The 57,671-nt window shown below is 43.5% G+C and carries 41 protein-coding genes, 2 pseudogenes and 1 riboswitch (1 of these 44 running past the window's edge); of the genes and pseudogenes, 29 read left to right on the forward strand and 14 right to left on the reverse strand.

Annotated features, from left to right (window positions below; translation table 11 throughout):
• The 6 genes and pseudogenes from ACYZZR_RS09265 to ACYZZR_RS09290 all read left to right on the forward strand — a co-directional run.
• Positions 1-1,897, forward strand: a pseudogene (locus ACYZZR_RS09265) (hypothetical protein); the annotation flags it as partial.
• Between the two features lie 72 nt (positions 1,898-1,969).
• A complete protein-coding gene (locus ACYZZR_RS09270; RefSeq protein ID WP_461533724.1) occupies positions 1,970-3,364 on the forward strand; it encodes a hypothetical protein in 1,395 nt (464 codons plus the stop codon).
• Positions 3,365-3,366: 2 nt separating this feature from the next.
• On the forward strand, positions 3,367-4,596 hold the full coding sequence (locus ACYZZR_RS09275) for a gliding motility-associated C-terminal domain-containing protein (RefSeq protein ID WP_461533725.1): 1,230 nt from the start codon (positions 3,367-3,369) through the stop codon (positions 4,594-4,596).
• Positions 4,597-4,640: 44 nt separating this feature from the next.
• Entirely contained in the window at positions 4,641-5,552 is a 912-nt protein-coding gene (locus ACYZZR_RS09280) for a PorP/SprF family type IX secretion system membrane protein (RefSeq protein WP_461533726.1), read from the forward strand.
• A 16-nt stretch (positions 5,553-5,568) separates the two neighbouring features.
• The gene (locus tag ACYZZR_RS09285; RefSeq protein WP_461533727.1) at positions 5,569-7,497 is read left to right on the forward strand and encodes an OmpA family protein; all 1,929 of its coding nucleotides are present in this window, start codon (positions 5,569-5,571) and stop codon (positions 7,495-7,497) included.
• 263 nt (positions 7,498-7,760) lie between these two features.
• The gene (locus ACYZZR_RS09290; protein ID WP_461533728.1) at positions 7,761-8,465 is read left to right on the forward strand and encodes a helix-turn-helix domain-containing protein; all 705 of its coding nucleotides are present in this window, start codon (positions 7,761-7,763) and stop codon (positions 8,463-8,465) included.
• 3 nt (positions 8,466-8,468) lie between these two features.
• Here ACYZZR_RS09290 and ACYZZR_RS09295 read toward each other — a convergent pair whose 3' ends face one another.
• The 10 genes from ACYZZR_RS09295 to ACYZZR_RS09340 all read right to left on the reverse strand — a co-directional run bounded on the left by ACYZZR_RS09295 (position 8,469) and on the right by ACYZZR_RS09340 (position 20,543).
• Entirely contained in the window at positions 8,469-9,281 is an 813-nt protein-coding gene (locus ACYZZR_RS09295; protein WP_461533729.1) for a TrmH family RNA methyltransferase, read from the reverse strand.
• Positions 9,282-9,843: 562 nt separating this feature from the next.
• Positions 9,844-10,506, reverse strand: coding sequence for an alpha/beta hydrolase (locus tag ACYZZR_RS09300; RefSeq protein ID WP_461533730.1), 663 nt, complete (start codon positions 10,504-10,506; stop codon positions 9,844-9,846).
• A 19-nt stretch (positions 10,507-10,525) separates the two neighbouring features.
• The gene (locus tag ACYZZR_RS09305; RefSeq protein ID WP_461533731.1) at positions 10,526-10,855 is read right to left on the reverse strand and encodes a hypothetical protein; all 330 of its coding nucleotides are present in this window, start codon (positions 10,853-10,855) and stop codon (positions 10,526-10,528) included.
• 21 nt (positions 10,856-10,876) lie between these two features.
• The gene (locus ACYZZR_RS09310; RefSeq protein ID WP_461533732.1) at positions 10,877-12,133 is read right to left on the reverse strand and encodes a dihydroorotase; all 1,257 of its coding nucleotides are present in this window, start codon (positions 12,131-12,133) and stop codon (positions 10,877-10,879) included.
• Complete coding sequence (locus tag ACYZZR_RS09315; RefSeq protein WP_461533733.1) at positions 12,130-14,085, reverse strand: BatA domain-containing protein; 1,956 nt, start codon at positions 14,083-14,085, stop codon at positions 12,130-12,132. Before ACYZZR_RS09315 ends, ACYZZR_RS09310 begins: the two co-directional genes overlap by 4 nt.
• Before the next feature lie 139 nt (positions 14,086-14,224).
• Complete coding sequence (secA, locus tag ACYZZR_RS09320; RefSeq protein WP_461533734.1) at positions 14,225-17,584, reverse strand: preprotein translocase subunit SecA; 3,360 nt, start codon at positions 17,582-17,584, stop codon at positions 14,225-14,227.
• Between the two features lie 249 nt (positions 17,585-17,833).
• Positions 17,834-18,055: a DUF2795 domain-containing protein gene (locus ACYZZR_RS09325; protein WP_112373142.1), complete on the reverse strand. Its 222-nt coding sequence runs from the start codon at positions 18,053-18,055 to the stop codon at positions 17,834-17,836.
• 238 nt (positions 18,056-18,293) lie between these two features.
• Positions 18,294-18,872, reverse strand: a complete 579-nt coding sequence (locus ACYZZR_RS09330; RefSeq protein ID WP_461533735.1) for a cob(I)yrinic acid a,c-diamide adenosyltransferase — start codon at positions 18,870-18,872, stop codon at positions 18,294-18,296.
• Between the two features lie 105 nt (positions 18,873-18,977).
• Positions 18,978-19,826 (reverse strand): alpha/beta hydrolase, encoded by an 849-nt coding sequence (locus ACYZZR_RS09335; RefSeq protein WP_461533736.1) that lies wholly within the window; start codon positions 19,824-19,826, stop codon positions 18,978-18,980.
• Between the two features lie 129 nt (positions 19,827-19,955).
• Positions 19,956-20,543, reverse strand: a complete 588-nt coding sequence (locus tag ACYZZR_RS09340) for an RNA polymerase sigma factor (RefSeq protein ID WP_461533737.1) — start codon at positions 20,541-20,543, stop codon at positions 19,956-19,958.
• A 199-nt stretch (positions 20,544-20,742) separates the two neighbouring features.
• Here ACYZZR_RS09340 and ACYZZR_RS09345 point away from each other — a divergent pair, with 199 nt between their 5' ends.
• The 4 genes from ACYZZR_RS09345 (at position 20,743) to ACYZZR_RS09360 (ending at position 29,456) form a co-directional block, all read left to right on the forward strand.
• Complete coding sequence (locus ACYZZR_RS09345) at positions 20,743-21,897, forward strand: FecR family protein (RefSeq protein WP_461533738.1); 1,155 nt, start codon at positions 20,743-20,745, stop codon at positions 21,895-21,897.
• Between the two features lie 111 nt (positions 21,898-22,008).
• Positions 22,009-25,524 (forward strand): SusC/RagA family TonB-linked outer membrane protein, encoded by a 3,516-nt coding sequence (locus ACYZZR_RS09350; RefSeq protein WP_461533739.1) that lies wholly within the window; start codon positions 22,009-22,011, stop codon positions 25,522-25,524.
• Positions 25,525-25,528: 4 nt separating this feature from the next.
• Complete coding sequence (locus tag ACYZZR_RS09355) at positions 25,529-26,878, forward strand: RagB/SusD family nutrient uptake outer membrane protein (RefSeq protein ID WP_461533740.1); 1,350 nt, start codon at positions 25,529-25,531, stop codon at positions 26,876-26,878.
• A gap of 13 nt (positions 26,879-26,891) precedes the next feature.
• Positions 26,892-29,456: a zinc-dependent metalloprotease gene (locus ACYZZR_RS09360; RefSeq protein WP_461533741.1), complete on the forward strand. Its 2,565-nt coding sequence runs from the start codon at positions 26,892-26,894 to the stop codon at positions 29,454-29,456.
• A 724-nt stretch (positions 29,457-30,180) separates the two neighbouring features.
• Here ACYZZR_RS09360 and tssD read toward each other — a convergent pair.
• Positions 30,181-31,629: pseudogene (gene tssD / locus ACYZZR_RS09365) on the reverse strand (type VI secretion system tube protein TssD); the annotation flags it as partial.
• 387 nt (positions 31,630-32,016) lie between these two features.
• On the opposite strand from tssD, the gene ACYZZR_RS09370 reads away from it, so the two are divergent.
• The 11 genes from ACYZZR_RS09370 to ACYZZR_RS09420 all read left to right on the forward strand — a co-directional run bounded on the left by ACYZZR_RS09370 (position 32,017) and on the right by ACYZZR_RS09420 (position 45,757).
• On the forward strand, positions 32,017-32,637 hold the full coding sequence (locus ACYZZR_RS09370; protein ID WP_461533742.1) for a TetR family transcriptional regulator: 621 nt from the start codon (positions 32,017-32,019) through the stop codon (positions 32,635-32,637).
• A complete protein-coding gene (locus ACYZZR_RS09375; protein WP_461533743.1) occupies positions 32,627-33,937 on the forward strand; it encodes a TolC family protein in 1,311 nt (436 codons plus the stop codon). Before ACYZZR_RS09370 ends, ACYZZR_RS09375 begins: the two co-directional genes overlap by 11 nt.
• Positions 33,938-33,956: 19 nt before the next feature.
• Positions 33,957-35,039: an HlyD family secretion protein gene (locus ACYZZR_RS09380; RefSeq protein WP_461533744.1), complete on the forward strand. Its 1,083-nt coding sequence runs from the start codon at positions 33,957-33,959 to the stop codon at positions 35,037-35,039.
• A 3-nt stretch (positions 35,040-35,042) separates the two neighbouring features.
• The gene (locus ACYZZR_RS09385) at positions 35,043-36,632 is read left to right on the forward strand and encodes an MDR family MFS transporter (RefSeq protein ID WP_461533745.1); all 1,590 of its coding nucleotides are present in this window, start codon (positions 35,043-35,045) and stop codon (positions 36,630-36,632) included.
• A 124-nt stretch (positions 36,633-36,756) separates the two neighbouring features.
• Positions 36,757-37,155, forward strand: coding sequence for a DUF5684 domain-containing protein (locus ACYZZR_RS09390; protein ID WP_461533746.1), 399 nt, complete (start codon positions 36,757-36,759; stop codon positions 37,153-37,155).
• An 81-nt stretch (positions 37,156-37,236) separates the two neighbouring features.
• Positions 37,237-37,545 (forward strand): DUF2752 domain-containing protein, encoded by a 309-nt coding sequence (locus ACYZZR_RS09395; RefSeq protein ID WP_461533747.1) that lies wholly within the window; start codon positions 37,237-37,239, stop codon positions 37,543-37,545.
• A gap of 360 nt (positions 37,546-37,905) precedes the next feature.
• Positions 37,906-38,097: riboswitch (cobalamin riboswitch) on the forward strand.
• 118 nt (positions 38,098-38,215) lie between these two features.
• Positions 38,216-40,234 (forward strand): TonB-dependent receptor plug domain-containing protein, encoded by a 2,019-nt coding sequence (locus ACYZZR_RS09400; RefSeq protein WP_461533748.1) that lies wholly within the window; start codon positions 38,216-38,218, stop codon positions 40,232-40,234.
• Positions 40,231-41,400, forward strand: a complete 1,170-nt coding sequence (locus ACYZZR_RS09405; RefSeq protein WP_461533749.1) for a YncE family protein — start codon at positions 40,231-40,233, stop codon at positions 41,398-41,400. The genes ACYZZR_RS09400 and ACYZZR_RS09405 overlap by 4 nt, the downstream gene beginning before the upstream one ends.
• 43 nt (positions 41,401-41,443) lie before the next feature.
• A complete protein-coding gene (locus tag ACYZZR_RS09410) occupies positions 41,444-42,607 on the forward strand; it encodes a hypothetical protein (protein WP_461533750.1) in 1,164 nt (387 codons plus the stop codon).
• A 196-nt stretch (positions 42,608-42,803) separates the two neighbouring features.
• Positions 42,804-43,625, forward strand: coding sequence for a hypothetical protein (locus ACYZZR_RS09415; RefSeq protein ID WP_461533751.1), 822 nt, complete (start codon positions 42,804-42,806; stop codon positions 43,623-43,625).
• Between the two features lie 92 nt (positions 43,626-43,717).
• Positions 43,718-45,757 carry a sensor histidine kinase gene (locus ACYZZR_RS09420; RefSeq protein ID WP_461533752.1) on the forward strand — a complete coding sequence of 680 codons (2,040 nt, stop codon included), beginning with the start codon at positions 43,718-43,720 and terminating at the stop codon, positions 45,755-45,757.
• 35 nt (positions 45,758-45,792) lie between these two features.
• Here ACYZZR_RS09420 and ACYZZR_RS09425 read toward each other — a convergent pair whose 3' ends face one another.
• From ACYZZR_RS09425 to recQ, 3 genes are all read right to left on the reverse strand, one after another.
• Positions 45,793-46,419: a response regulator gene (locus ACYZZR_RS09425; RefSeq protein ID WP_461533753.1), complete on the reverse strand. Its 627-nt coding sequence runs from the start codon at positions 46,417-46,419 to the stop codon at positions 45,793-45,795.
• 187 nt (positions 46,420-46,606) lie between these two features.
• Positions 46,607-48,187 carry a M28 family metallopeptidase gene (locus ACYZZR_RS09430; RefSeq protein ID WP_461533754.1) on the reverse strand — a complete coding sequence of 527 codons (1,581 nt, stop codon included), beginning with the start codon at positions 48,185-48,187 and terminating at the stop codon, positions 46,607-46,609.
• Positions 48,188-48,416: 229 nt separating this feature from the next.
• Entirely contained in the window at positions 48,417-50,618 is a 2,202-nt protein-coding gene (gene recQ, locus ACYZZR_RS09435) for a DNA helicase RecQ (RefSeq protein WP_461533755.1), read from the reverse strand.
• Between the two features lie 88 nt (positions 50,619-50,706).
• Between recQ and ACYZZR_RS09440 the strand changes: the two genes are divergently transcribed.
• From ACYZZR_RS09440 to guaB, 8 genes are all read left to right on the forward strand, one after another.
• Complete coding sequence (locus ACYZZR_RS09440) at positions 50,707-51,672, forward strand: KpsF/GutQ family sugar-phosphate isomerase (protein WP_461533756.1); 966 nt, start codon at positions 50,707-50,709, stop codon at positions 51,670-51,672.
• Positions 51,672-52,517 (forward strand): twin-arginine translocase subunit TatC, encoded by an 846-nt coding sequence (gene tatC, locus ACYZZR_RS09445; RefSeq protein ID WP_461533757.1) that lies wholly within the window; start codon positions 51,672-51,674, stop codon positions 52,515-52,517. Before ACYZZR_RS09440 ends, tatC begins: the two co-directional genes overlap by 1 nt.
• Positions 52,518-52,529: 12 nt before the next feature.
• Entirely contained in the window at positions 52,530-52,886 is a 357-nt protein-coding gene (locus ACYZZR_RS09450; protein WP_461533758.1) for a carboxymuconolactone decarboxylase family protein, read from the forward strand.
• Positions 52,887-53,006: 120 nt separating this feature from the next.
• Entirely contained in the window at positions 53,007-53,753 is a 747-nt protein-coding gene (gene lptB, locus ACYZZR_RS09455) for an LPS export ABC transporter ATP-binding protein (RefSeq protein WP_461533759.1), read from the forward strand.
• A gap of 145 nt (positions 53,754-53,898) precedes the next feature.
• Complete coding sequence (locus ACYZZR_RS09460; RefSeq protein WP_461533760.1) at positions 53,899-54,927, forward strand: quinone-dependent dihydroorotate dehydrogenase; 1,029 nt, start codon at positions 53,899-53,901, stop codon at positions 54,925-54,927.
• A 68-nt stretch (positions 54,928-54,995) separates the two neighbouring features.
• Positions 54,996-55,643: an HAD family hydrolase gene (locus ACYZZR_RS09465; protein ID WP_461533761.1), complete on the forward strand. Its 648-nt coding sequence runs from the start codon at positions 54,996-54,998 to the stop codon at positions 55,641-55,643.
• 6 nt (positions 55,644-55,649) lie between these two features.
• Complete coding sequence (locus ACYZZR_RS09470) at positions 55,650-56,510, forward strand: hydroxymethylglutaryl-CoA lyase (protein WP_461533762.1); 861 nt, start codon at positions 55,650-55,652, stop codon at positions 56,508-56,510.
• 90 nt (positions 56,511-56,600) lie between these two features.
• Positions 56,601-57,671 carry the 5' portion of an IMP dehydrogenase gene (guaB, locus tag ACYZZR_RS09475; protein ID WP_461533763.1) on the forward strand. Its footprint extends 408 nt past the window's final position, so only the first 1,071 of its 1,479 coding nucleotides appear in the window; its start codon is at positions 56,601-56,603; its stop codon lies off the right edge, out of view.

Genomic DNA, 57,671 nt, shown 5'->3' on the forward strand with positions numbered 1-57,671 from the left:
CGGAAATGGAACATATACCCACACCGCGGTAGATGGTAAAGAGGTTATTATCGATGCCAATACAACTACTGTTACCGAGGAAGATGGGGTTTATATCTTTAAGGATGCTGCAGATAACACTATTACTTCCATAGATACTAATGCTGCTGCCAGTGGATATGACAACACTACCAGTGGATTAACAGCTACTGATGTACAAGCTGCAATTGACGAAGTGATTCAGAACATTAATAACAGCAACGCCAACATCGACTTGGTAGACAACGGTGACGGTTCAGTAACCTTGGTTAAGCCTGATGGGACCACAGTAAGTGTTGATAAATCTGATATTACCGATAATGAAAATGGTACTTATACCTTTACCAACAACGACGGTAGTGATGTTACCTTTGATGTTAATTCAGTTAAAGTAGAGTTTGATGCTGCGAGCAACAGCTATAACTTCTTGGATTCAGCGGGTAACACGATCACAAGCATCGATTTGAATGCTAGCAATATTGCTTACAATAATGAAGACTCAGATTTAAGTGCTACAACTACCCAAGGTGCTATTGATGAGTTGGCACAAACCATCGAAGCTAATAAAGGTAATTTGGCAGTATCTGACGGAATAGAGTTTACCGGAGGTACTAACGGAGCAGCTAAACTTTTGGCCGATGCCGGAATTGGTATAGCTGATGGAGGAGTAACTACGGATAAACTTGCCGATGATGCTGTAACCAACGAGAAACTTGCTGCTAATGCCGTAGATACAGGCAATATTATAGATGGAGCTGTTACTACCACAAAGCTTGGTGATAATGCCGTTACTAACGAGAAACTCGCCGACAACGCGGTTCAAACAGAGAACATCGTAGATGGGGCTGTTGCTCCTGAGAAGTTGAGTGCCGATCCTACGGATGCTGGAAAAGTAGGAGTAGTACAGGAAGATGGGACAGTAGTTTACAGTGATGTTCCTGCAGGGAATGTAAGTTATAATAATCAGGACGGAGGCTTAAACGGTGCCAACAATGTACAAGATGCTCTCGATCAATTGAGAGATAGTGTTGCAGTAGCACGAGCTGAAGAGCCTTGGTATAGCAATGATACAGATCAAGCTGCAACCAAGTTGGACGAGAATATCTATCACAACGGTTGGATTGGAATCAATAACAAACCCGATAGAGCATTTGTAATTCAAGGTGAAGGATCTTCTGATGAAGACGACGATATCATGATAAGGAGTTATGTGGGAGCCAATGGACCTGCCTCTTACGATCCTTCTATCAATCTTCGAAAAGCGAGAGGAACAGCAGCCGCACCAGAAAATTTGCAGAATGGCGATGTAGTAGGTAGAGTAACTTTTACAGCTCAGTTTGGTGGTAATTCTAATGTGTATCACCAAAGTGGTATGGTAGCACTTTATACAGGTGATGGTAGCGATAACAAGTCGGAGTTAGAATTCCGTACGTCAGATCAACGTCAGGCAGCCATTAATGCTGAAGGAGAGTTAATATTGCCAAAATATCCTAACACCCGTGTGGATGATGAGCCTGTTCAGAATGTTCTTTATACAGATGCTTCCGGTACAGTGCGCTCTGCAAGAGCAGCCATGCCTAAGTTCTTCTATATGCCAAGTGTGGTGTTCGACCTTTCAGGAGGAGCGACTACGGACCTGACTCGTGATTTACACGCTGAATATGTTGAGCAGTTCGGTTCGCCTGTAGTGCGCAGTGCAGGGGCATCTGGGGCGATACCTACTTTAGGTGCAACAGAATTGGAGTATTATATCACCTATTACGATACGGAGATATTTGAAAATGTATCTATCGACGCCCATGGGGTATTGACCTATGATGTCAAAGACGGTACAGTTACTCCGGCCTCCTTTATGAACATAGTGTTTGTGGTAAAGTAGTATAAAGCAAAAACCTGCGAGGGTTAATAAGCCTCGCGGGTTTAAAATACCCTTAAAATGATTTCATACTACATGAAAAAAACAATAAAAATATTCGCACCACTTCTCCTGTTTTTTGCAGGGCTGGTACAGGTACAGGCACAGTTGCCAATTTATGATGCCAGTCTTGAACCGATAAATTTCAAGAAAAGTGATGCGAGTCGAAAAGCTGGTTCTAGTGATACCAGTGCTGGTGCTGTTTTTTTATATGAAAACGTGATAACCATTGAAGTATCGCCGGGCGTATTTCAGCAAATAGATGCTATTGTTAGAACGATAGAAGTAGAAGGTATGCCTTTTCAAAATTATGATAGGGATGATGCATCGGGTTTGAGTAATGGTCCCAGTGATCCGGGTAATGATAGTGAAAATTGGTTTATTTCAGAATTTGGTCGAGTTAATTCTGGCGGAGGGCATGCCTTGTTTGAATTTCAGTTTATCACAGGGGGATCATTTGATGATAATACCCTTATGGGCGACCTGGTAATCCTGCAAAACATTTATGTGAATTCCTATGATATTGATGGAGCAGGATCGGGAGGTTCCAATCAGTTTTCAGAATTTGGCGGTTTTGGAAAAAGGGAGTGGTCCACGAATCCCAATAATACCTATCTAGAAGAAATCTATAACGAGGAAACAGGTTTGACACGTTTTCGATCTACTGTCACCACGAATAATGGTTTTAACCCGGGGACGGCGAACGGCGATCGTTATCGCGTTCGGGTAACCTATGACGAAATGAGTACCTTTCGGATCAGTGTAGGAGCCGATGGGGGGGCGGCCGCTTATTTTGGGTTGGATTTTTCGGCTGGAGTACAATGGGCTAACGATCCTAATGTAGCATCAGCTCCTGTTTTAGACCTAAACAACAACGACAATAATTTTTGTGTAGGCCCCTGTCCCACTTTTAATGAAGGAGCCTATACCGGCAGTCCTATCAACTTTACCACCGGTACGAACAGTAATATCGACAGGGATGACAATTCATCCGACCCGATCAGCAACCTGACCATCCGTTTTAATACGGTGGATATTGCCGATGGAAGTGACGAACATATTTTGGTAGATGGAGCTTCTTCTGGAGGTATTATTCCGTTAGATTTTTCAGATGGAGCCAATATACCTAATATTACTTTGGGGGGAGTTACTTATGAAGTAGAAGCGATTGTTGAAAATGGAGAGAAACAGTTAGTGTTTACCAATAGTTCTGGAGGAGGTACCTTTTCAAAAACCGATGCGGAGTCTTTGATTGATGCTTTACAGTACGAAAACACTACGCCAACTTCAACGGAAGGGATGCGTACTTTTAGGGTAAGTTTTCTTCAAGGTGTTTTTCAATCGAATACGGCCAATTTTTATGCCAATATCCTGCCTGCCGGTATGATTGTTACCAACCCCATGTTACCTTCAAAAGCTAAAACCAATTAAGGATGAATATATTAAGAGATATATCAGTAGTTGTATTTATGGGAGGTTTTGCCTCTTTAGGTATGGCTCAAACAGTGAACACTGGTATACTGAGCATCTCCCCGGATACGGAGGTGTCTACTTTGGGTCATTTTAACAACCGCGGTAGTGGTGATATGCTCAATGACGGCACCTTTTATATCTACGGGAACTGGAACAACGACGGCCTGGTGAGTTTTAGTCCGGGTCAGCAAAGCGGCAACACGCTTTTTAAAGGGATGTACGGCAAACAACAACTCAGCGGAAGTATGCCTTCCGACTTTTACAATGTGTTGTTTGACAACCCTGCCAGTCAGCCTGCCTTTGAGCTTTCGGGAGATATCAGTATCTCAGGTCTGGCCGATTTTACCGACGGTATTGTAGACGGTGACGACTTTGGTGGTATGGTGATCTTTCAACAAGGAGCTACCCATAGCGGAGTGGCCGACCACAGCTTTGTAGACGGTCAGGTGCGCAAGGTAGGGGATGAGCCTTTTGTATATCCCATAGGTGACGAAAAGATGTACCGTATGGCGGCTATGAGTCAACCCAATAATCCTGAAGATCACTTTACCTCACAGTATATCCTCAAGAACTCTGATTTGCAGTATCCTCACTTTGAGAAAGAAGTGATTATCGACCAGATCGACGATGCGGAGTACTGGGAGATTGAACGCACCGGCGGAGAATCGGTAGTAGTACTCACCCTTTCTTGGGACGAGCGTACCACACCTGCCAGCCTACTCTCTGATGAGACCGGTAAAGCGCTGCACATTGTGCGCTGGGATGAGATCAGCGGACAATGGGTAGACGAAGGAGGCGTAGCCAATGTAGAGGAGAAGACTATCACTTCTGCAGTGTCAGGCTACGGGATCTTTACGCTAGGTAAGGTGTTGGTAGACGATACCCCAAAACACGATCTTATCGTGTATAACGGAATCTCACCCAACGGGGACAACCGCAACGACTTTTTCTTTGTAAAAGGCTTGGAGCGCTACCCTGACAATACGGTAGAGATCTACAATCGCTGGGGTGTTAAGGTGTACGAAGGTCGGGGATACGACAATAGCGCCATTCGCTTTAACGGATATTCCAACGGACGTGCAACGATCAACAGCGGACAGAAGTTACCTACGGGCACGTACTTCTACATCATCAAGTACAAGGAGAACAATGTGACGAGAGACCTTTCAGGTTATCTCTATATGAACTAAAATGAAGGGTGTTATTCTCAGATAAACACATGAAACAAGTTGGTATGAAAAAAATAGTATTAGTCTGTTTGGGGTTATTGTCGGCATTGTGGTCTTATGGCCAGCAGGAGCCTCAATTCACTCAATATATGTACAACACCATCAGCGTGAACCCGGGATATGCGGGCACACGAGGAACGATGAGTATCTTCGGTTTGCACCGTCGTCAGTGGGTGGGGCTTGACGGGGCGCCTACGACCTCTCAGTTTTCTATTCACGCCCCGATCAGCTATCAGGGTCACGGACTCGGACTTTCGGTGATTCACGACGAGATCGGGCCTTCTACGGACACCTATATCAATGCCTCATTTTCCTATAAACTGAGGTTGGGTTACGACACCTGGTTGAACCTTGCAGTGATGGCCGGAGGTAGTTCTTTAGTGGTCGACTACAACAAGTTGGATTTATACGATAAAGACGATCCCAACCTGAGCGGACGTTTGAGTCGGTTTTCACCCAATTTCGGAGCGGGAGCCTATCTGCACTCAGAGAAGTGGTATATCGGTTTTTCGATACCGTCGTTTTTAGAGACTCATTTTTACGACGATTATAAAAACTCGGTAGCTAAAGAACAAATGCACTTTTATTTAATGGGAGGGTATGTATTTGATTTAAGTCACAGTGTGAAGTTTAAACCTGCTACAGTGATTAAGGCAGTATCAGGAGCCCCATTGTCTGTGGATGTGACGGCAAACTTTCTGATCAATGAGCGCCTGACCTTAGGAGCGGCCTATCGTTGGGATGCTGCGGTGAGTTTCCTAGCAGGCTTTGAGGTGGCACCGGGTATGCAGATCGGTTATGCCTACGACCGCGACACGACACCACTAGGCAATTACAACAACGGTTCGCATGAAGTCTTTGTGCGCTTTGATATTATGAACCTGAAAAACCGTATCGTTAACCCTCGATTCTTTTAGACAAAACAGCAGTGTTATGACAAGATATTTACTCATAGTATTATTAGCCGTTTTTGCTTTACCTGTTCATGGACAAGAAGGGCGTAAGCGCAGGGCAGATAAGGCTTATGACAAGTACGCCTATATCAGTTCAGAGGAGTTGTATAAATCACTAGTAGAGCAAGGCTTTGAGTCGGCTGAATTGTACGGCAAGCTGGCCGATACCTATTATTTTAACAGTCGGTATAAAGAGGCTCAACAGTATTACGAAAAAATGTTTTCGTACAATACGGAGGTAGCTCCGGAATATTATTACCGTTATGGGCAGTGCCTCAGAGTAGCCGGAGATACAGAAAAGGCGACCGAATACTTAGAGCATTTCTACACTCAGTTAGGAACAGATAAGGATGCGATTTCTACTTGGACTGGGGAGGTGACTACGCTGCCCGATGGTGTAGTGGAATACCGCTTGCAAGATGCCGGTATCAATTCGGATTACGCCGATTTTAGTACTGCGTATTACAGAGCCGATCAGGTATTGATTTCTTCGGCGCGAGATACAGGTACGTTGATTAATCGCCGCCATAAATGGAATGCAATGCCATTTTTGAAATTTTATACGGCCGATATCAATGAGGATGGAACACTGTCTAACCCCAAGCAGCTGAAAGGGAAGGTGAATTCTAAATATCATCAAACTACAGCGGCGGTTACTCGCGATGGGAAAATCATGTATTTTACGAGAAACAACTACCGTTCAGGTAAGTTTGGTAAAGACGATGAGGGAACGAATCACCTGAAGATATACCGAACAGTTTTCGACGGTGAGAAATGGGGTGAAGTAGAAGATTTATCTATCAACGACAAGACCTATTCTACCGCTCACCCGGCTTTGAGCCCGGAGGAAGATTATCTGTATTTTGTATCCGATAGAGATGGCAGTCTAGGGGATACCGATATTTTTAAGGTCAAGATAGCAGAAGACGGCAGTTTTGGAGATGTAGAAAACCTAGGGTTACCCGTCAACACTGCGGGTAAAGAGTCTTTTCCCTTTATAGATGAAAACGGGCAATTGTACTTCGCCTCCAATGGGCATCCTGGTTTTGGTGGACTGGATGTGTTTGCCTTGCAAGAGGGACCTTTTGGAGAGGCTAGAGTATTAAACCTAGGTGAACCTGTAAATACCAAATGGGACGATTTTGGGTTTGTGATGCGTGGGGATGGCAAAGGATTTCTGTCGTCCAACCGTAATGAGGAGAGTGGATTTGATAATATTTACAGTGTAGTTGGAGCCCCATTGGATTTGGAAGCAAGTCTTTGCGGCCGAGTGATAGACAGCATCAGTAGAGCACCACTTGTGGGTGCCCAAGTAGGAATCAGAAACGCCGAAAACCAGGTGCTAGCCACCGTAACCAGCGATGCAGACGGTCGTTTTTGTGTACCTGTATGGCCTTTTGAAGGCTATGCGTTGAGAACCGAAAAAACAGACTATCAGACCAAGGAGCAATGGATAGCTCCTTTGAAAAATAAAGAGAAAAGGGAATTGTTGGTGGAGTTGGTCAACTCAAAGATGCCTTTTGCCCCGGGCGACGATCTTACGGAGAGATTGGGCTTGAAACCGATTTACTTTGATTTTGATGGTTCAGGTATTAGAAAGGTGTCGGAGATTGAACTTGGCAAGGTTATTGCAGTATTGCAGAAGTACCCCGATCTGAAAGTAGATGTGCGTTCGCATACTGACAGCCGTGGTAGCCATGCATACAACGAGGCCTTGTCTGAACGTCGTGCCAAAGCTACCATAGACTATATCGTCAACAAAGGCGGAATAGATCCTGAACGCGTGAGCGGTAGAGGATATGGAGAAACCCAGCTGATTAACGAATGTGCCGATGGAGTAGATTGTAGCAGAGAAGCACATCAACTAAACAGAAGGAGCGAGTTTATCGTGACCTATCCTGTGAATTAATTGTTGGTTTATATTTTCTTGTATCGGGCTGTAAAGATTTTGCAGTCTGATACTCAGAATGTTTAAACTCAGCGGAATACTCCAGATATCTTTGGTGAAAGCTGTGTTTTGACGATTGGAATTATGAGCATTGTATCCGTTTGTCGGTTTACACTGTTCAACCCGTTCGAATATACTAAGAGCCCCATATTTTTCGTTGTATACTTGATGAATCTTTATTTGCAGATTGGCCACTGCTGATATTTTAGAACGAAGTGAATAAAATGAAGGCAAACAAAACAAACAACCTAAGTGTAGATACTCCCCCCCCTAACTACACAACTAGCGAAGAAGGCCCCGATGTAGAGAGGATCCTTGAAAATCTCAAGCGCGAATTGGGGATAAAGACCAATAAGGAATTATCTATTCTGCTCGAAGTGAGGGCTAATACTATTTCTACTTGGAAAAAGCGAAATAGTTTGGACTATGCTCGTTTGATAGAACTCAGTAGCAAGTACAATATCGACTTGAATCAGCTATTTTTGAATCGGAATTTAGAAAGTGACGATTTACAAGAGGTTATTACTGTTCCTAAAGAGTTGCAATATCAATATGTAACCAAGTGGAACAATGAGCTATTTTTGAAAGATCTTCCTCGTTACCGATTTCCTTTTCATTTCAGACCGGGTTCACGTGCTTTTCAAGCAGTAGATATGGTGTATCCGGCCGATTTCAAAGGAATAGCTTATGCGGTTGGAACTCCTGTGGAAAGTATAGATGAGATTGTTTTTGGAAAACTCCATGTCTTGGTTAGTAGTGAAAGGGGAATATTTGTTGGGAGAGTAGAAAAAAACATGCAGTACGCCCGTACTGTCAATGTTATTACAAATGAAAACAAGGTGATGCTAAGCGAAATAAGTATGCCTGAAAGAGAAATTATAGAGATCTGGAAAGTGAGCAATATCATCTTGCAGGACTTTCTAGACTAGGGATTACATCTCTTTGAATCCGCGTTGCCTTTTAGCTTCAAAGATTAAAATGGCAGCACTTACCGAAACATTCATAGAATCGATCTCCCCCTCCATAGGAATGATGATATTTTGGTCGGTACACTGTAACCACGCATTGCTGAGTCCGGTGGCTTCGGCACCTACTACAATGGCAGAAGCTCCGGTAAAATCAACAGTGTGATAAGGTACTGAGGCCGTAAGTGCCGCTCCGTACAGACTGATTTTGCGGCTTTTTAAATAGGATATTACCTCTTCGGTGCTTCCTGTTGCTATATTTCGGGTGAACACACATCCTACACTAGAACGTATGATATTCGGATTGTAGAGATCTGTTTTAGGATTGGCAATAATTACTGCATCGGCATTGGCTGCATCGGCTGTACGCAACAAGGCGCCTATATTACCCGGTTTTTCCGGTGCTTCGGCTACGAGTATAAGTGGATTAGTAGGCGGTAACTCCAAACGGTTTAGCGTATGAGATTTGCTTTTCGCAATGGCTATGACTCCCTCGGTAGTGTCGCGATAGGCTAGCTTGTGATATACATTTGCAGAAATAATGATACAGTCGGGAAAGGGAATGCTGTGTTCATGCCACATCGCCATTACAGCGTCAATATCGCAGATGGCTTCGTGCATCAGTACCGTAGTGATTTCGTATTGTCCTTTGAGCGCCAACAACAGTTCTCGCTGTCCTTCCAGAACAAATAGCCCTGTAGACTTTCTTGTCCTCGACTTTTCCTGAAGCTGTACCAGCTGCTTTATCAGAGGATTTTGTACACTACTTATGTTTTTCACTTTGCCCGATTTTGTGCAAAAATACAAATCTTCCCGAAGTGATATCGATTTGTTGAAAGTATGGTGTTAGGAGACTAGCCGATTTTTGTACTGAGTGAAGCCACTGTCATTCAGAACGGAGTGAAGAATCTTCCCCCAAGCCCAAAGAATCTTCAACAGAAGAACACTTCTTCTCCACACATTCCTTCTCTTCATTTTGTCTTGATACAATAAAAAAACTACCAACTACGAACTAATCAACTAATAAAACTCCCCTCTTCAGACGAACTTCCCGCCGGCAGGCGGGGAGGGGTGGACAGCTTCGCTGGACGGGGAGTTTTGACAAGCCCGAAACATAGCTGTTTTACCCTAAACGTTTGGGATATGTACAATCGTTTGGGATTTCAGAACCCTCCCCCTGCGCTGTGCTTGGGTACCTCCCTTTGTTTAAAGGGAGGAGTTGTGAGAGGGGATGCAATTTATTTCGGGAATACTGCTTATTTCTTAAAAGGCTTCGAACTTGGGAAATATCGGAGGTGTTGTTTGTCCGAAACAGAAAACTAATAAACTCCAAACCCCAAACTCAATCCATTCTTTCCAAAAGCCATTTCAAAAGGGAGTGAAAATTCTGTGGAGCTATGCCGTGGCCTACGGGAAACTCTTCGTAGATGTGGTCTATATTCAGTTTTTTGAGAAAAGGAGGGGTGTTTTGAGCCCAAGATACGGGAATTACCTGATCAACTGTTCCGTGAGAGCAGTAAAAACGGAGTTTGGAATAATCTTTTTTATCGTAATCGTCAAGTAGAATATTCTCGTTGATATATCCGCTAAGAGCGATGATATTCCTGACTTTTTCGGGGTAGGACAGGGCTACCGCATAACTGAGAATACTTCCTTGGCTGAATCCCATCAGCGTTACCCTATCTCGATCTAAGTCGTAGGCTTCTACGGCTTCGTCGATAAAGGTTGCAATAAGGTCTCGCGATGTTTTAGCCTGAGTGTCGTCCGACCATTTGCCGTCTTCGGCATCGAAGTGTATGGCATACCAAGCGTGGCCATAGGGCGCTAAAGGGTAAGGTGCCCGCACCGAGATGATACACAGTTCTTCTGGTAATTCAGGGGCAAAGGAAAAGAGGTCTTCTTCATTGCTCCCATATCCGTGAAACATAAACAATACAGGTGACTTCCCGTTGTGTTTTCCAGGTTTTCGAACAAGGTGATATAGAGATAGTTCCCGGTTTTGCATAGTAGGTGATATTTTTGACTTATACGATAAATGTAAACCACTTCTGGAAGTGGTCTCCCACCAATGGTGCTTTTTGTCTTTTACCCGTAATGGCTCCCGAGAGGCTGTAAATGATAAGGATGATAAAAAAGAGGTAAAAACCTATAGTGGCAGCCCAACTATTTGCGAAGCCAACGAGGAAACCTATGGCGTAAAAGGAAATCCATAAGCCGAAACTTTGCCTGATGTGGAAGCGGGCAAATTCGTTTTTAGGTTCCATATTCATAAATATGGCAATAATGCACCCTATGATGGTGATATAGGCGATAATGGCAGCGTTTTTTCCGGATAATACCGTCTCGTTTTCCATGTCTTTAATGCTGTTGATGTCTTACTTAGCGAATGTGAGTATGCCATTGGCTAGACTTCCGTACACCTTGCCCTTTAATCTGTGTCCGAGAAAAGCACTGTTTTCTGATCGGGAGTGAATATGTGATTTATCAAAAGTGTATTCACTGTCGGGATCGAACAGGCTGAGGTCGGCTTTTTGACCGGGGAGCAATACAGACTCTGCAATGCCAAAACGGCGACGTCCGGAAGTGAGCAGTGCCACTGCTTTTTCGGTGTCTAATACATTTCTCAGAGCGCCGAAAGCACTTTCCAGTCCGATACTGCCAAACATAGCGCTGTCGAATTCTACCTTTTTGTGTTCTATATCTACAGGGTTGTGATCGGAGGTGACATAGTCGATTACACCTTCTTTCAGACCTTGTATAAGAGCTTTTACATCTTCTTTTCCGCGCAGTGGTGGCAGGAGTTTGTAGTTTGTGTCGAAGGTCTCTAGAGCCTCGTCTGTGAGTATGAGGTTGGAGATGGCTACACTACAACTCACATCCATTCCTTTTGCTTTTGCTTCCTGGATAAGAGCAACCGATTTTGCGGTTGAAATGGTGGGGATATGTAGTTTTCCTCCTGTGTATTCTAGGATAAAGAGATCTCTTGCAATATGCAATTCTTCGGCTAAAGCCGGAATTCCTTTTAATCCAAGTCTGGTTGAAACACTACCTTCATTGGCAACTCCTTTTCCGGCAATTTTGTTTTCCTGAGGGAAGGAGCAGACCACACCGCCGAAACTCGCGGTGTACAGCAGGGCTATTTTTAGCAGATTGGGATTGCTCACAGCCTTTTGATAGTCTCCAAAAGCTACGGCTCCTGCATTTTTCATATCGAAGAGCTCTGCCAAATCACTGCCTTCGCTCCCTGCGGTTAAGGCTCCTATAGGGTATAAATCGGTACCGTAACCGGCTCCACTCGATTTTAGAAAAGCCACGTCAGCTCGACTGTCTATTACGGGAAAGGTATTGGGATTGAGCAATACGGCTGTAAATCCGCTCTTTGCCGCGCTTAGCAGTCCGTTGGCTATGGTTTCTCTGTCTTCGTATCCCGGTTCGCCGAAGCAGACACTCGTATCTGTCCATCCCTGCGATACGTGTAGATTGGGAAGTGAAATAACCTCAGTATCATTTGAAGCAGAGATGTTTTCTGAGATTTCAGAAATAAGACCATCAGACACCAGTATGTCCAGCGATTGGTTGTGGTATTCGCCTTTCGGGTTGATAACCCTTGCAGATTTTAGGAGAATCTTCATTTAAAATATTTTAAAAGCAGTATTTCTGTGAGGAGGAATACGAGAGCAAAAATAACAAACCATTTCCAAAGCTCCCGAATGCTCCCGTCATTTTTTATTTTTAGCACTGTGTTTTGCCAAGAAAGCGTCGCTGTTTCACTCTCTTGAGGGAAGAGTGTCGACAGGGTTTTGCTCTCTTTTCTCATGTGGTTAAAACTGATGTGTTGCAACAGGCTGTCTCCGTATTTTAGCTGATAGTGACCGTCGTTCCCGGGTACTTCATCCGAGGTGTACCATTCTATTTTTTCTGGAAAAGAGCGTTGTTGAGGAATTAGGAATCGCTGATCTTGATGTAGTGATATGATATCTTCTCCTTGTCTTTGCGACGGTTTTCTATTACTCAGTGTCGCTTGGATTCCGGTTTGGTAATACAGAGCTGGATGGGGGAGTGCCATACGACCAATATTGTAAAGCACCGGAACGATAAGTGGTGTATTGCTAAAATCGGAGTAATCGCTGTTTAACGGAGCGGTAAAGAAGAATACACGGTCTCTTTCTGCGAGGAAAGGGGAGTTGTCTTCAAAACCGAGAACGGTTTTTACACTTCCATCGATATTAAAAATAGGCTGGGCTTCGGGATATCGAAAATTGTCAGTTTTAGAGAGGCTGTGCTCAAAGACAGCTCGGAATACAGGGTGGGCAAACTGTATATCGGTAATCTTTTTCCTCCTTTTGTTTTCGTCGTCTGTGTATAGGGGAGTAACAGCACCTGTATTCAGGCTGCGGAAGAGGGCATTGAACTGAGGTGTAGGAGTTTTTTCCGATGGAATAACCAGTATAATATTCCCTTTTGTACTGGCGTTGTGCAAGGCTTGAGCTAGAGAGACAGGAATGTCTTCCAATTCGTTTAAAACGATGAAATCCTGTGCTGGAATAAGGCTGTAGTCTAATTGTGAGGCGGTGGAGACCCTTACTTCAAATTCGTCTTCGGTAAAAATCTTTCGCAGGTATCGGTTAGATGCATCTCCTATAATGAGGGTTCGGATTTTTTCTGGTGGGTTGATAGAAAAATACAAGCTGTTGTCGTAAGAGAGACCTCGGTCTTCAATAACAACCTTTCCGTCGACCAATCTGTTGTTTGGAATACGAAAACTGCTACGGCTTGAATCTTTTTTGTCAAAGGCAGCTGTTGTCTTGGCAATAAGGGTGTCACCATTGTAAAGAGAAACCGGAAGGGTTAGTGCTGTGCTGTCACTTTTTGAGAGCAGTACCGACAGTTCTAAAGATTGGCTGTCGGCGTCGGAGAGGAATACGCTGTCGAGCACAATGTTTTCGCTGTGCTGCGCACGCAATACAACAGGGTAGTAGTTTATTATACTGTCCTTGTCGGGTATGCTGTGAGGAGGCCAAGCTCGAAAGTCGGAAATAAGTACAAAGTTTTTCTGGGTAGTGGTGTCGGTACTCAGCATATTTTTTCCCCTGAGAATTATATTTTCTGGTGAAAGAGGAACGCTGGAATACTCCAGTTGTAAGAGTTCTTGTTTTATTTCCTGAATCGGAGTCTTAGAGAATGAAGTGTTGTCCGTAAAGAGTGAAATCTCCCCTTCAGGAGGCTGATCAATTAGGTCGTGAACGGCTTGAACGAGTAGTGCTCCCTGTACTCCTCCAGCTTGCATACTAAAGGTATTATCGAGGTAAACGACGGTTTCTGCCTTTTTTAGGGCAGTTGTGTTTTGACGATTATACGGCTGGGCAAAAGCTAGGACAAGTGCAGTGATTAGCGACAGCCGAGAGGCGAGAACGAGCCATTTTTTGAGTTGAGAACTCTTGTGGTTTTCCTGCTGTATTTCCTTGAGAAATATCACATTGGTAAACGGGGTATACTCAAATTTTCGCAGTCGAAACAGGTGGACGACAACGGGAATAATCAAAAATAGTAAAGCCCAAAGGATTTCAGGGTGTTTAAAATACATACCATTGATTTTCTATTCCAAACTTACGCAAAAAAGTGTCTCCGGTGAAGCTTCTTACAAACAAAAACAGCGACTCCGATATTGTCGAAGTCGCTGTTTTTGCGTGTTAAGAGGTCTCAAATAGCCGAAGTGTTATATATTACTCTTCGGTAATCACCCATTCTCCTTTTTTGAGAAGAGGTTCGGCCTGTTTGAACTTGACGGTTTGGCTCTCGCCACTCATAACATTTTTTATGGTTACCTTGTCGTTTCTTCCTATTTTGGGTTTGTCCCTTACAATGGTTTCGGTAACCTGTGGTCTGGATTGCGCCTGTTGTCCGGCTTGTCGGTGGCGCGCTGCCATTTCGTCGCTGTTTAGTACTTCCTCTTTAGAAGTCTGATAGCTCTCCTGTTTTTTTGGTTCTTTTGCCTCTTGAATATTTGAAGAGTCTTGAGCGGGTAATTCTCCCTTAAAGAGGAAGGTAACCACATCTTTGTTTACATCGCTTATCATACTTTTGAAGAGTTCGAAAGCTTCAAATTTGTAGATGAGCAGAGGGTCTTTCTGTTCGTGTACTGCGAGCTGTACCGATTGTTTCAACTCGTCCATTTTGCGCAGGTGAGTTTTCCATGCGTCATCTATAATGGCTAAGGTGATGTTCTTTTCAAAATCGCCAACCAGTTTTTTTCCTTCACTTTCGTAGGCCTCCTTCAGGTTGGTAACCACATTGAGGGTTTTGGTACCATCGGTAAAAGGCACTACTATACGCTCGAATCTGTCGCCCTGGTTTTCGTAAACATTTTTGATCACCGGGAAAGCAGTGGCAGCATTTCGCACTATTTTATCGTTGTAGTACTGATATGCTGCCTTGTACACTTTGGAGGTGATTTCCTGTGCAGTCAGTCTGGAAAACTCTTCTTCCGTCACTGGTGATACCAAAGAGAAATACTTGATGAGCTCGAATTCGAAATTCTTGTAATCACTTGCCGCTTTGTTGGTTTCCGAAACGCTCTCTGCGGTGTCGAATATCATATTGGCGATATCTACTTTCAAGCGTTCACCGTGAAGGGCGTGTCGTCTCCTTTTGTACACCACCTCTCTTTGGGCGTTCATCACATCGTCGTATTCGAGCAGTCGTTTACGTATGCCAAAGTTGTTTTCTTCTACTTTTTTCTGTGCCCTTTCAATAGATTTGGTCATCATGGAGTGTTGTATCACTTCTCCATCTTTTAGCCCCATGCGGTCCATCATTTTTGCTACCCTTTCCGAACCGAAAAGTCGCATGAGGTTGTCTTCCAAGGATACGTAAAATTGTGAACTTCCAGGGTCTCCCTGACGTCCGGAACGTCCTCTGAGCTGACGGTCTACTCGTCTTGAGTCGTGTCTTTCGGTACCTATAATTGCCAGTCCGCCTGCTTTTTTAACCTCATCTGTAAGCTTGATGTCGGTACCCCTACCGGCCATATTGGTTGCGATGGTAACCACACCTGGCTTACCTGCTTCGGATACGATATCGGCTTCTTTTTTGTGCAGTTTTGCGTTGAGTACATTGTGCGGAACCTTTCTCAGGTGTAGCATTTTGCTGAGCAATTCTGAAATCTCTACAGAGGTGGTACCTATCAGTACAGGTCTTCCGGCTTGCGACAGTTGTGTAACCTCGTCGATTACTGCATTGTATTTTTCTCTTTTGGTTTTGTATATGAGATCCTGTTTATCTTGTCGGGCTATAGGCCGGTTAGTAGGGATCTCCATTACGTCTAGTTTGTAGATTTCCCAAAATTCTCCTGCTTCGGTTATCGCCGTACCTGTCATCCCGGAAAGTTTGCGGTACATACGGAAATAGTTTTGAAGTGTTACCGTAGCGAAAGTTTGGGTGGCGTCTTCAATCTTGACGTTTTCCTTGGCTTCGATAGCCTGGTGTAGTCCGTCAGAATAACGCCTTCCATCCATTATACGTCCGGTTTGCTCGTCTACAATCATCACCTTGTTGTCTATAACCACGTATTCGGTATCCTTTTCAAAAAGGGTATAGGCTTTGAGCAATTGGTTCATAGTGTGAATGCGCTCGCTTTTTACCGAAAATTCTCTGAAGAGTTGATCTTTGAGTTCAGCTTCTTCTTCTGTGGAGAGTTTTTGATTTTCGATTTTTGCGATTTCGGTACCTATATCGGGCATGACAAAGAAGTCGGGATCGGTGTCTGCCGAGAGGTATTCCACTCCTTTGTCAGTGAGTTCTATTTGGTTGTTTTTTTCGTCGATTACAAAGAGCAACTCGGCATCTACCTTAGGCATTTCCCGGTTGTTGTCTTGCATATAGAAATTCTCTGTTTTCTGAAGCAGTTGTTTTATACCTTCTTCACTGAGAAACTTGATCAAGGCTTTGTTTTTTGGAAGACCTCTATGTACTCTTAGCAAGAGAAATCCTCCATCTTTTGCATTTCCTTCGGCTATGAGTTTTTTGGCTTCGGCGAGAACACCTGTCAGATACTGTCGTTGTTTTTGTACCAGGTCGGATACTACCGGTTTGAGCTCGTTAAACTCATGGCGATCGCCTTCGGGGACGGGACCGGAAATGATAAGCGGGGTTCGAGCGTCGTCGACCAGTACGGAGTCGACCTCATCCACTATGGCGTAGTTGTGTGGGCGCTGTACTAGGTCGTTGGGAGTATGCGCCATATTGTCTCTGAGGTAGTCAAAACCAAACTCGTTGTTGGTACCGTAGGTGATATCAGAGTTATACGCCTTTCTCCGTCCTTCCGAATTGGGTCTGTGATTGTCGATACAGTCTATTGAAAGGCCGTGAAATTCGAATAGAGGCCCCATCCAGGCACTATCCCTTTTGGCGAGATAGTCGTTTACCGTTACCAGATGTACCCCATTTCCGGTAAGGGCGTTGAGGTATACGGGAAGTGTAGCCACCAGGGTTTTACCTTCACCTGTTTGCATTTCAGCAATCTTTCCGCGGTGTAGTGCGATTCCTCCGATGAGCTGAACGTCGTAGTGAACCATATCCCAAGTCACTTCTTTACCGGCGGCATCCCAGGAGTTTTTCCATATCGCGTGATCTCCTTCCAGTGTAACGTAATCTTTGGTGGCCGAAAGCTCTCTGTCGAATGCGCTGGCAGTAACTTGTAAGGTAGTATTGGCAGTAAATCGCTTTGCCGTTTCTTTGACAACTGCAAAAGCCTCTGGAAGTATTTCGTCGAGTTTGCTCTCAGTGGCCTTGTAGGCCTCGTCTTTGAGTTTGTCTATTTCGGTGTAGATGTCTTCCTTGCGGTCGATGTCTTCAGAAGTGTCGGCCTCTTCTTGAAGCGCGGCTATTTTTTCGTTGAAAGAAGCCCTTGCCTCCTCTATTTGGGCTTTGAATTCCAGGGTCTTTGCCCTGAGTTCGTCATGAGATAAAGAAGAGAGTTGTTGCTCTATTTCCTTTATCTTATTCACCAGTGGCTGTATCTCTCCAATGTCCTTCTTCGCTTTATCTCCTACAAAAATTTTGAGAACAGAATTCAGTAAACTCATAATGGTTTTATTTTAAAATTTGAAAAAGGGAAATTTGTTTCCCCTTGGTGGAAACGATCGTTATACAGTCCGAATTTTCCAATTGTCTTTACAAAACTAGTGAAAAAAAGGGCTAAAGCGATGGTGATGACGGGATTTTGGTATGCTATTAACAATCCCGTTAGTCGCTTTAAATGCTTAGACGATCTTTCAATTGTTATTAGAGACAAAAAAAGTCTCCTTTTGGAGACTTTTTATCTTTGTAATTTTTTAATATTCATCTTCGTTCCAGAGGTAATCTTCCTCCGTAGGATAGTCTGGCCATATTTCTTCTATAGACTCGTAGATTTCTCCTTCGTCTTCCATAGCTTGAAGGTTTTCCACCACTTCCAGTGGGGCTCCCGTCCGTATAGCATAGTCGATCAATTCGTCTTTTGTAGCCGGCCAAGGTGCATCGCTGAGATAGGATGCCAGTTCTAAAGTCCAATACATTGCTATTCGTTTTATATTTTCTGCAAAAATAAATTTTTAAACTAAAAAGTCAAGTTAAAACTGCTTTAATTGCGCATTAATTTTAAGAACATAATGAAATACCTATTTTGTTGATTTTTAATCGATAAAACCCAGTATTGCTTACATAATTATCAGCCGTTGCCCTTTTTAAGAGTTCTTTTTCGTCTGGGCGGGTACGCAAATCGCGGTGTATTTCATCGGGCTGTGAAGTGTAGTGTTATTCCGTATCGTTTTTTTCGGGTATCCACTTTATCTCTTCAGCTTGAAGCGAGTGAGACAACTTTCGTGCCAACACAAAGAGATAGTCGGAAAGACGGTTGAGGTATTGCAGTATTTTGTGGTCAATGTTTTGAAAATCATTTAATTGGGTAGCTGCTCTCTCTGCTCTTCTACACACGCATCTGGCAATATGACAATATGACACTACCGTGTGCCCACCTGGTAGTACGAAGTGTGTCATAGGAGGGAGGTCCTCGTTCATCTGGTCGATTTCACCTTCCAGTTTTTCGAGATCGAGGTCGGAGATTCCGGCGATATCTAGTCGCGATTTTCCGTTTTTCAACACCGCTTTTTCGGGGTCGGTGGCCAATATAGCTCCTATAGTAAACAATCTGTCTTGTATGCGCAGCAGGGTTTCTTGTTGTATGCCATTGCTCTGGTCGCGCAAAAGTCCTATCCACGAGTTGAGCTCGTCTATCGTGCCGTATGTCTCTATCCGTATGTGATGCTTAGGCACTCTGGTACCTCCGAATAGGGAGGTGCTGCCTTGGTCGCCTGTTTTAGTGTATATCTTCATCCTTAAAAAATCGATAATAATCGTATAAAAGTAAAGGTTTTTTTTGAGAAGGTGTGGTGGTCGAAACACAACGCAACAGTTATGACTCTGTTGTTTATAGACGTATTAGGGTTTTTGTAAAAATCCCAGTGATACCAAGAACTCATCGGTCTTGGCTACGGTTTGTCTATAGTACTTCTCTCTCTTGTAATTGAAAAATCCGTGTTTTTGTCCTTCGTATAGGTAGAGATCACAGCGGCTGCCAATTTTTTCCATAACCTTTTTGTAGTACTGTGCAGTTTCTACCGGGATAAGGTGGTCTTCGGTTCCGAGAAATATTACGGTGGGCGGAGCTCCTTTGCGGAGATTGTGCAGAGGAGAGAAATGGAGGTATTCTTCGCCTATGCGGTTGTAACCATAACCTCCGGGGCCGTTGTCTATCACTGGATTAAAAAGGACCAAGGCATTGGGCTTCGGACTGATGTTCAGATCGTCTTTAGGGTCGTTATATTTGGCTATGGTAGCCGTTGCCGCGGCGAGATGCCCTCCTGCTGAACCCCCTGCCACAATGATCTTGTCAGCATCGATATGGTACTTATCGGCATTGGAACGGAGAAAACGAATAACCGATTTAGCGTCTTTAAGAGATTCGAAAGGAGTGGTTTTATGCCGCGATTTGACCCGGTAATCGGCTAAGACTCCGATGATTCCTCTTTGGGCAAAGTACGCTGCGTGAGGTTTGAACTGTTGTGTGTTGCCTTTGGCCCATCCTCCTCCGAAAAAGAAGACCATCACCGGGTATTTTTTGTTCTCGACGAGGTTTTGAGGATAGTAGAATTCAAGGCTTAACGACACAGTATCCAGTGTTTTATACACTATCTTTTCCTGAGCTGATAGGGGTTGAAAGTTGAGTAGCAGTAAAAACACAATGCTGCCGAATATCGATTTGTATTTTTTAGTTGTATTTCCTACCATATTTTTGGTGTACTAAATTGTCAGTCGAGTTTATGTCTTTGCCAAGGTAAGAAATATAGAATGTTTTTTAGAGATCTCTATCGCTTTATTTAGCTAGCCCCGATACCTTGTCTTTTTAGTCATCGGCGATTAACAATAGCCGGTGCGATATCCAAATAGTATATAGAAGACATTGTTTGCCTTATCTCCCAATTTTTTTCTGATAATGTTGAAGGCTTTTGTAATTTGTGACTCTACCGCTTTGGTAGTCACATTCAGATGATCTGCGATTTCTACATTTGTAAGCCCGTCTTTTTTGCTGAGTATAAAAACTTCCTTGCATTTTGGTGGCAAATCTTGTACAGCTTTCCACACCAATGGAATTAGGTTTAACAGTGCCTTTTCATCCTCTTCTATAATCGTCTTAAGGGTGTCGATATACTTTTTCTCCAGCTCGATAACAGTTCGTTGTTTTTTGTATTGATTGATAAATTCGTTGTAAACCGCTTTGTATAAAAAGTGTTTGAGGTTGAGGTCTGCCCTGAGTTTTTGGCGTTGTTTCCACACTTTTAGATAAATATTCTGTACGATGTCTTCTGCCTGCGAATAGTCGTGCACCAGTCCGTAGGCGTACACACACAGCCGCTGATGATATTGTTTCACCAGAAAGTCGTATGCCTCGTTCTCACCATTTTTTAAGGCGTTGACAAATTGAGTATGATTGTAATATTGTGACATAACGCAGTTAAAATTAAAAGATTTCTTGATCTTATCTGAAAAAAATCAAAAAAAAGCTAGGGTTAATGCAAATAGCTTTGTAATTGTTATAGACTTATATGGCGTTAGAGTCTCTTTTGTCGTAGTGTTGAGAATAGTGTATACCGGCTAATAAGGCGGATTTGGTGCCGTATAAACGGTTTGCAAATAAATACAGAAGATGAAATTAGGTAAAGATTTAGATTTTATTGTCAAGTCTCTAGTGGGAGAAGCCTCGGTCGACGATCTGGACAAACTGTCTGTATGGTTGCGAAAACCGAAAAACGAAGCAGTGTTCAAAACTTTTGTAAAGATTAATTACGCTATGGACTACAACCTAAAGGACTTTGATGCCGATAAGGCGAGTGAGAAATTGTTAAATGCGATTAGCGAGGAAAAAAGAGGACGTAAAATAGGTGTAATTAGAAAGTTGAGTGGATATGCAGCTGCCGCGCTTCTCTTATTTTCCACAGCTTACTATTTTTTGCAATATAAGGAAGAACAACCTCTATTGCAGATAGAACAGAAAAGTGTCACACTTCAATTAGATGACGGGGCAGTTAAAACATTGCAGGATACAGACACCTTGGCGGTGCGCAGTAACAACGGCACAACGATAGGTGTTCAGACGGGAAATGTATTGGACTATTCAAAGAGCAACACTGCCGAAGTACCGACTTACAGTACCCTGACTGTACCTTATGGAAAACGCTTTAACCTGATTTTGGCAGATGGGAGTAAGGTGTATTTAAATTCGGGTAGCTCGCTGAGATACCCGGTCACTTTTGCAGGGGAAGCTACGCGAAAGGTGATCCTTAAAGGAGAAGCCTTTTTTGAAGTAGCGAAAGATGCAGATCATCCGTTTGTCGTTGAGGCTCAGGAATTGAATGTCCGAGCTTTGGGTACCAGTTTTAATGTATCTGCCTATGCTGAAGATATCCTTACCGGAGTGGTGCTGGTAGAAGGTGCTGTGGGAATGTATGCTAAAGACAAGGTTTTTAATGCCGATACCGATGTTATTCTCCGACCAGGCATGATGGGAAATTTTAATCGTACCGATCAGACTGTCGATACTCGTGTGGTCAATACATTGGTATACACTTCGTGGACCCAAGGGAAGGTAGTGTTTAGGAATGCCCCTTTTGAGAATATAGTGATGAGATTACAGCGCTTGTACAATGTGACTATTATAAACAACAACGAGACACTGGCCAAGGAAACCTTTAATGCTAGTATAGAAGTAGATCGAGAATCTGTAGAAGAGGTCTTGAATTATTTCAACAAGATATACGATGTGCATTACCGCATCGTCCAAAACAAGATTGTAATAGATTAACCGTAAATGCCCTAATCACCTGCTGGCAATCTGTGTAATGCTATGGTGTGTAAACCAAAACGATAGGAACTGTGAATTTGGACAGTTTCTGATAACCAAAACTATTTAGAGATGAAACAGCTTTTGTTGTTGACAGTTTTTGTCTTTGTTATTTTTTCCAGGCAGGCTTATTCGCAGGGAATTACCCTTCAGCCCATGGAGCGCTCTGTGGGACAGGTGATAGACGATATTGAAGCGCAAACGGTCTATCAGTTTATTTTTAACACCAGCGATGTAGATCTGGATAGAAAAGTATCGCTTTTAGCAGAAAATCAAGACATCGAAATGGTATTACAGCAGTTGTTTTCCGGTACCGAAACACAGTACGAGATTGCAGATCGGAAAATATTGCTGAGCAAAAGAGAAGCGGTTGCCCCTGTGGGAAACAGTAATCAGCAACGCACGATTACAGGTACGGTTCGCGATGTAGAAGGGAACCCTTTGCCGGGAGTAAGCATACGGATAAAGAACTCCCGCCGAGGAGTGGCCACCGACTTCGACGGAAATTATTCCTTGAATATTTCGAGTTCGGAAAGTACATTGGTAATTTCGAGTATAGGCTATAACTCCAGAGAGATCGTAGTAGGTGATCGCAGTTACTTACTTATTACTCTCGAAACCTCTGTAGACGAATTGGATGAGGTGGTGCTGGTTTCTACCGGATACCAGGAAGTTAAAAAAGATCAACTCACCGGAGCAGCTTCGGTAGTGGGCGCAAGCGAACTCAACCAGCGTACTATTGCATCGGGAAACTTTCTGGAAAGCCTTGAAGGGCAATTGCCTGGCTTGGTGTACAATTATAGAAACCCGAATACTCCCGAAGACGAACGGCTCACCATAAGAGGGGTGGCTACTTTTGACGGTGTAAAATCGCCGCTGATAGTTATAGACGGATTTCCGACAGATATAGATCTCAATGCTATAAATCCTAATATAATAGCCTCCGTTTCCGTATTGCGCGACGCCGCGGCCAGTACGATTTACGGAGCGAGAGCGGCCAACGGGGTGATCGTGATCGAAACACTGAGAGGGGAAGAGGGAAAACCTCGGTTTACGTTTAGGAATTCAGTAGCTATACAGTCGGCGCCAAATATGGGAGATTATCACTATGCCAAATCTGAAGAGTATATCGCCATCAAAAAGGCTATGGCCTTGCGGAGTACTACATCCAGACCTTCGGGTACCCGCATACAGTTTGACCCGGTGACCGATTTGGTATACGATATGCGAGACGGACTCATTTCTGAAGATCAGCTCAATACTACCTTGGGCGAATGGGGAAAATATCACAATGAAGAACAGTACGAAAACTTGTTTTACCGACCTTCTCTGATACAGAATTACGAGTTGGGGATGAGTGGCGGCGGTGCCAATAACCGATACCGGATGAGCCTAAATTACATCGATTACGATACTGATGAGAAATTTAACAACCGTCGAAGATTGGTGTTTAACCTCAGCGACAATTTTAAAATATCAGATCGGATTTCGTTAGATATCAGCGGTATCTATACCTATGAGAAAAACGAGGGTAGGGGGAGTATACCTGCCTATTCCGAATTACTGCCCTATCGTCCTTTGGTAGACGATATGGGAAATTCGCTCCCCAACTACAATTACCTAGAGGGGAGTGAAGAGGTAAACAATGAGGCTATGGCCCTCGGGTTGTACGATCGCTGGCGCTACCCTTATGCCGATTTTCTCAGCGAGCGCTTTACCTCCAGAAAAAATGCCTTTAGAATACAAGCTCGTCTGAATTTGGAAGTAGTAAAAGGACTCGAATTACAACTGGGCGGAGCTTATGAATATCAGAATACCGACGAAGATATACTGTATGACGAAAGCAATTATTTAGTGCGTGGCCTTGTCAATAAGGCTGCTCAGGCTGATCCCGCTACCGGAATGGCTGTGTTTACCCACGTACCTCAGGGCGATCTTCTCAAAAGGCAAGACTATAAAATCAAGGGATACACCTACCGCGCTCAGTTACATGCCGATTACGCGATAGGTGCCCGACAGCAACACGAAATATCGGCAATAGCAGGAGCTGAATTGCGGAAAGTGACCAACGGAAATTACCTTTCCTCCTTTTTCGGCTATAACGGACAAACTTTGAATATGAGTCCGGTCGACTTGCAGTTGCTCACCAGTCGTGATATTACTTCTGGGTTTCCGCAGTTTTCGTTCGGTGCAGCTTACATAAATTTGTATCAGTATTTCGGAGAAATGTTTGACGACAATCGCTACCGGTCTTTTTACTCGCAGGCTACCTATATCTACGACGGGAAATATATTGCTACGGGAAGTATTCGCCTCGATCAGTCTAACCTGTTCGGAACAGACCCGAAGAGTAGGAATAAGCCTCAGTGGTCTGCCGGAGCGAGCTGGTTGCTGCACAAAGAAGCCTTTATGAAGCCGCTGTCCGGCTGGCTGTCTGAATTCAAACTGAGAGGAGCCTATGGGCTTACCGGAAATGTACCTACCAGCAATAGCGGGAAATTTTTGATATTTAGGACAGGTCAGCGTTTCGGCGTTAGTCCGGCAATGCCCCATAATTCTATCGTTGCCCCACAAAACCAGTCCATCCGCTGGGAAAATACCAAAAACACCAATTTAGGAGCAGACTTTGGCTTTTTTGGACACAGGCTTTCCGGAACTTTCGACTGGTATAGAAAGAGAAGTGAAATGGTGTTGGGGAATTCTGAAGCCGACCCAACGACGGGATGGAGCAGGTATAATGCCAATACAGCCATTATCGAAAATAGAGGGGTGGAACTGAGCCTGCGCTCTCGAAATATCACCGGGGAAAGGTTTTCGTGGTCTACCCGCCTCACCGCTTCGTACAACAAGAACACCATAGAGAAAGTATTCAACCCCACTCCTTCATCCTACCGGAATACCAATTTTATAGATGCCAACGACCCGGTTGAAGATTACGCCCTGAACAGTTTGGTGAGTTTTCGCTACGCCGGGCTAAACGAAGACGGTGTACCTATGATGATCAATCGCGATGGAGAGGAACAGTTACTAACCACTTCGTCTGATATTTTTCTAGAAGACCTGATAAACAGCGGAACAACTACGCCAAAATACGTTATGGGACTGGGCAACGAATTTCGCTTTGGCAGGCTCAGCCTTTTTGCTATGCTGATGTATTACGGAGGTCATGTAACCCGGGTATTACCGCCCGACATTACTGCAAGCTATCCCTTGCAAGGAGCTGGCAATTACTGGCAGGCTCCCGGAGACGAGTTGGTAACCGATGTTCCAGGATTGTCACCTCCTTTTGGAGATCCTAACTACTCGGCTATGAGTTTTGGCCGCAGAATACACCGATACGCAGATCGATATGTGCGCAGCGCCGATCAGATAAGGCTTACCGATCTCACCCTTAGCTGGGATTTGGGTAGAGATTTTTTGAGTGGACTCAAGTTGTTTGACACTCAATTGCGTTTTCAGGCTCAGAATGTGTGGAGGCATACCTTTAGTGGCAATGATATAGATATGGATGCCATAGATCCGGATACCGGATTGAGAGGACTGCACATAAGGCCTGTATATACCGTTCAATTAATTGCTAAATTTTAAAAAGATGAAATCAGTATTTTATATAGGAATGATAGGAGTGCTTTTGGGGCAGATGGTCTCCTGTAGCGACGATTTTCTGGATGTGACACCCAAAGGAGAGACACTTCCGGAAACTATAGAAGATTACGATCTGCTATTTAACTATTTGTCTTTGACCGATTTGATGCCAAGTGTTTTGCAATACGCCGAAGACGACAGCTATATCACCTCAGGAGCTGAAGTGATAGGTGACAGAGAGAACGCCTATTTCTGGAATCACAACTTAGATACTGATCCGGAGAGTAATCCGCAAGTGTGGCAACCGCTATACCTCGGGCAGTATTACGCCAATGTGGTTATACAGGAGGTGATGAAGGTGCAGGAGGGTACCGAGGCTGAAAAACGGTCATTGATGGGGCAAGCCATGACTATTCGCGCTATGAATTATTTGTATCTGCTCACCGCTTTTGCCAATGCCTATCACCCCGATATTAATCCCGACGATCTCGGGGTACCCTTGGTTACCTCTATCAACGTAACCGATAAAATTCCAGCTCGATCTACGCTCAAAGAGTGTTTTGACCTGATGACATCCGACCTCAAACAAGCGATGGAGTGGTTGCCTGAAGTGCACAGCAACCGCTGGAGGGTAACCCGCTATGTGGCGGCAGGGGTGCTGGCCCGAGTTTACACCTATACCGGGCAATACGAAGAGGCTAATACCTATGCCACTATAGCTCTTGAGAGTCCGCAGATTGACAAAATACTGGATTACAACGCGATGGAACCTGCCGATTTTCCGAGTGAAGACGTCAACTCGGAACGCTTGTGGGTAGATAAGACCAACAGCAATTACAGCAGCAGCTTTTACTCTTACGATTTGTTGGAATATTTTCAGGATGGCGATTCGCGCATACGTTTGTTTACCCTGCCAGATGAAGATACCGGGATTGTGGTAAGGGAAGAAGACGTCAGAAGTTTTGGGTTGAGCTATCCGGAGATGTACCTTATCCAGGCCGAATACCGGGCACGTAATGGAGAAATAGATGCTGCTATGGAGATTATCAATACCCTTCGCGAATTTCGGATACCCGAAGGCACCCCCGGCCGAGCACTCACAGCTACCAATGCCGAAGAAGCGCTGGAAGTGGTGTTGGCCGAAAGGCGTCGAGAACTGGTGTTTAGAGGAACGCGATGGATGGATATGAAGCGGTTGGACCTCGAAGGACGTATGCCTGCCGTGCATAGGTATATGAATAATGACCCGTCAGACCAGCTGATTCAAACCTTGGAGCCCGGAAGCCCGAATTACACCTTTGAAATTCCCGAAAAAGTATTGAGTATGAACCCCGATATGGAACCTAATCATCGATAAAAAAATGCAAACTGTGAAAAAGAGTGTTACAGGATTGCTGTTGGTACTGTGCCTTGCCAGTTCTTGTAGCATCTTGAAAAAGAAAGAGGTAGTTACAGCAACTTCCGAAAAAAAGTATGGCTCGAGCGAGACCAAGGCCTACGACAAGGTTATTACCAAAGAAGCTAAAAGCCAAAAGGGATTGATGGGTGTACACCAAGTAGACAGAACCTTCTATCTCGAGATTCCCGACAGCCTGTTGAAAAGGGAAATGCTAGTGGTGTCGCGCTTTATAAAAACTCCCGCAGGCGCACCGACCTATGGAGGAGAAGAGATAGGTGAAAAGACTATTTGGTTTGAAAAAGGTCCGACCAATAAGATCTTTCTACGCGTGCAGACTCTGGTGAGTAGAGCCAGTGATGAGGATGCTATTTCCAAAGCGGTAAACAATTCCAGTGCCTCTCCTATTATCGAAGCCTTTGATATAGAGGCGATAAAAGGAAAGGACAAGTCGTATGTGATCGATGTGACCGATTTTATAAACAGTGAAAACAGCTTGCTGAGCTTGTCGGATAAGGAGAAAAAGAAACTGAACCTGTCGTCGTTGGAAAAGGACAAGTCGTATATAAAGGCTATCAAAACCTATCCTATCAACACCGAGATCAAGACGGTAAAGACTTATAAGGCAAAACTATCGGAAGACAAGAAAAAAAATCTTCCGGCGGCAGTGCTGTCGGGTATGGTTACGGTAGAGATCAACAACTCTATTGTATTACTGCCTAAAGTGCCTATGAAAAAGCGTTATTTCGACAGTAGAGTGGGATATTTTGCCAGCTCCTATTGGGAGTATGGCGACGATCAACAGCGAGCTGATCGTAACACCTATATTCACCGATGGCGACTAGAACCGAAGGAAGAAGATATGGAGCGTTGGAAAAGGGGAGAACTGGTAGAACCGAAAAAGCCTATAGTGTATTATATAGATCCTGCAACTCCTAAAAAATGGCGACCATACCTGATACAAGGAGTAAACGACTGGCAGGAAGCCTTTGAACAAGCAGGATTTAAAAACGCCATTATGGGAAAGGAATGGCCGGAAGACGACGACAGTATGAGTCTTGAAGATGCTCGATTCTCGGTGATTCGCTATTTTGCTTCACCGGTTAGAAATGCCTACGGTCCTAATATCACAGATCCCAGAAGCGGAGAGATTATGGAAAGTCATATAGGCTGGTTTCACAATGTGATGAATCTTGTGCACAATTGGTATATGGTACAGGCAGGAGTAATCGATCCGCGTGCGCGGAAAATGAAGTTCGACGACGAACTTATGGGGGAGTTGATTCGCTTTGTGGCTTCGCATGAAGTAGGACACACACTCGGACTGCGTCACAATATGGGAGCTAGTTATGCGACTCCTGTAGAAAAACTGAGAGACAGTGCTTGGCTGGAAAAACACGGACATACCAGCTCTATTATGGATTATGCGAGATTTAACTATGTAGCACAGCCGGAAGACAATATTTCTATAAGAGGGATGATGCCGAGAATAGGAGATTACGACAAATGGGCCATACAATGGGGGTATTCGCGGTTTCCGGAACAGCTGTCTGCTACAGAAGAAAAGGAATTGTTGAGCCAGTGGGCTACAGATAGTATTGCTGCCAATCCCCGTTTGTGGTTTGGTGGAGAAGGAAGAGATTTCGATCCGCGGTCACAGTCGGAAGACTTAGGAGATAATTCCGTAACAGCCAGTATATACGGTATAAAAAACCTGCAGCGTATAGTACCTCAATTACTAGAGTGGACTCGTGAAAAAAAGAGCGATAACTACGAAGGACTTGAAGAAATATACAATGCGGTGTATAAGCAATACGACAAATATACCTCACATGTATTGAAAAATATAGGTGGACTGTATGTGACCCCTAAAACTGTAGGAGAGGGAGGTGATGTATACGCTCCTGTGGATAAAGCCAGACAAAAAGAAGCTCTCGATTTTATAGATACTTACGTCTTCCACGAGCCTTCTTGGCTGTTGTATGACGATGTGATCAATAAAATAGAGGCTCCACTGTCTAAAAACAACTATTCCAAAAACATGGAGGGTGTGATGACTACTTTGCTCGGCGGAAGTCGGCTGAGCCGTATGGAATTTATCGCCGATCGCTATAAATACGACGAACCGTATATGCCCGAAGAATTTGTGGAAGACGTAAGAAGTATGGTTTGGAAGGAGTTGGATTCCAATACGCCGGTAAATCCATATCGCAGAAGTGTTCAGAAAGCCTATGTAGCGAGTATACTTACCCTTTATAATCCTAAAAAACCAAAAGGAGGGCTTTTAGAATCCCTGTTGGCAAAGCTCTCAGAAGGTAATACTTTGCATACCGACGTGAGAGCTATAGCCCTAGCACAACTGATGGTGCTGGAAGAGAGGTTGAAAAAGAGTATTCCCTTTACTCGAGATTCCATGACTCGAATGCACTATCAGTTTATATACCGACAGATAAAAGATGTGTTGGGTGACGAAAAACTGCCCTTGCAACTCTATCCGTTAAACATGGAAATGTCTGCGCAAGACGACAGACAGAAATAGTAATGACATTACAGTTCGCATTTTTTTATAAGGGATGCCCTTAAAAATAGGTATAGGATAAGCCCTCGTTTTTGCAATGTCTAAACGAGGGCAATTGCTAGCCTTACCCCGGATTGGCAATAACCTCTTTTTCAGTTAGTACTTTTCCTGTTATTCCGTCGATGATATAGGCTTTAGATTTTCATTTTTTGGTTTTAAAAAACACTTCCCAGACTTTTTTATTCCTGTACACCGGGTCTGAAGTCCCCCTGCTTAGCGAGAATATAGGGTTTTCCTTCCGCATTTTGTGTCTGCCTTTCTCCTTGGCAATAGCAATGGCTTGCGCCCAACAAATCGTATAGCCTTTGTCGTGGTCTATGACTTTAGTGATATTGCCCTGCTCGTCATAATGAGTTTCTTTGCCTACTTCTGTTAAACCATCTAAGTATAAAAATCGAACTCTTTTTAACTTTCCCGAAGGAGAATACCATAACCATTTCCCTATATTTGTTTGCTTGTTTGTTTGTTATATCATTCCCGTCTGGATATGTGTAATATCTACTTAGAATCGTTTCGTTATTAAGAATAGTATCCATTTCTTTGGGGTACTTTTTTTTGTCAAAAAAAATTTCTTCTTCGGTCACAATATTATCAAACTCACATAGCTTTTGGTTCTCTATGATATTTTTATAGTTATTGCATGATACGATAGTTATTACCGTTAACATTATCCAAGACACCTTTTTCATTGAGTAAATTTTGATTGATGTAGTTTTTCCCACTGCCATTTCCAAGTGGTTTGTTTACTGTTGCTATAATCCATATAATTATCGGTTCTACCCTGTTTAAAAATATGATCCTTTTCCTGATTTTTGGGTTTACCTTCCATATCTCTTTCATCAAAACTATGAGGTACACCACAGGCGTGCATAATTTCATGGGGAATTTCAGTTTCAGGGTATACTTCACTATTTTTCAAAAGCATCATAGACACTCCACTATCTCCTCTTGGGGTAATTCCATTGTTATAGCTTGATTTTTCTGGAGTAATGATGCCACATTTTAGATTTGTGAGATATAAGATAACTTCAAAAGGAGCAGCTTCTTTGACCTTTTCCATTTTTTGAAGGTTATACACTTGATGTACACTCGTTAAAAAATTACTTTTTGCCGTGTTATCATATTTAATCTCATCTTTTGTACCTTCTACAAAGCATTCTTTGATACGCTTTGGATATCCAGATAATTGTTCGTTTCTATTATTTTCTTTGGTCTGCTTATTTTCCAAGTCAGCTATATCCAATACCTCTGGTGTTTCATTCACAAGTTCAACATCTATCATGGCGGGATTAAAGGCTTTTTTAAAATAGTCTTCAAGTTTTTGTTTGTTTATTTTCGATTCTATATCATCATAATCACTTCTACTACCTTGTACCTCCACAATCACCCAACGCAGTTTTAATGTTTTTCGTTGATTTTGCCATACATTTATGGCTCCTGCCAATTTTCCATCCCCATAGACCTCTAACTTGGTAGGTTCAGTCAGGTTCCTAGTGCATTTTATATGAACCTCTTTGGCGTCCTGTAATTCTTCGGGAGAAATCTCAAACCCTTTGCCTTCTAATGTGACCTTGTCAATGTTTTTAAATTTATCTTTATCTACTTTTAATGTAATGGTCTGCCCTTTTTTAATACTGACCCAAGGAATGAAATACTCTTTGCCTTCTATATCTTCAATAGGCGTATACACCTTCTTTAAGGCATCGTAGTCCTCCACAATGTTTTTATAATTGTCTCTCATCCAGTCAAAACCAAACACTCCGTTTTTCAGATCGTCATTTTTGGCTTTAAATTCTATTCGGCATTTTTGTTTTTTGTTTTCCTCTTCTTTCGGTTCATAAGGCTTTATCTCTGTAAACGGATTAGAAACCCGCCAAGGCTTGATAAATTTGGACCCATTGATGGATAAAATTCCGGGAGTTAACTCAAAGGTATTGATCATAGCCTCACCATCATGGTTGAAATCTTCCGTATACGTCACGCAATAACAGTCCCAGAATTCTATTCTTCTCATAGTGCGCATTCCGTCACGTTCGTAAAAAACAAGATATCCTTTTTTCATCATACTGGGACTTTTCGCCCATTCAAAAATGGAAGTACTTTTAGCGCTTTCTATCCGAATTGTCATTTTTCCTCCATTGGGATCAGCTCAGGGCCGATCACTGTGGTCGGTTGTTGCTGCATGTTTAAACGGAAGGCTTTCACTCGAATAGGAGCCTCATCTTCTATGTGTAGTTCGGCAAGAAAAGACATAAGCTATTAGTGTTATAAGTCATTGTAATAGGGCATAAGGGAAGTATAAATATACAGATTTTTCTTAAATATATAATAGCTTTTCTTTACAGTGTATTTTCAATAGGTACTATTTTTATCTAACTGCAAATTATTTTCAGGCGATTTTTCAATCAGTTGAACGAAGCTTATCGATTCCAATATCAAAAAAATACAAAAAAAACAGATTAAACGTTTGTTTGAATTAAACGTTTGTTTAATTTTGTGCCCTCAATTAAAAAATGAGGTGATGGACTTAGGTGAAAAGCAGATTCATATTCTCAATGTGGCCGAAAAGTTATTCGCTAAAAATGGTTTTGACGGCACCTCGGTACGGCAGATTGCCAGTGAGGCCGATGTGAATATCGCGATGATTTCCTACTATTTCGGATCTAAGGAAAAGATGTTGGAGGCCTTGATGCACTACCGCTTTGAAGGGTTTAGAAGGGAAATGGACAAGGTGATGTCTGAAGAGGGCGATTACTTTGAGAAGATAGATCACATGATTGCTTTTATGATTAAGCGAATACACCAAAACCGCTATGTCTACAAGGTGGCAAATTCTGAGTATTCAAAGCAGAACAGACAGGTGAATTTTGAGAAGTATGTCGCCCAAAAGATTGAAAATTACAAATTAATCGAGGCTTTGATCAAAAGAGGACAGCAAGCGGGAGTGTTTTCTTCCGAGGTATATATTCCACTTATGATACCTACAGTGGTAGGGACTTATTTTCACTTTTACTACAACAAAAAGTTTTTTATGACCCTTTTTGAAGTAGATAAAGAGGAGGATGTAGACGATTTTGTGTACACCACATTAACAGCACATATTCAACAAACTATAAAAAAGTTACTTTCTAATGAAAATTAAACTGTCATTGTTTTTTCTGTTGTTGGCAGCCTGGTCGATAGAGGTAGAGGCACAGGAAAAAAAGCCGTTGGGGCTACAGGAGGCCATAGAACTCGCGTTGACCAATGGCGATGAAGCAAAAATTGCGGATGAAAAAGTAAACGCAGCTACGAGCGAGCTCAAGGTGACTCGTAATTCGCAATACCCCGACCTGAGAGCATCTGGGCAGTATATGCACCTTGCTGAGCCCAATATCACAGGAGCCTTGTTACCTGTAGGCGATGGGAATGGGGGTGGAGCTCCGGATGTAGATCGGGTAATGATAGGGCAGATTAATGCCTCTATACCCTTGTTCTCCGGCTTTAAGCTCAAAAACCTCGTTCAGGCAAGCGAAAACCGCTTAGAAGCGGCAAAACTCAATGCAGTGAGCGAAAAGGAGCAGCTGGTCATGAAAACGGTGGCCGATTATGTCAACCTGTACAAGGCGCGACAAACGGTGATATTGGTTAGAGAAAACCTGAAGAGCGCAGCACAGCGGGTAAAGGATTTTTCGGCTATGGAGGCCAACGGTCTTCTGGCTCGTAACGATCTTTTAAAAGCCAAATTACAGGAGTCTAATGTAAAGGTAACCTTGGAGGAGGCGCTTAAAAATGAACGTATACTTCACTACCGTTTGCTCACCTTGCTAAAACTGCCCGAAGGTACGGAGATCGCATTAAACGAAGGCGAATTGGATATGGCTCCGGTGAGCTTGTCGGATAGTTTGGAGATGTCTCGAAGCGATCTGGAGGCACTTCGCTACCAGGAGAAGGCAGCTGAAAACCAAATAAAAGTAGCACGCAGTAAGGTGTTTCCGTCTGTTCAACTCATAGGCGGATATGTGGCGGCAGATATACACAACGCCCTTGCAGTTACTAATGCCATTAATTTTGGGGTAGGGGTGTCTTATAATATCTCCGATATTTTTAAGTCGGCAAGCGATGTGAAAGTAGCAAAGAGCAAGGCGACAGAGCTTCAGTACAGCCTTGATCAGTATGCCGATCAGCTAAACATTCAGCTTAAAAATGCTCTTGAAGATTACAGACTGGCTATTAAGAAATATGAGGTGTATACCGAGTCTAAAGAACAGGCTGCCGAGAATTACCGCATCGTAAAAGACAAATACGACAACGGCCTGGTAGATACCAACGATTTGCTGGAAGCCGATGTACAACAGTTGCAATCGAATATAGACTTGGCTTATGCCCGAGCCGAAATTACCCAAAAATATTACGAACTCCTGACAGCGCAGGGTACGCTAACAAACCACATAACTCAATAAACAAATCATTTTTTAGAAAATGGAACAGAAGAAAGAGACCAATAAGAAATTTGTAATTATTATCGCCGTATTGTTGGGAGTAGGATTGGTATATGGCGGATACAAATTAGTACACTCCTTTTCTCACGAAACTACCGACGACGCTCAGATAGAAGCCAGAATGAACCCGGTAATTCCTCGTGTAGAAGGCTATGTAAAAAAAGTATATGTCACCGACAACCAAGAGGTGAAGGCAGGAGATACCCTCTTTGTGATCGATGATCAGGACTACAGAGTGCGACTGGAACAGGCGCGCGCGGGTCTAGCGGCAGCAGAGAGCCAGCTTGCTGTAGCAAAAGCGAGCATAGGTTCGTATGTGGCCAATGCTGCAGCATCTAAGTCGCAGGTGCAATCGGCCAAAGGAAATATAGAGACTGCAAAAACACAATTGTGGAGAGCGACCAAAGATTACGAAAGGTTTAAAAATCTCTATGAAAACCACTCTATCACCGCTCAACAATACGAGCAAGCACTCGCTACTAAAGAACAAGCTGAACAACAGCTTCAGATCTTGGAGAGTCAGCAAAAAGCGACCAGCAGTCAGCACCATGCAGCTATTTCTCAAACAGAGATTTCTGAGAAACAGGTCATAGTCGCAGAGGCTAATGTAAAAAGTGCTCAGGCCAATCTGGATGCAGCTTTGCTCAATATGAGTTATACTGTGGTTACCGCACCTATAGATGGACAATTGTCGGATGTAGGCCTTCAAGAAGGACAGTTTGTTAGACCGGGACAATCTTTGTTCTATCTCGTGAATACCAAAGATATCTGGGTGGTGGCCAATTTTAAAGAAACCCAGCTCGACAAGATGAGAGTGGGACAAAAGGTGAGTATAGAGGTAGATGCCTATCCCGATGAAGAATTCGAAGCTGTGGTAACTGCATTTTCTCCTGCAACAGGAGCCAAATTTGCCTTGTTGCCCCCCGATAATGCTACCGGTAACTTTGTGAAAACAGTACAAAGACTTCCGGTTAAAATAGATTTTGTTTCGAGTAACGATAAGAAAAAACTTGCTCGGGTGCGCTCCGGAATGAACGTATTCGTTGATGTGCATTTAAAGTAAATTATGGCTGAAGTACAGGAAATAAATGAAAATGACCTGGTAGCCTATGGCTTCCGAAGGGTGATTATCACAATTACCGCCATCTTGTGTGCCCTTCTGGAAATCATAGATACCACCATTGTAAACGTGGCACTCAACGATATGGGAGGAAGCCTGGGGGCATCGCTTAACGATATTGCCTGGGTGATTACGGCCTATGCCATTGCCAACGTTATTATTATCCCTATGACGAGCTGGCTTTCAAAACAGTTCGGACGGCGAAATTATTTTGCAGCTTCCATTATCGTGTTTACCGTTACCTCTTTTTTGTGTGGTAATGCTACCAATTTATGGGAATTGGTAATCTTCCGATTTATTCAGGGAATGGGCGGTGGAGCCCTGTTGGTAACCGCACAGACGATTATTACAGAGAGCTATCCCAAAGAAAAAAGAGGGATGGCTCAGGCGATCTACGGTATGGGGGTTATTGTGGGACCTACACTTGGTCCTCCGCTAGGAGGATACTTGGTGGATAACTATTCCTGGCCCTATATTTTCTACATCAATATCCCTGTGGGTATTATCGCTACCTTTTTGGCTATACTCTATGTGAAGAGTCCGAAATACGGTGAAAAACTCAAAGCGAGTCAGGTCGACTGGTGGGGTATAGCTTTGCTGGCCGCTTTTGTAGGCTCTTTGCAGTTTGTATTGGAACACGGGCAACAAGACGACTGGTTTTCTGATACAACTATATTAGTGCTGAGTATAGTGTCGGTATTTGGACTGGTGCTATTTATATGGCGTGAACTGGTTTACGAGCATCCTATTGTCAACCTCAGGGTTTTGAGAGATTACAACTTGCGGATAGGTACCATACTGACGTTTATTCTCGGTTTCGGATTGTACGGATCTACCTTTATCATTCCGATCTACACCCAGTCTGTTCTGGGGTGGACAGCGACGGATGCAGGTTTGTTGTTGATACCTAGTTCTATTACCACCGGACTTATGATGCCGGTGATAGGAAAATTGTTGGAGCGAGGCGTATCACAGAAATATCTCGCTGCAGTCGGATTTTCCATATTCTTCATTTACAGCTATTGGATGTATACCATGATGACGCCAGATACGGGAGGGGAACACTTCTTCTGGCCCTTGGTCACCCGAGGTATCGGATTAGGACTGTTGTTTGTGCCTATTACAACCCTGTCGCTGTCTACGCTGGAGGGCAAGAATATTGGAGAAGGAGCGGCGTTTACGGGAATGATGAGACAATTGGGAGGGTCGTTTGGTATAGCGATTATCACCACCTTTGTCGCCCGTTTAGGACAGCAGCACCGAGTGAATCTCATTCCCAATCTAAACGGAACTAATTTTGAAGTACAAGAACGCATCAATGCCTACCAGCAGATGTTTATAAGTAAAGGCTATAGTATAAATGAAGCTCTTGATAGAGCGTATAAGCTATTGGAAGGCTCTGTAACCCTTCAGAGTACGGTCCTTTCGTATATGGATATCTTTATTTATCTCGGAGTGTTGTTTTTAATCTGTGTGCCTTTTGTACTTATGATTAAAAAGGGCTCCGGAAAAGTAAATGCCTCGGCAGCACATTAGTATTGCAAAGAACGGAAATAAAAATAGCTGGTCAAAATACTGGTTTTTGGGGATATTGTACAGTTTTCGTTTTTTACTACTTTTGTGAAGTACGCAATCTAAAACTTTAAACAAAATAGTAAATATGGAAACAAGCAATCAAGTAGGTGCGGCTGCCGGACTTATAGGAATGTTGATTTATCTGGCTTTAATTGTACTCGTCATAGCGGGTATGTGGAAGATTTTTGAAAAGGCCGGAAAACCGGGATGGGCGGCAATTGTACCTGTCTACAATATTATAGTACTGTTGGAAATTGTCGGTAAACCTATGTGGTGGATTGTATTGATGTTGGTACCTTGTGTCAATATTGTAGCTCAGATATGGGTTACCAATTTGTTGAGTAAGAGTTTCGGGAAGAGCGAAGGCTTTACCGTAGGGATGGTGCTGTTGCCTATGGTGTTTTATCCCATTCTAGGCTTTGGAGACTCGCAGTATCAGGGACCTTCTGCCAAAGAAGCCCAAGTGATCGATCCGGAGATATAGGCTCAAGAGAATAAATATCGTAAAATAATACACAAACAGTAAGCCCGGACATCATATCCGGGCTTTTTGGTATTTTGTAATATGTCTGATATCTGGCACTGGCTTCAACATCATCTTTTGCCCTGTCCGCTAAAGTGGCTTACGGGCTTCGACTGTCCAGGTTGCGGCTTTCAGCGATCTCTCATGGCGCTGTTGCAGGGCGATATGGAGAAGAGTTGGGAGTTGTATCCTGCCACCATTCCCTTGCTCTTGCTCTTTGCTATAACCCTATGGCAGAGAATTCAACCTTCCGGTTTTGGAAAATACTGCTTTAAAATACTGGTATATGTTGCCGGAAGTATTATCCTTATTAGCTATATCCTTAAAATAACTGCCGGAATCCGATGGTAGGTACACGGATAGTCTGTAAAATGGACCTTTCCATTTTTAATCAAATTGACAATCCTGATCTAGTGGGGCATATAGAGCGTATCGGAAAAGTTTTTTACGTACCGGTTGAGGTTTAAATGTGATGGCCGTCGATTGCATATGACATGTATCCGACGCCGTAGAGACGCAAAATTTTGCGTCTCCCCCTCATTGACGAATTGTCGTGGTACGATGGACAATTTTTAAATGGGTATTTCCATATAATTTATTCAATACAAATGTGTATCAAATAAAATATTGATGTGTGAAAATCCCAGTAGAGTCTTTTGCCTTGCGCAGAAAAGTATTGAAACCACCAGTTGACAGTCTTCCAAAATAAACTATATTTGCCGCAAAATCGGTTGGGGGTGCTATAGCGCTCTCATTAAAAGGGAATCCGGTGTGAGTCCGGAACTGTCCCGCAGCTGTAAGCTCGTCAAAGCCGACCCCTATATGATGGTCACTGTTCCAAACGGAATGGGAAGGCCGGGGAAGGGAGCAAGTCAGAATACCTGCCGTTTTTGCAATTTATTCGTGGCTTTCGGGGATTGAAGCCGGAATATCAGGATTTTATATCCTTATACTTCCAGTTGATTTTGCAGGTTTTCTGCAAAAAAACTCTCCCGGCCATAGCAATGATTTGATACGGGAGATGTCGATAAAAAATAACAGATTTATTAACCTATTGAATTGCCTTCGGCTGTGTTTTCCGGTATTTGCCATCTTTGCGGGATACGGTCAGGAAAAGGACAGTGTTACGGACTATCGCAAGCTGGAAGAAGTGGTGCTGTGGCAGGAACGAAAGTCGACTGAACACACGGCAGTAGTTCCGGTACAGCAGCTGTCGGGAGAAACTCTAAAACGCATGAGCAGCCTTTCGGTGGCAGATGCTGTGCGTTATTTTAGCGGGGTACAACTCAAGGATTACGGCGGGGTTGGCGGACTAAAAACCATCAATGTGCGCAGTATGGGTAGCGAACATACCGGTGTTTTTTACGACGGTATACGATTGGGAAATGCCCAGAACGGACAGGTAGATCTCGGGAAATACGCCTTAGACAATCTCGAAGAAATCTCCCTGTACAATGGTCAGCGCCCCGATGCCGGACAGTCGGCCAAAGCTTATGCCTCAGCTAATACTATTTACTTACAATCTCGTAAACCGGAGTTTGAAGAAGGTGAGCAGTGGCATCTTCACAGCGGAATAAAAACAGGGTCTTTTGGCTTGTTCAACCCTTATCTCAACCTCGACTATAAAATCAACAATCGTCTTTCGGCTCGAGTGAGTACGGCGTATACCTATGCTCATGGACGCTATAAATACCGATTTACCAATGGGGTATACGACACCACAGCCACAAGGGAGAATGCAGATATCCGTGCCCTGAGATTGGAGGGAGCGCTATATGGTACTACCGGCTTTAACAGCAAGTGGTTTGTTAAATATTACCACTACGATTCCGAAAGAGGACTGCCCGGAGCGGTGGTAGCCAACAGGTTTTATCGTCCACAGCGACAATGGGATAAGAACGATTTTGTTCAGGGAGAGTACAGACAACAGTTTACCGACCGTTATTACGCCGTATTCAGAGCAAAATACAGCAAGGACTACAGCCGTTATTTCGACCCCGAAATCGTGACAACCTCAGGATTTTTGGACAATAGGTATCACCAGGAAAGCCTTTATTTTTCTTTATCCAATAGTTACCGACTTACAGATTTCTGGAAATTGGGTCTGGCTGTTGATTACGAAAACAATACCCTCGATGCCAATCTCTACCGCTTTGCCTATCCGGAACGGAACAACTATCTCGTAGCCCTTACCACCAATATGGACTGGCCTCGACTAAACCTACAAGGCAGTTTGCTCAGTACAACAGTAAAAGAGCGGGTAAGGTATTACGAAAGGGCAGAAGACCGGCAAGAATTTACCCCGACACTAATGGTGGGCTGGCAGCCGTTTAACAGTCCCAATTTCAGACTTCGAGCCTATTATAAACGCATTTTTCGAATGCCTACATTCAACGACCTTTACTATACGTTTGTGGGGAATACCTTTTTGAATCCGGAATATACTGAGCAGCTGAATCTTGGTTTTTCTTATAAGCAGCAGAGGGACAAATACTTATTGGAATTTCAGGGGGATGTGTATAAGATAGGAGTAAAAGATAAGATTGTAGCTGTCCCGGGAGTTAACCTGTTCCGATGGACTATGCTCAACCTCGGGAAAGTATCGACTACGGGAGCCGAGGCAAGGGTAAGATGGAGTGGGACTACAGTCGGGGGACTGACCTATGGAATGCAGTTCAATTACACCTGGCAGGAGGCTTTGGATAAGACCCCGGGCAGTTCGGTATACGGCAATCAGATTCCCTATATCCCGGTGCACAGTGGTAGCGCCAATATCTCAGCCAGCTATCGGAAATGGCAACTCAATTACAGTTTTATTTATACCGGTGAACGCTATAGTCAAAAGGCAAATATCCCATCTAATTACCTGCAGCCTTGGTATACACACGATATAGCGGCGAGGTATGAACTGAAGGTGTGGGAGAATAAAATGGAACTTTCTTTAGCTGTAAATAATCTTTTAAACCAGTATTACGATGTGATTAAGAACTTTCCGATGCCGGGACGTTCGTATCGTTTAACTATTAATTATACTTTATGAGGATAGACTTCACAGAATGGTCGAGGTATTCAGCAGTGCTCACCTGCCTACTTCTAGTAGCACTTACCGCTTGTCGCAGCGATGATCCGCTGGAATCGGGAGGAGTTTTTGAGCCTCCAGCTTCCGAAGAACCTGGGAAATCTGAAGGAGAAGTCAGAGGTTTTTACCTCTTGAACGAAGGCAATATGGGAGCGAACAAGGCGTCGCTGGATTTTTACGACTACACTACCGAAACCTATATCTCCAATGTGTTTAGCAAAGCCAACCCCGAATTAGTGGGTGGTTTGGGAGATGTAGGTAACGATATAGCAGTTTATGGCTCTAAACTCTATGTGGTAGTCAATGTTTCTAACAAGGTAGAGGTGCTGGATCTACATAGTGGAAAACGCCTTGGGAAAATAGATGTGCCCAATTGTCGCTATATCACTTTTTACGAAGGGAAAGCCTATCTGAGTGCGTATTTAGGGGAAGTAGCTCTAGATCCCAATGCTCCCAACGGTATGGTAGCGGAAATCGATACGACTAGTTTGCAGATTACCCGAACCGTGGAAGTGGGAAGGCAACCGGAAGAGCTGGTAGGGCACGAAGGAAAACTCTATGTGGCTAATTCCGGAGGCTACAGTCCGCCAGACTATGAAACCACCTTGTCGGTAATCGATCTCGATAGTTTTCAAGAGACAGAGCGCATAGAAGTAGGGATGAATTTACACCGCTTGAAAATTGATGAAGAGGGAGATCTGTATGTGTCATCGCGAGGAGACTATTACGATAATCCCGCACGCCTATATGTGGTGGATACCGAAGATCACAAAGTGAAAAAGAGCTTTGATCTCGCTGTAAGTGATATGGAAATTCACAAAGGGATAGCCTATGCCATTGGAGTAGAGTTCAACTTCCATACCGGGCAGAATACCATAAGCTATAGCAAGATAGATACCCGAACAGAAAGCTTGCTGGACGATTCTTTTATCACCGACGGCACAGAAGAAGGGATTGAGTTGCCTTACGGTGTGGCAATCAACCCTCAAACCGATGAAATACTACTCACCGATGCCGGTGATTACGTAAGTCCGGGTAGGCTCTATTGCTTTAGTCCCGATGGTGTGTTGCAGTGGACTGTAACCACCGGAGATATTCCGGCACATATTGCTTTTGTAGTCGAATAAAACCACAATAAAAACCTTTTTTAATACATTAATTTCAAATAACATGATGAAATCATTTAGAAAGTCGGGGAGTATCCCTGCAGTGCTTTTTAGTCTTGGCCTGGTTGCCCTTTTAAATTCTTGTTCGAGTGACGACGATAATGCACCTATTGAAGAAGGGAATGCGTCGAGCATAATTCCTGAAATAACGGTATCTACAGTGTCAAGCTCAGAAGAGGAAGCGATTTTCCGCATAGGAGAAAGCGTTACACTGACGGCAAAAAATCTTAACGAGGCTGTTTATGAGGAAGAGTGGACATTGAACGAAGAGGTGGTGTCTACCGAAGACGAGTTTGTGTTTGAACCGGAAGCCATAGGAGTGTATAGCCTTAAGTACAGAGCGTTTAACGATGCTGGAGAATACAAAGAAGAGTTTCAATTTGAGATAGCAATCAGGATAAGACCTATAGTGGAAGACAGCAATAGCTATGTGACCGAACTTTTTGATTACCTTCCGGCACCGGGACAGTTTATAAATACAAGTCTGGGGAATATGGAAGGTGCAAAGGGCATAGTCGGTAAAACGGGAACGGTGAGCCTCGGAGCTTGGGGAGGAAGTGTAGTACTTGGTTTTGACCATACTGTACTCAATAAGGAAGGAGAGCCGGATTTGCTGTTCGAAAATAATGCCATGAGCAATTTTTCTGAACCCGGTATAGTTTATGTAATGGCCGATGAAAACGGCAACGGACTGCCAGACGATACCTGGTATGAGATAAAGGGAAGTGCTCACGATATGGAAGGAGTCGATCGCAATTATGAAGTGACTTATTACCGTCCTGAAGATCCGACACAAAATGTGCCGTGGACAGACAATAGAGGAAATAGCGGAGAAGTACTTGTCAATAGTTTTCACAAGCAGCCGTATTATCCGGAATGGATAGAGGAAGACAACTATACACTCAGAGGAACCCTTTTGCCCGATGTGAATATCGACAGGAGTAACCCGAGTTATATTACCAGTAATCCCTTAGATTACGGATATGCCGATAATATTCAGGGAGGTGATCAAATCGATATTTCTGATGCTATTGATGCCAACGGAGAGGCGGTATCGCTGGAAGGTATAGATTTTGTCAAGGTGCAGACTGGAATTCAGGCCGATATGGGATGGTTGGGCGAACTATCTACCGAGGTACTAGGTATTTCTGATCTCAATTTGCAGTAATATTGTTCGGAGTAGACCTATCTGTTCAGTATTATTGTATAGGAGAATTGCACGGCCTGATTTTTTTAAGCAGGCCGTGTTTGATTTTGTGCTTAAAGCTTTGAAAATTAGGTAGTAGTTTTTGTTGAGATTCTCACCAAAAAAAAGTATTTTTACACAGAGATGACCCCAAAAAAAATAAAATTTATCTTCCAATATGAGTCGCCCGATTCAGTTTAATGGTTTTGTGCTTATCGGAGTAGTTGTTTTATTACAATTTTTGAGCTGTAAGTCTGATACTGTTCCGGATATTTATATAGATCAGCTATTGGAAACCGTAGACGATACGGGAAATAATGTTGTAAAGCGACGTTATCTCGATGCTGTGAATATATGTCAAGAGGCGGGACGTAAGGTGGCTAAACTTTCGGCAAAAAGCCAAAACTTACTCGGAACCAGGAGATATAGACTCAGTGTCAATGAGAAAAAGATAGTAGAGCGCGTAGAATCATGGGGGTTCGGAATGACGGGACATTATGAAAATCCTGATGAGTGCCGTTTCGAATTGGTGTATGAGGGTAGCCTTACCGTACGCACTCCTGGGCGTACAGTGGTGTACGACCTGAAAGAGGGAACAGTAGTTGACGATGAGGCGGGAATTCCCGAGGCTTTCCGACTTTTTTTTCAACCGGTATCTCTGTCTAAAACACAACGAGATAGTCTGTCAAATGTGACTTTTGAAGAAGGCGTTCTATTCGATCAACCAGTATTGCATTGGGTTCATGCCAATGGAAATAGAGAGACGATTTGGTCCGGTGGAACAAATTGGGGCTTTTTGAAAGAGCCTTCCGAAAACATAAATGCTTCGACAGAAAGTATAGTGCTCCAGGCAAAGAGAAAGGGACGTTTTTATACAGTTCGCGTAAGTACACAGCAATTTACAATAGGCAAGCCCATGCCCGATCTCGAAGAAGGATTGTCGATAACAGCGGATCGAAAAGGAAAGGAAATAGATAAGCTGGAGGCGAGTAAGCTGTAAAAATACCTTATTTTAGGTATAGTAATACCAATTATCTCGAGATACCTTTGTTAAAATCATCCAGAAAAGCAGTATAGCAAATAAACCTCAGTGTGTGGCATAAAGTATCAAACTCGATTATAGCCTTGTGGCTTTTTCTCGGACTTACCTTTGTGGTAGGGCTTCCGGCAAGAGCACATATAGTAGAAGACTCTCTCCGCCTGGAGCTTGCGCGACAGAATTTGTCTGTGCAACAGCGGGTCATGACGATGGCTCGACTATCGGAAGTGGTGTACTACCGCAGGGCTCACAAAGATGGTTTTGAACTTATACAACGGGCCTTGAGGTTGGCCGACAACGTGGACGACCAACACTATAAAGCTTATCTGTTTGCGGTACTTGCACGATATTACGAGGGAGATGATCAGAGACGAGAGGCTACAAAGAGTATAGACAGTGCTTTTTACTATTTAAAAAATTCCAATCACAGAGCGATGATGGGATATGTGCTGCACACAAAGGGCTGGATGATGGCAAGGAAAAATAATCTTAGAGAGGCCATAGTAGATCTTTTTAGAGCATTGGAGGATTTGGAAGATACCGATAAATACGAATGGAGGAGCGAAGTCTATGCCGATATTTCGGAGGTTTATGCCCAGTGGAGCGATACTCAGAATCAGCGTAAGTATGCTAATTTGTGTATGGAAGATGCGTACAGAAGTGGAAATCCCGATGCTATTACTACCGCCATTCAGTTGAAGGCAAATAGTTTTTTCGACCGTTTTAAAGAAGATGTCTCCAGAATTCAGCTTCGCGATTCCGCACTGTCTTATTACAAGCGTTCGGCAAAGTTGTTGGAGCGCCATCGCGACCGTGTGGTACATCTCTCTCGCTTGCCTATGGCCGCTTACCATATCGCTGAAATATTTTCGGAATATCTGCCCGTATCGTACCGAGATTCGGTATTTAACTATCTCAATTTGGCGGTGACTGAAGCAGACCGAATAAGGGAACATTCCGTACTGGCCAGAAGTTATATAATGCTGGCCGATTACGCCATCTCTGAAGGCGATTACACTCGGGCAGAATTTCTGGTGGGGAATGCAGCTATTTCTGCACATCAAGATCCGGTGGGTAACCAGCCGATAGTACCCAAGATATCTCGGTATTTTTCCCTCATCCGTGAAAAACAGGGAAAGCCCGAGGAAGCTCTTCAATACTACAAGCAATATGTGAGAGATTATACCGATAAGTTTGATATGGAAAAAATGACTCTCGCTCAAAAACTGGAAGCCCAGTACGAAGCCAGTAAGAAAGAGCGAGAGCTAGCAGTCTTACAGGAAAAATTGGTATATGGGAAAAAGCTTAATATCCTCTATATAGGTTTTGCAATTATCGGTTTTGTGGCAGTGATTTTTCTGTTTTACGCCAATCAGCAGCGCACTAAAGCCATGAAACAGCAAAAGCAGTTACACCTTATGGAAATGGCCGAGATAGCACAGAAAAACCGTATAGCACTTCTCTCCGCAATGCTGGAAGGGCAGGAGCAGGAGCGGAGTAGATTGGCACGAGATCTGCACGATGGCTTAGGAGGATTGCTGTCTGGGATAAAGATCGAGATGTCGGCGGTGAGGAATATACTTTCAGAAACCAAGGGACAAGGACTTGTGGATAAGACCATGGAACACCTGGATGATGCAGTGGATGAATTGCGCCGAATTGCACATAGTATGATGCCGGAGATATTGATAAGATACGGACTTGGAGAGGCGATAAAGGAGTATTGCGAACGCTTCGGAAATTCGCGAATACGCATAGATTGCAGTGTGTTTAATTATACCAACGCTATGGATCAGTCGCGACAAATGGTAGTCTATCGCATTATGCAAGAACTGGTAAACAATGCGATAAAACACGCTAAATCGTCTTTGATCTATGTGCAATTACAACAGGTAGAAGACAAGATATTTCTCACTGTGGAAGACGATGGGGTCGGTTTTGATATGGAAGCAATTTCCGGTAAGCGAAGTGCCGGGTGGACTAATGTCAGGGCGAGAGTAGAATTTCTTGGAGGAACTATGGATATCTTATCCGAAAAAGGAAAAGGCACCACAATTACTGTAGAGTGCTTGATGAATGTGGAGAAAGTATAACCCATCGAATATACACGCTTCCAATTTCGACGGAATTATAACAATTTAAATTCCGTCGCGTATTTGATGATAGCCGTCATATTGTTGACTTCAAACTTTTCCATAAGGTTTTTGCGGTGGGTTTCTACGGTATAGGGGCTTATAAACAGTTTGTCTGCAATTTGTGCAGAGGTGTATCCTTCTGTTACCAACTGCAATATCTCCTTTTCCCTTCTGGTTATTTTTGGAATCACATCGGGTCCGTTACTGTTGTCTTTGCTCTCGTAAATCTGTCGCGTTTGCCTGCACATATAGAGTTCGCCATTTATCACTTTTCGGATAGCTTCGAGTATATCGTCGCCAATAGAATTTTTAAGGACATAGCCGTTTACTCCATTTTGTAGTACACTTCGTATCACAGCTTTTTCGTTGTGTACACTCAAAATGATAATCCTAAGCTCGGGATAGGAGTCTCGTATTTGCTTGCTCAGCTCTATTCCGTTGATGTCTGGAAGGTTGATGTCGAGTAGTAAAACATCGGGCTCCTTTTGTTTCAAGGCGCTGAGAGTGTCTTTTCCGTTTTGGAAAATACCCACGGGAGATATGTCTTCACTGGTTTCAATGAGATTTTTGAGTCCGTCTAATACAATGGGGTGGTCGTCTGTGATAAATACTTCTGTCATCGATACTGCATTTAGTGTCAAAACTTGGGGCTAATATAACGGAGAAAAGGCATTGTTTACATCCCTCATTTCAGGTATTTTTTAAAGATGGATACAGTGTTTCATTTAGAAGAACGATTTTAAAAGCAAACAAGACCGTCCTGAAAAACAGGCGGTCTTGTTTGCGGTATTGAAACAAATGTGAAAACTATTCCTGTGGCATAGCCTTGTCAACTACCAGTCGCTTGTCGCGATTGGCTACCTCCCAAGCGGTGTGAAATACCAATCTTGCACGGTTTTCCAGAAGATCGTAGTTGATCTTGTCGGGGGTATCTCCGGGTTGGTGGTAATCGTCGTGAGTTCCGTTGAAATAGAAAATTACAGGAATGTTGTTCTTCGCAAAGTTGTAATGATCACTCCTGTAGTAAAAACGATTCGGATCGTTGTCGTCGTTATAGGTGTAGTCCAGTTCTACATTGCAGTATTTTTTATTGACCTCTTCGGAGAGCTCGTGCAATTCGGTACTCAGTTTATCCGAACCGATAAGATATATGTAATTGCGGTCTCCTGTCCTCTTAGGGTCGATACGTCCTATCATATCAATATTGAGGTCGGCAACAGTGTTTTCAAGTGGGAAAATTGGTTTTCTGGTGTAGTAATCAGATCCTAATAATCCTTTTTCTTCACCGGTAACATGAAGGAATACTATGGATCTTTTCGGGCCATTTCCTTCGTCTGCTGCTTTTTTAAAGGCCTGGGCTATTTCCAACAAGGCTACAGTTCCCGATCCGTCGTCGTCGGCACCGTTATTGATCTGTCCGTCCTCGTTTACCCCGATATGATCTAAATGAGAAGAAATAACGACGTATTCGTCTGGTTTTTCACTTCCTTTGATATAGGCTACCACATTTTCAGAATCTACGTGTTTAGTTTCACTGGTAAAGTTCACTTTAAAATCGGCTTTGATTGCGGTACCGCTTTTAGTGTTTGTAAGATCAGATTTTATAGCCTCACCCATTTTGGGGCTGATAAAGGCAAAAAAGGAGTCATTACCTTCCTCAGTGTCGAGTTGCATGTTCCCGCCGGCAGAACGGTTTTTCATAAAATTGTACTGTTGCAGTACCATATTGAAAAGGGATCCGTCGAGAATAAGAACACCTTTGGCTCCTTTTTTGTCAGCTATATCCAAACGGTCGGGCAGCGATATTCTCAGGTCAGACCATTTTGAGGGGGTGTCGGTACCAGAAATAGTATAGGTGCCGTCGTCGTTTTTAGGCTCACCTATGGAGACAACGATAATTTTGTCTTTTACGTCTATGTCTTTAAAATCGGAGTATTCGGGAGTATCGATGCCATAACCGGCATAAATAAGTTCATCGGCAGCGTATTCTTTTTTAGCGGGTGCTTGCAAAACCACCAGGTCTTTTCCTATCTGAAACTGTTGTCCTGATATACTTGTTGTGCCTTCGGGCATGGTGCTTAGAATAAGGGGAACTTTTTGAAAGTAGTCTCCGTTGCTTTGTGCGGCGGGAATGCCGAGGGCTTCATAGTGTTTTTTCAAATATTCTACTGCTTTCTTCTGACCGGGTTTTCCGGTTTCTCTCCCCTCAAATTCGTCGGAGGCATAGGTGTACAGGTGATCTTTGAGTTCTTCCTGAGTAATGGTACTAGCATAGGGAACCGGATCAAAATCTGCTTTGCTTTGAGTTGAGGCAGTGGTCGTGGTCGTCTTCTGAGAGCTGTTGCACGCAAAGACCAGTGATAGGGCCAGATAAACTAATTTTTTCATTTGTCAGTTTTTATGTTTTAAGGAGATCGGAAAACCTGCAGTGCCTGAACGGGTCTTCAAATGCCGTAGCACCGTATTTTTATACACCTCAGGATCCTTTTATTACAAAAAAATTTTTCAAATATATACAAAAAGGAACAATGTGAATGTTCGCGATGTTACACAGGAAAATTTTGGAATTTTTGTCTTGAGCGTACTCAAGCTAACCTGCCATCAGGGGATAAATGTGTCAATTTGCAATTTCGCTGATAAATTTAATTCTGTATAGTCTTATTTCTTCGTCTTCATAGTCTCCGTCAAATTCTTCCATGGCCCTAGAGATTTTGTCGGTATCGGCTTCCAGAAAGTATTCCTGAAGCTCGTCTTGCTGATCTTCGTCCAGTATTTCGTCTATCCAGTAATTGATGTTCAGTTTGGTGCCGCTGTACACAATCTGTTCCATTTCTTTGATAAAATCTTCCATTTCCAACCCTTTGGCTCTTGCGATATCGTCGAGGGGAAGTTTGCGGTCTACATTCTGAATGATATACAACTTTAAAGCTGAATTAGCTCCAGTACTTTTGACGACTAAATCGTCGGGCCTGACAATGTCGTTTTCCTCCACATAATTTGCGATAAGTTCAATAAAAGGTTTGCCGTATTTTTTGGCTTTTCCCTCTCCTACACCGTGAATGTTGAGCAATTCTTTCATCTTTACGGGGTATTTCAGCGCCATATCTTCGAGAGAGGGGTCTTGAAATACGACAAAAGGAGGAACTTCCAGTTTTTGTGCCTGTTTTTTTCTCAGGTCTTTTAGCATTCGGAGCAAGGTGGAATCGGCCGACATGGTTCCTGCTTTTTTTGCGGTGACCACGCCTTCATCACCTGTGTTTTGATAGCTGTGATCTTCAGTCATCATAAACGAATGTGGCTTCTTGAGGAAACTGTTGCCTTCAGCGGTCAAGAAGAGTACGCCGTAGGTTTCTATTTCCTTTCGAAGTAGTCCGGCGACGAGTACTTGACGCACTAATGCCATCCAGTACTTGATGTCTTTTTCCCTTCCAGAACCAAAAAAGGGTTTCTCATCGGTTTTGTGAGATTTAATCAATGCATTTACCTTCCCAACAAGCACGTTGACAATCTCTTTGGCCTTAAACTTCTGGTTGGTACTCTTTACCACAGATAGCAATTTGACCACTTCTTCCTTGGCTTCGTGTTTCTTCTTGGGGTTTCGCACATTGTCGTCCATATCTGCTCCTTCTCCGTTGACTTCGTCAAACTCTTCGCCAAAATAGTGGAGAATGAATTTTCTTCTCGAGATGGAAGTCTCAGCATAAGCCACCATTTCCTGTAGTAAGGCATGACCGATTTCCTGCTCTGCCACGGGTTTTCCAGACATGAATTTTTCCAATTTTTCGATGTCTTTATACGAATAAAAAGCGAGACAGTGTCCCTCTCCGCCATCTCTTCCAGCTCTTCCGGTTTCTTGGTAATAGCTCTCTATACTCTTGGGAATATCGTGGTGTATTACAAAACGCACATCGGGTTTGTCTATCCCCATTCCAAAAGCTATAGTAGCTACTACCACATCTACATCTTCCATCAGGAACATATCCTGGTGTCTAGCCCTTGTTTTAGCATCTAGTCCGGCGTGATAAGGAACAGAGCTAATGCCGTTTACTTGCAGAGTCTGTGCCAATTCTTCCACTCGTTTCCTGCTCAGACAGTAAATAATACCCGATTTTCCTTGGTTGTGTTTTACAAAACGTATGATATCGGCGTCTACATCCTTGGTTTTTGGTCTTACTTCGTAGTAGAGGTTAGGGCGGTTAAAAGAAGCCTTAAATGTATTGGCATCGGTAATAGCAAGGTTTTTCAATATGTCTTCCTGTACCTTTGGGGTAGCCGTGGCCGTAAGAGCAATGATCGGAATGTCTTCGCCCAATCTCCCGATGATATTGCGCAGATTGCGGTATTCCGGACGAAAGTCGTGTCCCCATTCCGAAATACAATGCGCTTCGTCTATCGCTACAAATGAAATTTTTACAGAGCGGAGAAAGTCGATATATTCGTCCTTAGTGAGCGATTCCGGAGCTACATACAGCAATTTTGTAGTGCCTTCCGAAATATCCTTCATCACTGTTTTTACTTCGTTTTTGGTGAGTGAAGAGTTGAGTACGTGGGCAATGCCTTCGTTGGAGGAGATTCCTCTCAGCGCATCTACTTGGTTTTTCATCAGAGCGATAAGCGGAGAAACCACAATGGCAGTCCCCTCTTTTACCAATGCGGGAAGTTGATAACAAAGTGATTTTCCTCCTCCGGTAGGCATAATCACAAATGTGTTGTGATTGTCAACTATACTTTTTACGACATCTTCCTGTAATCCCTTGAACTGGTTAAAGCCGAAATATTGCTTTAACTTTTTATGCAGGTCAATTTCAACTGAACTCATTCTATCGTTTTACTATTTTACATACATTTGCACAACTAAAGATATAACAAACTTTAATTTTGACAAACTATAAATCCCTAAAAAAATCTTGAGTAATAAGGAGGCTATAAAAGCAGTTGCAAAAAAAGTCATTGAAACTGAAAGTACCGCTATAAATCATCTTAAATCTTTGATAAATGATGATTTTTCCAGTGCTGTAAGTCACATTTTTGAAAGTACGGGACGGGTGGTTATCACCGGAATTGGGAAAAGTGCGATTATCGCTACAAAGATAGTGGCAACACTAAATTCGACTGGGACTCCTGCAGTGTTTATGCACGCGGCAGATGCCATTCATGGGGATCTGGGTACCATTCAGAAAGACGACACAGTGATTTGTATTTCCAAAAGTGGAAATACTCCGGAGATAAAGGTGCTGGTGCCCTTACTCAAAAACGGAGGCAATACGCTTATAGCCATCACTGGGAATAAAGACTCACTGCTTGGACAGCAGGCTGATTATGTGTTGAATGCCTATGTGGAAAAAGAAGCTTGCCCAAACAATCTGGCTCCTACAACCAGCACTACAGCACAGTTGGTTGTTGGCGATGCTCTAGCTGTATGTCTACTCGAACTGAAGGGCTTTACCAGCAAAGATTTTGCAAAGTACCACCCTGGGGGAGCTTTGGGAAAAAAATTATACCTGAGGGTGAGCGATGTCTTAACAGCAAATATGAAACCTGAAGTGCGCCTGGATACTCCCGTAAAAGAGGTGATTGTAGAAATTTCCGAAAAAATGCTGGGAGCTGCTGCAGTGACAGAACAGGGGAAGTCGGTTGGGGTAATCACCGATGGAGATGTGAGAAGGATGCTAAACAAACACGACAATATCGGCAAACTCGTTGCTAGAGATATTATGAGTGTAAATCCGAAAAGCATCAAAGCGGATGCCCTGGCTGTAGACGCTATGGAAATGATGGAAAAAAACAATATCTCTCAACTCCTAGTAGAGGACGATAAGGGATATGTCGGAATTATTCACTTGCACAATCTGATAAAAGAGGGTATACTGTAATGGCTAAAAAGAAGAATCAGGAGGAGATGTCGTTCCTCGACCACCTGGAAGAGCTCCGCTGGCACCTCATTCGGGCTACTCTGGCGGTGGTTGTGGTAGGAGTCATCGCTTTTTTTGCCAAGGGGTTTATTTTTGATACCATTATTTTAGGACCGAAGAAAGCGGATTTTATCACTTACGAATTTTTTTGTGAGATGTCAAAAAAACTCGGAATGGACGATTCGTTTTGCAATCAAGAGCTGCCCTTCCAGATTCAGAGTCGTACCATGGCCGGGCAGTTTTCCGCACATATATGGACCTCCATCTGGGCGGGCTTTATACTAGCTTTTCCTTATGTGCTCTACGAGTTTTGGAAGTTTATAAGCCCAGGTCTGTATGAAAAAGAGAGAAAGAATGCCAGGGGCTTTATATTTATTGCCTCCTTTCTGTTCTTTCTCGGAGTGCTGTTTGGGTACTATATGATATCCCCGCTGTCTATTAACTTTTTGGCAACTTATCAGGTAAGTCAGGAGGTACATAACGATATAGACCTGAGTTCGTATATTTCGACCATCAGGTCGTCGGTGATCTCCTGCGGATTGATTTTTGAATTGCCTATACTCATTTTTTTTCTGACTAAGGTAGGGTTAGTGACCCCCGATTTTCTCAGAAAGCAGAGGAAGGTGTCGCTCGTTATTGTACTGATTCTCGCCGCGGTGATTACCCCTCCTGATGTGGCAAGTCAAATTGTGGTTTCTATTCCGATTCTAATCCTGTATGAGATGAGTATCTTAATCTCTTCTTATGTGTTGAAAAAACAGGCTAAAAGAGAAAAAGAAGAACAGGAGGCATTGCGTAAAATGTAAGATAATTAAGGTATGGTAGAAAATATTGTAGACGAATTTAATGAGTATCGCTCCAGGATGAACGATCGTATTTTGGACGATAACAACAAATTGATAAAGCGTATCTTTAATTTGGATACCAATGCCTATATGCCGGGAGCACTCGATGTGCGTACCAAGGAATTATTGGGGCTGGTAGCATCGGCGGTGTTGAGGTGCGACGATTGTGTGAAATACCACCTAGAACAATGTCATAAAGCTGGGTTGACGAGCCAAGAGGTAACAGAAGCTCTCGGGATAGCCACCTTAGTAGGGGGTACCATTGTTGTGCCTCACCTGCGAAGAGCTTACGAATTTTGGGACGCTTTGGAAGCAAAGAATTCGCAATAGATAGGGCTTGCCCCAATCGGAAAGCAAACCGGATGTTTTTCGTACTTTTATACCGGAAGTTTGCAGTTATTGGTAGAACAAGGTTGGAATAAGACAAATTGAAAAAGTTAGATGTAATCCATGAAACTCAGAGCCGATAATATTATGAAGTCCTATAAGGGGCGAAAAGTAGTTAAGGGAATTTCACTCGAAGTAAACCGGGGTGAGATCGTGGGACTGTTAGGCCCTAATGGCGCAGGCAAAACCACCTCTTTCTACATGATAGTCGGTCTTATTAAACCCAATGGAGGGAATATATATCTGGACGATCTCAACATCACCCGTTTCCCTATGTACAAGCGATCGCAAAACGGCATAGGTTATCTCGCTCAGGAAGCGTCGGTGTTCAGAAAATTAAGTATAGAAGAAAATATTCTCAGTGTATTGCAGCTCACCAAAATGTCTAAAAAAGAGCAGCATATGAAGATGGAAGCACTGATCGAAGAGTTCAGTTTGGGGCATATCCGCAAGAACAGAGGCGATTTGCTCTCTGGAGGAGAAAGGAGAAGAACGGAAATAGCACGCGCATTGGCTACTGACCCTAATTTTATCTTGTTGGACGAGCCTTTTGCTGGAGTTGACCCGGTAGCGGTGGAAGATATACAGCGTATTGTAGCACAACTCAAGAACAAGAATATCGGTATTCTTATCACCGATCACAACGTGCAGGAAACCCTCGCAATTACCGAGCGTTCTTATCTGATGTTTGAAGGAAGTATACTCAAGGCCGGCGAACCGGAAGAACTCGCTGCCGACGAGATGGTGCGCAAGGTGTACCTCGGACAGAACTTTGAGCTCAGGCGCAAAAAACTCGACTTCAACAATTGATGTTTCTTCAGGATTAGACTCTCATTTTAAACCTTTGTATTTCTTTGTTTTATACAGTTGGCGGTACAGTAGCTGGATTTTGTGATGCTTGTATGTTATCTGTCGGTCTTTTCCTGTATTTTTGCCCGACAAGAACACCGTAATTATGTACAGATATTTTATTCGCCCTCTACTCTTTCAATTCGATCCGGAAAAAGTGCATCACTTTACTTTTAGCTTTATCAAATGGATAAACAGGATTCCAGGAATGAGAGCTCTGATCACTGCCCTTTATAGTGTAAAAGACCCCGGCTTGGAACGTGAGGTTTTCGGATTGAAGTTTAGTAATCCAGTAGGACTGGCGGCAGGATTTGATAAAGATGCTAGATTGTACAACGAGCTTTCGGGTTTTGGTTTCGGATTTGTCGAGATAGGTACGCTTACCCCTAAACCACAGCCGGGAAATCCGCCCAAACGATTGTTTCGTCTCAAAGAAGACAGCGCGATCATAAACCGTATGGGGTTTAACAACGGGGGAGTGGAAGCAGCGGTTGAACGACTGAAGAAAAATAAAGGCGTACTGATAGGTGGAAATATAGGAAAGAACAAAGTGACCTCCAATGAAGAGGCTGGCGACGATTATCGCAAGTGTTTTGAGGCTTTGTATGCTTATGTAGATTATTTTGTGGTAAATGTGAGTTCTCCCAATACGCCAAATCTCAGGGCGCTGCAAGACAAGGAACCCTTAGAGCAACTTTTGCACGGCTTGCAGCAGCACCCCTTGCAGCTGGAAAGAGCTAAACCAATACTGCTGAAAATAGCTCCTGACCTTACCGACAATCAGCTGAGGGATATTGTAGCTATTGTAAAGGAGACGGGAATAGCCGGAGTTATAGCGACCAATACAACAATCTCTAGGGAAGGACTTGCCTCTTCCAATAGAAGTGAAACAGGTGGATTAAGTGGAAAACCTATGAGAGAGCGTTCTACTGATGTGATACGTTTCCTCCACAAAGAGAGCGGTGGCAGCTTTCCTATTATTGGTGTAGGGGGAGTGCACTCTCCGGAAGATGCCTTAGAAAAACTCGAGGCTGGGGCCAGTCTGGTACAGGTCTATACCGGTTTTATCTATGAAGGGCCTTCTCTGGTAAGAAGAATAAACAAAGCGCTGCTGAAGACAAAGGCTGGCAAGTAGTAGTCTGCATCTGAACAGAATTTACAATTCGGTAATTAATTTTTACATTTGAACAAAACCGCTGTGATATGAAACACATTATTTTTGATATGGACGGGGTGCTGGTAGATAGCGAACCTATACATATGCAGATTCTCGAAGAAGTGATGCAGAAGAGAGGAGTTCATATCACCAGAGAATATCATTTTGATTTGGTGGGTATGGGAGCACTGATGATGTGGGAAAAACTGAAAGCGGATTTTAAGCTGGAAGAAAGTGCTTCTACACTCTTGGAGTCGCACAAGGCTTATTTTTTTGAAGTGATAGCGCAGAGAGAGGTACCTTTAACTCCGGGGATTAAAGAATTTCTCGACAGACTGAAAGCAGAGGGGGTACAGTTGTCACTGGGGTCTTCTTCGCCGATAAGGCTCATCGATATTTTTATGGAAAAAGCCGGACTTTCAGATTATTTCGATTACGTGGTAAGTAGCGAGCATGTGGCACAGGGAAAACCCTTTCCCGATATTTTTCTTCGCATAGCTGAATTGTACGGACTTCCGCCAGAAGACTTTGTGGTAATAGAAGATAGTACTAATGGCGTAAAAGCGGCTCGAGCCGCGGGAATGAAAGCGATAGGATATCACAACCCGAATTCGGGAAACCAAGATTTGTCGTCGGCCGATTTGCTGATCGACGATTTTAAGGAGCTGACTTTCGATGGGATAAATACACTTTAAAGGCGAATGGATAAGGTGAAACTCATAGAATGCCCGAGGGATGCCATGCAAGGTATTAGGGATTTTATACCTACGGAAAAGAAGGTCTGTTATATCCAGTCCCTTCTGCGAGTAGGGTTTCACACCGTCGATTTTGGCAGTTTTGTATCGCCCAAAGCAATCCCACAAATGGTCGATACCGCCAAGGTACTCGAGGGACTCGATCTTTCGGATACACAGAGCAAATTGTTGGCTATTGTAGCCAATGTGAGAGGTGCTGAAGACGCTGCGGTATTCCCGGAAATAAGTTATCTAGGGTATCCTTTTTCTATATCGGAGAATTTCCAGATGCGTAACACACACAAAACCATAGCCGAATCCACTGTGGTATTGCAGCGAATATTAGAGATAGCCTCAGCTTCAAACAAGGAGGTGGTAGCCTATCTCTCTATGGGTTTTGGAAATCCGTACGGAGACCCGTGGAATGTGGAGGTAGTAGCGGAATGGACTGAAAGACTTTCGGCTATGGGAGTTCGAATACTGTCGCTTTCCGATACCATAGGTAGCTCTACTCCAGAGGTGATACGCTATCTGTTTTCTCATCTTATTCCGGCTTATCCGGAAATGGAGTTTGGTGCACACCTCCATACCACACCTTCTTCGTGGTACGAAAAAGTGGATGCTGCCTATAAATCTGGCTGTAAAAGATTTGACGGAGCCATTCAAGGTTTCGGAGGGTGTCCTATGGCAAAAGATGAACTTACCGGAAATATGCCTACCGAAAAGATGTTGTCTTATTTTACTACAGCAAAAGTAGAGACAGGGCTTTCGCCCATGAGTTTTGAAAGTGCTTACAACGAAGCCGTAAAGGTGTTTGGTGTAAAATGATCTTTAATTGTGGATTAAAAAAATGCAAAAAGCGAGTGTTAGTCCCTGAAATTGACGTACATTTGCGTGCAACTAATTGATAAGTTGCAGATGAAAGCTCATAGTTCAAAAATTGTAGGAGAAGGGTTGACATATGATGATGTCCTTCTCGTTCCGGCCTACTCCGAAGTCCTTCCAAGAGAGGTCAATATCCAAACCAAATTTACGAGAAATATTACGATCAATGTCCCGATTGTATCGGCGGCAATGGATACGGTAACAGAATCGGCTATGGCCATAGCTATGGCCAGAGAAGGAGGAATAGGTGTGCTGCACAAGAATATGACGGCAGAAGCCCAGGCCTTGGAAGTGCGCAAAGTAAAGCGAGCTGAGAGCGGTATGATTATAGACCCGGTCACACTACCCCTTACGGCAAAGGTGATCGATGCCAAGAAAAATATGGCAGAACATCGTATCGGGGGAATTCCGATAGTTGATGAAGGGGGCTACCTCAAAGGAATTGTAACCAATAGGGATTTGAGATTTGAGAAAAACGACAATCGCCCTATTCAGGAGGTCATGACCTATGAAAATTTGGTAACTGCCGGAGAAGGAACTTCATTGGTAGATGCTGAGGTGATATTACAGGAGAACAAGATTGAAAAACTACCTGTAGTTAATACCGAAAATAAGCTGGTAGGTCTCATTACTTTTAGAGATATCACCAAGCTCACTCAAAAGCCTTTGGCTAATAAAGATAAATACGGGCGACTGAGAGTGGCAGCGGCCATAGGAGTTACTGCCGATGCGGTAGACCGTGCTGAAGCCCTAGTTAATGCAGGTGTAGACGCCATCGTTATCGATACGGCTCATGGGCATACTAAAGGAGTGGTCAGTGTTTTGAAATTGGTAAAAGAATCTTTTCCTGAACTGGATGTGGTAGTAGGTAATATCGCTACCGCCGAAGCAGCGAAATACCTTGTTGAAAACGGTGCGGATGCTGTAAAAGTAGGTATAGGTCCAGGTTCTATTTGTACTACAAGGGTGGTAGCCGGTGTTGGTTTTCCGCAGTTTTCCGCAGTCTTGGAAGTGGCCGCAGCCATCAAAGGCTCTGGAGTTCCGGTAATAGCCGACGGTGGGATTCGCTATACTGGCGATATTCCTAAAGCCATAGCGGCCGGC

Source organism: Sinomicrobium sp. (assembly GCA_029266035.1).
Lineage (GTDB): Bacteria > Bacteroidota > Bacteroidia > Flavobacteriales > Flavobacteriaceae > Sinomicrobium.

Excerpts from the sequence above, each read along its gene's own strand:
- tatC (WP_461533757.1), top strand. The coding sequence starts at position 51,672 with ATGGCTAAAAAGAAGAATCAGGAGGAGATGTCGTTCCTCGACCACCTG.
- ACYZZR_RS09450 (WP_461533758.1), top strand. The coding sequence starts at position 52,530 with ATGGTAGAAAATATTGTAGACGAATTTAATGAGTATCGCTCCAGGATG.
- ACYZZR_RS09325 (WP_112373142.1), bottom strand. The coding sequence starts at position 18,055 with ATGTATTGGACTTTAGAACTGGCATCCTATCTCAGCGATGCACCTTGG.
- ACYZZR_RS09390 (WP_461533746.1), top strand. The coding sequence starts at position 36,757 with ATGGAAACAAGCAATCAAGTAGGTGCGGCTGCCGGACTTATAGGAATG.
- ACYZZR_RS09375 (WP_461533743.1), top strand. The coding sequence starts at position 32,627 with ATGAAAATTAAACTGTCATTGTTTTTTCTGTTGTTGGCAGCCTGGTCG.
- ACYZZR_RS09300 (WP_461533730.1), bottom strand. The coding sequence starts at position 10,506 with ATGCAAAACCGGGAACTATCTCTATATCACCTTGTTCGAAAACCTGGA.
- ACYZZR_RS09415 (WP_461533751.1), top strand. The coding sequence starts at position 42,804 with ATGAGTCGCCCGATTCAGTTTAATGGTTTTGTGCTTATCGGAGTAGTT.
- ACYZZR_RS09315 (WP_461533733.1), bottom strand. The coding sequence starts at position 14,085 with ATGTATTTTAAACACCCTGAAATCCTTTGGGCTTTACTATTTTTGATT.
- ACYZZR_RS09430 (WP_461533754.1), bottom strand. The coding sequence starts at position 48,187 with ATGAAAAAATTAGTTTATCTGGCCCTATCACTGGTCTTTGCGTGCAAC.
- ACYZZR_RS09355 (WP_461533740.1), top strand. The coding sequence starts at position 25,529 with ATGAAATCAGTATTTTATATAGGAATGATAGGAGTGCTTTTGGGGCAG.
- lptB (WP_461533759.1), top strand. The coding sequence starts at position 53,007 with ATGAAACTCAGAGCCGATAATATTATGAAGTCCTATAAGGGGCGAAAA.
- ACYZZR_RS09470 (WP_461533762.1), top strand. The coding sequence starts at position 55,650 with ATGGATAAGGTGAAACTCATAGAATGCCCGAGGGATGCCATGCAAGGT.
- ACYZZR_RS09335 (WP_461533736.1), bottom strand. The coding sequence starts at position 19,826 with ATGGTAGGAAATACAACTAAAAAATACAAATCGATATTCGGCAGCATT.
- ACYZZR_RS09395 (WP_461533747.1), top strand. The coding sequence starts at position 37,237 with ATGTCTGATATCTGGCACTGGCTTCAACATCATCTTTTGCCCTGTCCG.
- ACYZZR_RS09310 (WP_461533732.1), bottom strand. The coding sequence starts at position 12,133 with ATGAAGATTCTCCTAAAATCTGCAAGGGTTATCAACCCGAAAGGCGAA.
- ACYZZR_RS09275 (WP_461533725.1), top strand. The coding sequence starts at position 3,367 with ATGAATATATTAAGAGATATATCAGTAGTTGTATTTATGGGAGGTTTT.
- ACYZZR_RS09380 (WP_461533744.1), top strand. The coding sequence starts at position 33,957 with ATGGAACAGAAGAAAGAGACCAATAAGAAATTTGTAATTATTATCGCC.
- ACYZZR_RS09340 (WP_461533737.1), bottom strand. The coding sequence starts at position 20,543 with ATGTCACAATATTACAATCATACTCAATTTGTCAACGCCTTAAAAAAT.
- ACYZZR_RS09410 (WP_461533750.1), top strand. The coding sequence starts at position 41,444 with ATGATGAAATCATTTAGAAAGTCGGGGAGTATCCCTGCAGTGCTTTTT.
- ACYZZR_RS09305 (WP_461533731.1), bottom strand. The coding sequence starts at position 10,855 with ATGGAAAACGAGACGGTATTATCCGGAAAAAACGCTGCCATTATCGCC.
- ACYZZR_RS09270 (WP_461533724.1), top strand. The coding sequence starts at position 1,970 with ATGAAAAAAACAATAAAAATATTCGCACCACTTCTCCTGTTTTTTGCA.
- ACYZZR_RS09465 (WP_461533761.1), top strand. The coding sequence starts at position 54,996 with ATGAAACACATTATTTTTGATATGGACGGGGTGCTGGTAGATAGCGAA.
- ACYZZR_RS09425 (WP_461533753.1), bottom strand. The coding sequence starts at position 46,419 with ATGACAGAAGTATTTATCACAGACGACCACCCCATTGTATTAGACGGA.
- secA (WP_461533734.1), bottom strand. The coding sequence starts at position 17,584 with ATGAGTTTACTGAATTCTGTTCTCAAAATTTTTGTAGGAGATAAAGCG.
- ACYZZR_RS09385 (WP_461533745.1), top strand. The coding sequence starts at position 35,043 with ATGGCTGAAGTACAGGAAATAAATGAAAATGACCTGGTAGCCTATGGC.
- recQ (WP_461533755.1), bottom strand. The coding sequence starts at position 50,618 with ATGAGTTCAGTTGAAATTGACCTGCATAAAAAGTTAAAGCAATATTTC.
- ACYZZR_RS09285 (WP_461533727.1), top strand. The coding sequence starts at position 5,569 with ATGACAAGATATTTACTCATAGTATTATTAGCCGTTTTTGCTTTACCT.
- ACYZZR_RS09400 (WP_461533748.1), top strand. The coding sequence starts at position 38,216 with ATGTCGATAAAAAATAACAGATTTATTAACCTATTGAATTGCCTTCGG.
- ACYZZR_RS09280 (WP_461533726.1), top strand. The coding sequence starts at position 4,641 with ATGAAAAAAATAGTATTAGTCTGTTTGGGGTTATTGTCGGCATTGTGG.
- ACYZZR_RS09350 (WP_461533739.1), top strand. The coding sequence starts at position 22,009 with ATGAAACAGCTTTTGTTGTTGACAGTTTTTGTCTTTGTTATTTTTTCC.
- ACYZZR_RS09460 (WP_461533760.1), top strand. The coding sequence starts at position 53,899 with ATGTACAGATATTTTATTCGCCCTCTACTCTTTCAATTCGATCCGGAA.
- ACYZZR_RS09405 (WP_461533749.1), top strand. The coding sequence starts at position 40,231 with ATGAGGATAGACTTCACAGAATGGTCGAGGTATTCAGCAGTGCTCACC.
- ACYZZR_RS09345 (WP_461533738.1), top strand. The coding sequence starts at position 20,743 with ATGAAATTAGGTAAAGATTTAGATTTTATTGTCAAGTCTCTAGTGGGA.
- ACYZZR_RS09290 (WP_461533728.1), top strand. The coding sequence starts at position 7,761 with ATGAAGGCAAACAAAACAAACAACCTAAGTGTAGATACTCCCCCCCCT.
- ACYZZR_RS09370 (WP_461533742.1), top strand. The coding sequence starts at position 32,017 with ATGGACTTAGGTGAAAAGCAGATTCATATTCTCAATGTGGCCGAAAAG.
- ACYZZR_RS09330 (WP_461533735.1), bottom strand. The coding sequence starts at position 18,872 with ATGAAGATATACACTAAAACAGGCGACCAAGGCAGCACCTCCCTATTC.